Origin of the sequence: Methylobacterium sp. WL9, from assembly GCF_008040035.1 — a bacterium.
Lineage (GTDB): Bacteria > Pseudomonadota > Alphaproteobacteria > Rhizobiales > Beijerinckiaceae > Methylobacterium > Methylobacterium thuringiense.
This window is the reverse complement of the sequence record NZ_VRVE01000007.1, coordinates 1-53,758: the sequence shown is the minus strand read 5'-3', so window position 1 is coordinate 53,758 and position 53,758 is coordinate 1. Positions and strand designations below refer to the sequence as shown.

67 protein-coding genes, 1 tRNA gene and 3 pseudogenes (1 of these 71 cut by a window edge) are annotated in these 53,758 nt (G+C 66.4%); 35 read left to right on the top strand and 36 right to left on the bottom strand.

The window, feature by feature from the left end:
• From FV217_RS04745 to FV217_RS04705, 11 genes are all read left to right on the top strand, one after another.
• On the top strand, positions 1-352 hold the 3' portion of the coding sequence (locus FV217_RS04745; RefSeq protein ID WP_147814807.1) for a hypothetical protein. Its footprint begins 44 nt before the window's first position; the window shows 352 of its 396 coding nt (coding positions 45-396); the start codon falls outside the window, past its left edge; the stop codon is at positions 350-352.
• 9 nt (positions 353-361) lie between these two features.
• On the top strand, positions 362-664 hold the full coding sequence (locus FV217_RS04740) for a hypothetical protein (protein WP_147814805.1): 303 nt from the start codon (positions 362-364) through the stop codon (positions 662-664).
• A gap of 139 nt (positions 665-803) precedes the next feature.
• A complete protein-coding gene (locus tag FV217_RS04735) occupies positions 804-1,502 on the top strand; it encodes a TIGR02594 family protein (RefSeq protein ID WP_147814803.1) in 699 nt (232 codons plus the stop codon).
• A gap of 215 nt (positions 1,503-1,717) precedes the next feature.
• The gene (locus tag FV217_RS04730) at positions 1,718-2,191 is read left to right on the top strand and encodes a hypothetical protein (protein ID WP_147814801.1); all 474 of its coding nucleotides are present in this window, start codon (positions 1,718-1,720) and stop codon (positions 2,189-2,191) included.
• A 15-nt stretch (positions 2,192-2,206) separates the two neighbouring features.
• Positions 2,207-2,533: a hypothetical protein gene (locus tag FV217_RS04725; protein ID WP_147814799.1), complete on the top strand. Its 327-nt coding sequence runs from the start codon at positions 2,207-2,209 to the stop codon at positions 2,531-2,533.
• Positions 2,534-2,564: 31 nt separating this feature from the next.
• A complete protein-coding gene (locus tag FV217_RS22705) occupies positions 2,565-2,738 on the top strand; it encodes a hypothetical protein (protein WP_187272431.1) in 174 nt (57 codons plus the stop codon).
• A 10-nt stretch (positions 2,739-2,748) separates the two neighbouring features.
• Positions 2,749-3,219 (top strand): hypothetical protein, encoded by a 471-nt coding sequence (locus tag FV217_RS04720; protein ID WP_147814797.1) that lies wholly within the window; start codon positions 2,749-2,751, stop codon positions 3,217-3,219.
• Entirely contained in the window at positions 3,216-3,671 is a 456-nt protein-coding gene (locus tag FV217_RS04715; protein WP_147814795.1) for a hypothetical protein, read from the top strand. Before FV217_RS04720 ends, FV217_RS04715 begins: the two co-directional genes overlap by 4 nt.
• Positions 3,672-3,968: 297 nt before the next feature.
• A complete protein-coding gene (locus FV217_RS22700) occupies positions 3,969-4,142 on the top strand; it encodes a hypothetical protein (protein WP_187272430.1) in 174 nt (57 codons plus the stop codon).
• 36 nt (positions 4,143-4,178) lie between these two features.
• Positions 4,179-4,916: a hypothetical protein gene (locus tag FV217_RS04710; RefSeq protein ID WP_147814793.1), complete on the top strand. Its 738-nt coding sequence runs from the start codon at positions 4,179-4,181 to the stop codon at positions 4,914-4,916.
• 107 nt (positions 4,917-5,023) lie between these two features.
• Positions 5,024-5,404 carry a hypothetical protein gene (locus tag FV217_RS04705; RefSeq protein WP_147814791.1) on the top strand — a complete coding sequence of 127 codons (381 nt, stop codon included), beginning with the start codon at positions 5,024-5,026 and terminating at the stop codon, positions 5,402-5,404.
• A gap of 11 nt (positions 5,405-5,415) precedes the next feature.
• On the opposite strand, the gene FV217_RS22695 is transcribed toward FV217_RS04705, so the two are convergent.
• The 7 genes from FV217_RS22695 to FV217_RS04675 form a co-directional block, all read right to left on the bottom strand.
• Positions 5,416-5,589 (bottom strand): hypothetical protein, encoded by a 174-nt coding sequence (locus FV217_RS22695; protein WP_187272429.1) that lies wholly within the window; start codon positions 5,587-5,589, stop codon positions 5,416-5,418.
• A gap of 133 nt (positions 5,590-5,722) precedes the next feature.
• Positions 5,723-5,962, bottom strand: coding sequence for a hypothetical protein (locus FV217_RS04700; protein WP_147814789.1), 240 nt, complete (start codon positions 5,960-5,962; stop codon positions 5,723-5,725).
• Between the two features lie 231 nt (positions 5,963-6,193).
• The gene (locus FV217_RS04695; RefSeq protein WP_187272428.1) at positions 6,194-7,591 is read right to left on the bottom strand and encodes a hypothetical protein; all 1,398 of its coding nucleotides are present in this window, start codon (positions 7,589-7,591) and stop codon (positions 6,194-6,196) included.
• 332 nt (positions 7,592-7,923) lie between these two features.
• The gene (locus tag FV217_RS04690; RefSeq protein ID WP_147814785.1) at positions 7,924-8,121 is read right to left on the bottom strand and encodes a hypothetical protein; all 198 of its coding nucleotides are present in this window, start codon (positions 8,119-8,121) and stop codon (positions 7,924-7,926) included.
• Between the two features lie 236 nt (positions 8,122-8,357).
• On the bottom strand, positions 8,358-9,056 hold the full coding sequence (locus tag FV217_RS04685; RefSeq protein ID WP_147814783.1) for a hypothetical protein: 699 nt from the start codon (positions 9,054-9,056) through the stop codon (positions 8,358-8,360).
• A complete protein-coding gene (locus FV217_RS04680; protein WP_147814781.1) occupies positions 9,053-9,382 on the bottom strand; it encodes a hypothetical protein in 330 nt (109 codons plus the stop codon). Before FV217_RS04680 ends, FV217_RS04685 begins: the two co-directional genes overlap by 4 nt.
• A gap of 691 nt (positions 9,383-10,073) precedes the next feature.
• Positions 10,074-10,268 (bottom strand): MucR family transcriptional regulator, encoded by a 195-nt coding sequence (locus tag FV217_RS04675; RefSeq protein ID WP_238231574.1) that lies wholly within the window; start codon positions 10,266-10,268, stop codon positions 10,074-10,076.
• A gap of 289 nt (positions 10,269-10,557) precedes the next feature.
• Between FV217_RS04675 and FV217_RS04670 the strand changes: the two genes are divergently transcribed.
• Positions 10,558-11,405 (top strand): IS5 family transposase gene (locus FV217_RS04670; RefSeq protein ID WP_147814779.1). Its coding sequence is split into 2 segments (ribosomal slippage): positions 10,558-10,948 and positions 10,948-11,405, totalling 849 coding nucleotides; the frame shifts between segments, so codons are not numbered across the junction.
• Between the two features lie 40 nt (positions 11,406-11,445).
• Here FV217_RS04670 and FV217_RS04665 read toward each other — a convergent pair.
• The 15 genes from FV217_RS04665 to FV217_RS04595 all read right to left on the bottom strand — a co-directional run bounded on the left by FV217_RS04665 (position 11,446) and on the right by FV217_RS04595 (position 24,384).
• A complete protein-coding gene (locus FV217_RS04665; RefSeq protein ID WP_147814777.1) occupies positions 11,446-11,757 on the bottom strand; it encodes a hypothetical protein in 312 nt (103 codons plus the stop codon).
• Positions 11,758-11,828: 71 nt separating this feature from the next.
• On the bottom strand, positions 11,829-12,329 hold the full coding sequence (locus tag FV217_RS04660) for a YidB family protein (RefSeq protein ID WP_147814775.1): 501 nt from the start codon (positions 12,327-12,329) through the stop codon (positions 11,829-11,831).
• 43 nt (positions 12,330-12,372) lie between these two features.
• Entirely contained in the window at positions 12,373-12,810 is a 438-nt protein-coding gene (locus FV217_RS04655) for a BA14K family protein (protein WP_147814773.1), read from the bottom strand.
• Between the two features lie 185 nt (positions 12,811-12,995).
• Complete coding sequence (locus FV217_RS04650; protein WP_147814771.1) at positions 12,996-13,379, bottom strand: CsbD family protein; 384 nt, start codon at positions 13,377-13,379, stop codon at positions 12,996-12,998.
• 73 nt (positions 13,380-13,452) lie between these two features.
• Positions 13,453-13,656 carry a CsbD family protein gene (locus FV217_RS04645; RefSeq protein ID WP_147078889.1) on the bottom strand — a complete coding sequence of 68 codons (204 nt, stop codon included), beginning with the start codon at positions 13,654-13,656 and terminating at the stop codon, positions 13,453-13,455.
• A gap of 87 nt (positions 13,657-13,743) precedes the next feature.
• Positions 13,744-14,670 carry a PhnA-like protein gene (locus FV217_RS04640; RefSeq protein ID WP_147814769.1) on the bottom strand — a complete coding sequence of 309 codons (927 nt, stop codon included), beginning with the start codon at positions 14,668-14,670 and terminating at the stop codon, positions 13,744-13,746.
• 53 nt (positions 14,671-14,723) lie between these two features.
• The gene (locus FV217_RS04635) at positions 14,724-15,155 is read right to left on the bottom strand and encodes a CsbD family protein (protein ID WP_147814767.1); all 432 of its coding nucleotides are present in this window, start codon (positions 15,153-15,155) and stop codon (positions 14,724-14,726) included.
• A 52-nt stretch (positions 15,156-15,207) separates the two neighbouring features.
• Positions 15,208-15,369 carry a CsbD family protein gene (locus tag FV217_RS04630; RefSeq protein ID WP_147814765.1) on the bottom strand — a complete coding sequence of 54 codons (162 nt, stop codon included), beginning with the start codon at positions 15,367-15,369 and terminating at the stop codon, positions 15,208-15,210.
• Positions 15,370-15,467: 98 nt separating this feature from the next.
• A complete protein-coding gene (locus FV217_RS04625) occupies positions 15,468-16,925 on the bottom strand; it encodes a helix-turn-helix transcriptional regulator (protein WP_147814763.1) in 1,458 nt (485 codons plus the stop codon).
• Between the two features lie 256 nt (positions 16,926-17,181).
• Positions 17,182-18,798, bottom strand: coding sequence for an FAD-dependent oxidoreductase (locus tag FV217_RS04620; protein WP_147814761.1), 1,617 nt, complete (start codon positions 18,796-18,798; stop codon positions 17,182-17,184).
• A gap of 151 nt (positions 18,799-18,949) precedes the next feature.
• A complete protein-coding gene (locus tag FV217_RS04615) occupies positions 18,950-19,954 on the bottom strand; it encodes an SLAC1 anion channel family protein (RefSeq protein ID WP_147814944.1) in 1,005 nt (334 codons plus the stop codon).
• A gap of 64 nt (positions 19,955-20,018) precedes the next feature.
• Entirely contained in the window at positions 20,019-22,268 is a 2,250-nt protein-coding gene (locus FV217_RS04610; RefSeq protein ID WP_147814759.1) for a xanthine dehydrogenase family protein molybdopterin-binding subunit, read from the bottom strand.
• A gap of 14 nt (positions 22,269-22,282) precedes the next feature.
• The gene (locus FV217_RS04605; protein ID WP_147814757.1) at positions 22,283-22,729 is read right to left on the bottom strand and encodes a (2Fe-2S)-binding protein; all 447 of its coding nucleotides are present in this window, start codon (positions 22,727-22,729) and stop codon (positions 22,283-22,285) included.
• Positions 22,730-22,833: 104 nt separating this feature from the next.
• Positions 22,834-23,781, bottom strand: a complete 948-nt coding sequence (locus FV217_RS04600; RefSeq protein ID WP_348641947.1) for a helix-turn-helix domain-containing protein — start codon at positions 23,779-23,781, stop codon at positions 22,834-22,836.
• 78 nt (positions 23,782-23,859) lie between these two features.
• A complete protein-coding gene (locus FV217_RS04595) occupies positions 23,860-24,384 on the bottom strand; it encodes a cytochrome P460 family protein (RefSeq protein ID WP_147814755.1) in 525 nt (174 codons plus the stop codon).
• Positions 24,385-24,738: 354 nt separating this feature from the next.
• On the opposite strand from FV217_RS04595, the gene FV217_RS04590 reads away from it, so the two are divergent.
• Both FV217_RS04590 and FV217_RS04585 read left to right on the top strand, forming a co-directional pair.
• Positions 24,739-25,080: an SPOR domain-containing protein gene (locus FV217_RS04590; RefSeq protein ID WP_147814753.1), complete on the top strand. Its 342-nt coding sequence runs from the start codon at positions 24,739-24,741 to the stop codon at positions 25,078-25,080.
• A gap of 327 nt (positions 25,081-25,407) precedes the next feature.
• Positions 25,408-25,812, top strand: a complete 405-nt coding sequence (locus tag FV217_RS04585; protein ID WP_147814751.1) for a hypothetical protein — start codon at positions 25,408-25,410, stop codon at positions 25,810-25,812.
• A 71-nt stretch (positions 25,813-25,883) separates the two neighbouring features.
• Here FV217_RS04585 and FV217_RS04580 read toward each other — a convergent pair whose 3' ends face one another.
• Positions 25,884-26,066 carry a hypothetical protein gene (locus FV217_RS04580; RefSeq protein ID WP_147814749.1) on the bottom strand — a complete coding sequence of 61 codons (183 nt, stop codon included), beginning with the start codon at positions 26,064-26,066 and terminating at the stop codon, positions 25,884-25,886.
• Positions 26,067-26,150: 84 nt separating this feature from the next.
• On the opposite strand from FV217_RS04580, the gene FV217_RS04575 reads away from it, so the two are divergent.
• The 3 genes from FV217_RS04575 (at position 26,151) to FV217_RS04565 (ending at position 29,242) form a co-directional block, all read left to right on the top strand.
• Complete coding sequence (locus tag FV217_RS04575) at positions 26,151-28,262, top strand: M48 family metalloprotease (protein WP_147814747.1); 2,112 nt, start codon at positions 26,151-26,153, stop codon at positions 28,260-28,262.
• 6 nt (positions 28,263-28,268) lie between these two features.
• Positions 28,269-28,778: a hypothetical protein gene (locus FV217_RS04570; protein ID WP_147814745.1), complete on the top strand. Its 510-nt coding sequence runs from the start codon at positions 28,269-28,271 to the stop codon at positions 28,776-28,778.
• A 119-nt stretch (positions 28,779-28,897) separates the two neighbouring features.
• Positions 28,898-29,242, top strand: coding sequence for a hypothetical protein (locus tag FV217_RS04565; RefSeq protein WP_147814743.1), 345 nt, complete (start codon positions 28,898-28,900; stop codon positions 29,240-29,242).
• Between the two features lie 101 nt (positions 29,243-29,343).
• Here the strand turns inward: FV217_RS04565 and FV217_RS23300 are convergent, their stop codons facing one another.
• Positions 29,344-29,535 (bottom strand): hypothetical protein, encoded by a 192-nt coding sequence (locus FV217_RS23300; protein ID WP_238231566.1) that lies wholly within the window; start codon positions 29,533-29,535, stop codon positions 29,344-29,346.
• Between the two features lie 95 nt (positions 29,536-29,630).
• Here FV217_RS23300 and FV217_RS22690 point away from each other — a divergent pair, with 95 nt between their 5' ends.
• The 3 genes from FV217_RS22690 (at position 29,631) to FV217_RS23200 (ending at position 31,041) form a co-directional block, all read left to right on the top strand.
• Positions 29,631-29,831, top strand: coding sequence for a hypothetical protein (locus FV217_RS22690; RefSeq protein WP_187272439.1), 201 nt, complete (start codon positions 29,631-29,633; stop codon positions 29,829-29,831).
• Positions 29,832-29,902: 71 nt separating this feature from the next.
• Positions 29,903-30,403, top strand: coding sequence for a hypothetical protein (locus FV217_RS04555; protein ID WP_147814739.1), 501 nt, complete (start codon positions 29,903-29,905; stop codon positions 30,401-30,403).
• A complete protein-coding gene (locus FV217_RS23200; protein ID WP_210245121.1) occupies positions 30,400-31,041 on the top strand; it encodes a hypothetical protein in 642 nt (213 codons plus the stop codon). The genes FV217_RS04555 and FV217_RS23200 overlap by 4 nt, the downstream gene beginning before the upstream one ends.
• 73 nt (positions 31,042-31,114) lie before the next feature.
• Here FV217_RS23200 and FV217_RS04545 read toward each other — a convergent pair whose 3' ends face one another.
• Together FV217_RS04545 and FV217_RS04540 are read right to left on the bottom strand one after the other, a co-directional pair.
• Entirely contained in the window at positions 31,115-31,513 is a 399-nt protein-coding gene (locus FV217_RS04545) for an ABC transporter ATP-binding protein (protein ID WP_147814737.1), read from the bottom strand.
• 175 nt (positions 31,514-31,688) lie between these two features.
• Complete coding sequence (locus FV217_RS04540; RefSeq protein ID WP_147814735.1) at positions 31,689-32,042, bottom strand: hypothetical protein; 354 nt, start codon at positions 32,040-32,042, stop codon at positions 31,689-31,691.
• 31 nt (positions 32,043-32,073) lie between these two features.
• Between FV217_RS04540 and FV217_RS04535 the strand changes: the two genes are divergently transcribed.
• The 4 genes from FV217_RS04535 to FV217_RS04520 all read left to right on the top strand — a co-directional run bounded on the left by FV217_RS04535 (position 32,074) and on the right by FV217_RS04520 (position 35,785).
• Positions 32,074-32,748, top strand: a complete 675-nt coding sequence (locus FV217_RS04535; RefSeq protein ID WP_187272426.1) for a hypothetical protein — start codon at positions 32,074-32,076, stop codon at positions 32,746-32,748.
• Between the two features lie 274 nt (positions 32,749-33,022).
• Positions 33,023-33,922 (top strand): LysR family transcriptional regulator, encoded by a 900-nt coding sequence (locus tag FV217_RS04530; RefSeq protein WP_147814733.1) that lies wholly within the window; start codon positions 33,023-33,025, stop codon positions 33,920-33,922.
• 187 nt (positions 33,923-34,109) lie between these two features.
• Positions 34,110-35,018, top strand: a complete 909-nt coding sequence (locus tag FV217_RS04525; protein WP_238231626.1) for an alpha/beta hydrolase — start codon at positions 34,110-34,112, stop codon at positions 35,016-35,018.
• Between the two features lie 83 nt (positions 35,019-35,101).
• Complete coding sequence (locus tag FV217_RS04520; protein ID WP_147814729.1) at positions 35,102-35,785, top strand: pyridoxamine 5'-phosphate oxidase family protein; 684 nt, start codon at positions 35,102-35,104, stop codon at positions 35,783-35,785.
• Here the strand turns inward: FV217_RS04520 and FV217_RS04515 are convergent.
• Positions 35,730-35,858 (bottom strand): annotated as a pseudogene (locus FV217_RS04515) (IS3 family transposase); the annotation flags it as partial. The gene FV217_RS04520 and the pseudogene FV217_RS04515 overlap by 56 nt on opposite strands.
• 50 nt (positions 35,859-35,908) lie before the next feature.
• Here FV217_RS04515 and FV217_RS22685 point away from each other — a divergent pair.
• Positions 35,909-36,052: a hypothetical protein gene (locus tag FV217_RS22685; protein WP_187272438.1), complete on the top strand. Its 144-nt coding sequence runs from the start codon at positions 35,909-35,911 to the stop codon at positions 36,050-36,052.
• A gap of 129 nt (positions 36,053-36,181) precedes the next feature.
• Positions 36,182-36,715: a cytochrome b gene (locus tag FV217_RS04510; protein ID WP_238231564.1), complete on the top strand. Its 534-nt coding sequence runs from the start codon at positions 36,182-36,184 to the stop codon at positions 36,713-36,715.
• On the opposite strand, the gene FV217_RS04505 is transcribed toward FV217_RS04510, so the two are convergent.
• Entirely contained in the window at positions 36,673-36,978 is a 306-nt protein-coding gene (locus FV217_RS04505) for a hypothetical protein (protein WP_147814725.1), read from the bottom strand. The genes FV217_RS04510 and FV217_RS04505 overlap by 43 nt on opposite strands.
• A gap of 186 nt (positions 36,979-37,164) precedes the next feature.
• On the opposite strand from FV217_RS04505, the gene FV217_RS04500 reads away from it, so the two are divergent.
• The gene (locus tag FV217_RS04500) at positions 37,165-37,413 is read left to right on the top strand and encodes a hypothetical protein (RefSeq protein ID WP_147814723.1); all 249 of its coding nucleotides are present in this window, start codon (positions 37,165-37,167) and stop codon (positions 37,411-37,413) included.
• A gap of 61 nt (positions 37,414-37,474) precedes the next feature.
• On the opposite strand, the gene FV217_RS04495 is transcribed toward FV217_RS04500, so the two are convergent.
• The 3 genes from FV217_RS04495 to FV217_RS04485 form a co-directional block, all read right to left on the bottom strand.
• The gene (locus tag FV217_RS04495; protein ID WP_147814721.1) at positions 37,475-38,497 is read right to left on the bottom strand and encodes a transporter; all 1,023 of its coding nucleotides are present in this window, start codon (positions 38,495-38,497) and stop codon (positions 37,475-37,477) included.
• Between the two features lie 293 nt (positions 38,498-38,790).
• Positions 38,791-40,431, bottom strand: a complete 1,641-nt coding sequence (locus FV217_RS04490) for an arylsulfatase (RefSeq protein WP_210245120.1) — start codon at positions 40,429-40,431, stop codon at positions 38,791-38,793.
• Positions 40,432-40,496: 65 nt separating this feature from the next.
• Positions 40,497-41,414 (bottom strand): formylglycine-generating enzyme family protein, encoded by a 918-nt coding sequence (locus FV217_RS04485; protein ID WP_147814936.1) that lies wholly within the window; start codon positions 41,412-41,414, stop codon positions 40,497-40,499.
• Positions 41,415-42,060: 646 nt separating this feature from the next.
• Here FV217_RS04485 and FV217_RS04480 point away from each other — a divergent pair.
• The 4 genes from FV217_RS04480 (at position 42,061) to aqpZ (ending at position 45,251) form a co-directional block, all read left to right on the top strand.
• The gene (locus tag FV217_RS04480; RefSeq protein WP_147814719.1) at positions 42,061-42,348 is read left to right on the top strand and encodes a hypothetical protein; all 288 of its coding nucleotides are present in this window, start codon (positions 42,061-42,063) and stop codon (positions 42,346-42,348) included.
• Positions 42,349-42,881: 533 nt separating this feature from the next.
• Positions 42,882-43,961: an AraC family transcriptional regulator gene (locus FV217_RS04475; protein WP_187272425.1), complete on the top strand. Its 1,080-nt coding sequence runs from the start codon at positions 42,882-42,884 to the stop codon at positions 43,959-43,961.
• 207 nt (positions 43,962-44,168) lie between these two features.
• On the top strand, positions 44,169-44,438 hold the full coding sequence (locus FV217_RS04470; protein ID WP_187272424.1) for a hypothetical protein: 270 nt from the start codon (positions 44,169-44,171) through the stop codon (positions 44,436-44,438).
• Positions 44,439-44,501: 63 nt separating this feature from the next.
• The gene (gene aqpZ, locus FV217_RS04465) at positions 44,502-45,251 is read left to right on the top strand and encodes an aquaporin Z (protein ID WP_147814713.1); all 750 of its coding nucleotides are present in this window, start codon (positions 44,502-44,504) and stop codon (positions 45,249-45,251) included.
• Between the two features lie 254 nt (positions 45,252-45,505).
• On the opposite strand, the gene FV217_RS04460 is transcribed toward aqpZ, so the two are convergent.
• The gene (locus FV217_RS04460) at positions 45,506-46,723 is read right to left on the bottom strand and encodes a M23 family metallopeptidase (RefSeq protein ID WP_147814711.1); all 1,218 of its coding nucleotides are present in this window, start codon (positions 46,721-46,723) and stop codon (positions 45,506-45,508) included.
• Positions 46,724-46,952: 229 nt separating this feature from the next.
• Between FV217_RS04460 and FV217_RS04455 the strand changes: the two genes are divergently transcribed.
• Positions 46,953-47,849: an alpha/beta hydrolase gene (locus FV217_RS04455; protein ID WP_147814709.1), complete on the top strand. Its 897-nt coding sequence runs from the start codon at positions 46,953-46,955 to the stop codon at positions 47,847-47,849.
• A 303-nt stretch (positions 47,850-48,152) separates the two neighbouring features.
• Positions 48,153-49,306: pseudogene (locus tag FV217_RS04450) on the top strand (IS3 family transposase).
• A 12-nt stretch (positions 49,307-49,318) separates the two neighbouring features.
• Here the strand turns inward: FV217_RS04450 and FV217_RS04445 are convergent.
• The 3 genes from FV217_RS04445 to FV217_RS04440 all read right to left on the bottom strand — a co-directional run bounded on the left by FV217_RS04445 (position 49,319) and on the right by FV217_RS04440 (position 51,032).
• A protein-coding gene (locus FV217_RS04445; protein WP_147814707.1) for an IS630 family transposase occupies positions 49,319-50,262 on the bottom strand; the annotation gives its coding sequence in 2 pieces (ribosomal slippage) (positions 49,319-49,926 and positions 49,926-50,262; 945 coding nt in all).
• Between the two features lie 228 nt (positions 50,263-50,490).
• Positions 50,491-50,751, bottom strand: a complete 261-nt coding sequence (locus FV217_RS23195; protein ID WP_210245118.1) for a hypothetical protein — start codon at positions 50,749-50,751, stop codon at positions 50,491-50,493.
• Positions 50,752-50,942: 191 nt separating this feature from the next.
• Positions 50,943-51,032 (bottom strand) — tRNA-Ser (locus FV217_RS04440).
• Positions 51,033-51,222: 190 nt separating this feature from the next.
• Here FV217_RS04440 and FV217_RS04435 point away from each other — a divergent pair.
• Both FV217_RS04435 and FV217_RS04430 read left to right on the top strand, forming a co-directional pair.
• The gene (locus tag FV217_RS04435; RefSeq protein ID WP_147814705.1) at positions 51,223-51,876 is read left to right on the top strand and encodes an ABC transporter ATP-binding protein; all 654 of its coding nucleotides are present in this window, start codon (positions 51,223-51,225) and stop codon (positions 51,874-51,876) included.
• Positions 51,877-52,069: 193 nt separating this feature from the next.
• Positions 52,070-53,311, top strand: a complete 1,242-nt coding sequence (locus tag FV217_RS04430) for a capsule biosynthesis protein (protein ID WP_147814703.1) — start codon at positions 52,070-52,072, stop codon at positions 53,309-53,311.
• 98 nt (positions 53,312-53,409) lie between these two features.
• Here the strand turns inward: FV217_RS04430 and FV217_RS23295 are convergent.
• Positions 53,410-53,758 (bottom strand): annotated as a pseudogene (locus FV217_RS23295) (hypothetical protein); the annotation flags it as partial.

The following is a 53,758-nucleotide window of genomic DNA, read 5'->3' as shown; positions in this document are numbered from 1 at the left end:
CTACGATGGCCTGATCGCGGCTGGAGTGAAGCCCGAGCCGGCGCCGCCGCCGGCCCCCCTCGTCCCTGCCAGCATCTCCGATCGCCAATTCGCACAGGTGCTCGCCCTCGACGACGTCGTGACCAAGGCTGAAGCGCTGGCCTGGGCCGCTCGCGGCGAGCTTCCGCAGACACTGAAGGACGCCCTGACCGAGATCCCCGAAGCGGAGGGCCAGCGTTTCGGCGCGGAGATGATGCTGTCGGCCGCCACGCTCTATGAGCGGAGCCATCCCCTCGTCCCGATGTTGGGCGCGCTGCTCGGCTACGACGCCGCCGCCCTTGACGATCTCTGGACCCGCGGCGCGGCACTGTAGGAGGACCGTATGATCACGCTCACCGAGACCAAGACCACGGAACGCACCCTCGAAACCCGCGAGGCCATCGCCGAGCACGTCCATGCCGAGTTCGAGCGCCGGCAGGCCGCGGCCCCGTTCCAGACCGGCGACCGCGTCCGGATCACGAGCCGCGCCGGCATCCCGGCCGAGTTCATGGTCGGCGACGTCGGCACCGTGATGTTGTGCGATCCCGAGTTCTCGCCGCTCACCTATCTGCTGGGCGTGAACGCTCAGGGCATGACGATCCAGTTCCCGGTGCAGACGACGAGCCTGGAGCGCGTCGCGGACTGACGCCGGCCCGGCCGGCCTGAGGCTAGCGACCGACTTCCGACCCCCAACACATCGTTGAGACCACCACGGCCGTGCACCCGGCGAGCGCTCCCGCTCACGCCGGAAGTGCGGCGCTCTTTGACATCGCGAGGAGACGACCATGACCGTTGCGGAGATCCAGCGCGCTCTGATTGCGCGCGGCTACGACCTTGGCTCCTCGGGCGCTGATGGCGACGCCGGACCGAAGACCATCGCGGCGACGACCGCGTTCCAGAGGTCGGCCGGGCTCGTTGCCGACGGCATCGCCGGGCCGAAGACGCAGGCCGCGCTCGCCAAGGCGGACGTCGCCGAGCGTCGTGTTGAGGTCGAGAAGCCGGGCTGGCTGGTGCTGGCCGAGGGCGAACTCGGCGTGAAGGAAGGGCCCGGCGCCGCGAACAACCCGCGGGTCGTGAAGCTCTTCGCGGACGCCGGATTCCCCGGCATCAAAACCGATAGTACGGCGTGGTGCGCCGCAGCAGTGGGCGCCATGCTCGCCCGATCTGGACACAAGCCCTCCGGCAGCCTCGCGGCCCGCTCCTACGAGGCCTGGGGCGTCGGCCTGAAGGAGCCTGCGCTCGGGGCCATCGCGACCAAGCGTCGAGGCAACTCGTCCTGGCAGGGCCACGTCGGCTTGGTCGTCGGGGCGAACAAGGATCAGATCTTCCTGCTCGGCGGCAACCAGGGCGACGCCTGGTCGGTGGCCGGCTTCAAGCGGTCCGAGTTCACGTCGTTCCGCTGGCCGGCCGACGTGCCGCTGCCGACAGGGTCGAAGCTGCCGGCGACGATCGCCGGGGCGAAGTCCAACGTCTCGCAGGCCTAGCCCAGCGATGGGCGCTTTTCGCCACTGGGGCGCCGGCCGGCTGCGGCCCGCCGATCAGGACCCGCCCCGGCAGCTCGCGCCGCCTGCAATCCTCCAGCCGCCGAACCCGTCGCCTTGGGCGTGGGCCGCGCGCGTCATCCTGCGCCTGATCGTTCGGCGCTGATCCGATCCGAGCCCGGCGGAACCGCGGCACCCCTCCACCGAAAGGCACCACCATGATCCGCTCGCTTCTCGCGGCGCTGGCGCTCGCCTGCGCGCTCACCGTCTCGGCCTGCAACCCGTCCGACGTGTCGGCCCTTCAGGGCTTCGCCGCAACGACCCCGCCCACGCTGCCGCCGAGCGTGGTGTCGCCCCAGGCGCTCGCCGACGCCGGCCTCACGCCAGCGGCTCAGTCGAAGGTCACGAACGCCATCGCCGCCGTGCAGAAGCAGGCCAGCGCGCTGTGCGGGTTTCGCCCTCTAGCGTCCGGCATCCTGAACATCGGCATCGCCCTATCGCCGAAGCTCGCCAGCGCCGCCAACAGCGACATCGGCCAGAACGTTCGCGGTGTGGCGACGATCGCCTGCAACGCCCTGGCGACGGCGCCGGCCTACTCGGCACTCGGCAACCGCCGGGGCGAGTTCGTCACCGCCTACGTCGCCATCGGCTCGTACGACCGCGTGCCGGTCTACGGCATCCGTACCCGCTGAACCATGGAGAGCATCATGAACCCGCAGATCCTTCTCGTCGTTCGCGCCGTCGTGATCTTCGTCGCCGGCCTCCTGGCAAGCCGGGGGCTCATCAGCGCCGAGACGCAGAGCTACCTGGCCAGCCCGGAAGCGCTGGCTTTCCTCGGCATTCTCGGCGGCGCCGCTGCCGCCGCGTGGGGCTTCTGGCTGAACCGTCCCAAGGGCGTCATCGGCGCTGCCGGCAAGCTCCTCGAGGGCAAGGGCGCGATCATCGCTCCGTCCAGCATCGCCGACAGCAGCGCGACGCCTCCGAACGTCGTCACGACCGCTGCGGCGGCCGAGCGACTGCCCGGGGTCCACTAAACGCTCCGGCGATAGCCGCGGGGCCTGGACCGTGGACGCGATCCGTCACCCCAGCTTCGTCTGGGTTCTCACCTGGATCGGCACGGTTCTGATGGTCGTCGGCTTTGCAGCGACGGAGCCAGAGGACCGCGTGTCGTTCCGGGTTCTCGGGTCGATCACGCTCCTGACGGTGGCGGCTTTGGTTTTCCTCGCGAGGGGGCAATGACAGGTTGGACATGGCCCAAGAGCAGCGCCGGTACACGGCCGAGGAGTGGTTGCGGATCGAGGAGCAGTACCGGGAGCAGCCGAAGCGCGTCGTGCGGGCCATGTTCCCGGACCCTCAAGATGGCTGCAATCTAGGGCCCTTCGTGCCGGATACGCTCCACCAACCAAACCGCCCGGCGCCAGAAGCGCACTTTCGGCCCAAGACGCATCTCGCCGAATGGTTCGACTCGCTCAGCACGGCAGACGTCAAGAAGCTGGAGGTGCTGATCGCCCTGCGCCCCGAGACGGTCGAATGGATCGCAGAGAAGAACTCCCGTGAGCTGAAGAGCCTGGACGGTGCTGTGGAATTCATCACGTCGTCCCGCACGGCGGCGCGCGTCCTGATGTGGGTCGGCGGGGCTGCCGTGGCCTTCGTTGCCGGTGTCGTCGGGCTCACGAAAAACGGCATGGACCTGTTCGCGATCGTGCGGGGTGGCAAATGACCCTGCGCCTGTTCGGCTATGCCTGCCTGGCGGTAATCACCGGGGCGATCGTCACCACGGCCTTCGTGCTGGCGTTCTTCATCTCGGACCGGAAGCTGCCGGTCGAGGTGCAGACCGAGGTCCTGACGCCTGTGGTGCGCCCTGGCGGCCGGCTCATCCTGCGCCAGCGCATCAGCTATCTGCGGGACTGCGCCGCGCACGTCGATCGCGCCGTCTACGACGACCACACGCACCGGGCGATCCTGTCCGACATCGACTACGAGCGGCCCCTGCGGGGGCTCGGCACCTTCGTGGTGACGTTCGCCGTCGACATCCCCGCCGACTTCGATCCGGGCGAAGCGCAGTACCGGGCGAACCCGGTCTACTTCTGCAATTTCGTCCACCGGTACTACTGGCCGATCACACGGGACGACACGGTGGTGAAATTCCGGATCGAGGCGCCGACGAGATAATGCGAAAGCCCTGCGTTGTCGGGTAGAGCGGGGATTGAAACCAATACGCCCGATCTCGGTTCTCCGGGCTCGGGCACTGACGCCTCCCCAGGCTCGCCCGGCTTCAGAGCCCGCCCGGTGTCACTCCCGGCGCGGGCTTTGTTGTGCTAGGTCGGTCTCGCGGAATAAAGGGGTATCCAGTGAGGCGATCGGTTCGCCAGCGCCTAACCAAGGAAGCGGCGATTGAGATCGGTAAGGTCGTAGCCCGAGTATTGACGGTTACGGTCGGGCGCTGGCCTGGAGGCAGAAAGAGTGAGAATGCCCGAGTGGCGGGACCTTCTGACGCCCGAGAACCTGGCAGCCCTTGAGCGCTTCATAGCGGCGCAAGAGGAGCGGGAATCGGTGCCGGCGGCGGTGAACGGCATCCTGGCGGATTGGCTCTCGGGCCAAGGCTATCTGCCGGTTGAGGAGTTGCCGGAGGGCGAGGACTAGGTCACGTCGGCATATCGATCTGTGCGGGAGTTGCCAGTGGCCGGCAGGGTGAAGCTCATCAGTTTTGCCGAGGGCGTGTTCCGACCCAGAAAGGCGCAGTTCCAGGCCGAGGCCGAGGCGATCGACCTCTACGACGAAATCCAGGTGCATGAGACCGCGACCTTGCCGGCCGACTTCGTGTGCCGGCATGAAAACTTTATGGTCGACAACCCGCGCGGCTACGGCTTCTGGATCTGGAAGCCGCTGATCGTTTTGGAAGCCCTGCGGGCGTCGGGGCCGAACGACATCGTGGTCTACTCCGACGTCGGGTTCACCATCCAGACGGAGGGCCGGGCTCGGATGGCGGAGTACCTCGACATCACGCGGGCCTCGCCGTTCGGCATGCTCTCATTCGACAACACACATATCGAATACGTTTGGACCAAGCGCGACTTGGCGCTCCGCCTCAACGTCGACAGCAACCCGGTGGTGATGGCGACGTCGCAGATCGCAGCCGGGTTCTTCATCGTCCGCCCGACGGCCAGCAACATCGAGCTGATGCGCGAGTGGTGCGCGGTGGCAGTCGAGGACAACTATCGCTTCTCAGACGACTCCCCGTCGATCGCGCCGAATGACGATCGCTTCGTCGAACATCGCCACGACGCCAGCATCGGCAGCCTGCTTCGGAAGAAGCGTGGAACTACGCTCACTCACTACGACGTCCAGCCGTACGACCATGCGTTCGAATGGCGACGGCCGAGCCTTCCGATGTTGGCGACGCGGCTGCGGGAGTAGCGCGACGCGCGGGTGAGTTTGCTACCTAATTCCGCTTTTTCGTGCGCTCAGCCCCCGTGACCCGACGGCTACAGCCGAATCGACCGACCGCGTCGTAGTTCGACGCCATGCTCACCGATCTCCCGCCCGAGGTCGCCGGCTGGCGTGATGCCATCCAGCGGCTCAGCCCGTCCGTTCCGCCGTGCCGCTTCCTGTCTCCGGCGCGTTGGGGCGCCATGCGCGACAACGCCCTCGACTTCCTCGACCGGTTCGGGTCGGAGGCGCACCGCCTCGGCTGGACGGCGTCGGAGTTGTTCGGAGTGCATCTCGAGAACGGCACGTTGCGCGTCGATTGGTGCGGCGTCCTGATGGTCAGCGGGGACAAGGCGGCGTCGATTTCGGCCACCCGGATCGCCTTCACGCGTACCGCCGGCTACCGCGACACGCCGGGCATGCCGCGCGGGATGCCGATCTGGGAGTTCGCTGCCAAGCGCAAGGCTGCGGCCTGAGGGCGGCTCGCCTAGCCCCTGACCGGCATCTTCTGCAGGGCCACGCCGACGTCCCGCGCGAACACCATGGCGGCAGCCTTCGCCTTGCCCTCGCTCGGGAAGCCTTCGCCGTGCGCGAGCGTTTGATCGCGAAACACGAATGACCACCGCCACTCGCCCGGCGTCGTCTCTCTGAACTTGAACATCGCCGGCCTCCGCACGTCGAGGAACAGAACGGCTCCGGCGTGACGTTCGGGTTCACGAGAAAAGTCGCAATCCGGCGTTGTGCCCGCTATCCCCAAAGTTCACAGGGCGGTTCCCCACGCAGGCTCGCCAGCCTCAGGCCCCCGGCTCTCCCGTCCCGACCAGCCGCAACCGTTCTTTCCCTGCCGGCGTCAGGAACCAGCCCATCTGGCGCCGCTCGGCTGGATTGACCTTCGGACTCTGCTCGACGAGGCCGACAGCTATGAGGCCCGGCATGGTCTTCGGATAGGCGCTGATCCGAAGGCCGCCCGGATGCGCGCCACAGGCTCGGATGGCTGCGATCTGGCGGCTTGAGAGGTCCGGGGTCTGTTTCACTCTACGCCGGCGTCCTTCACTCGGATCTCCGCCAGCGCCGGCCCTTCGACCCCGTGCTCCCAGATGGCTATCAGCCCGACCGCAGCCAAATTCGGCATCGGCCTGGGCCGCTTGCTGCTCCCGGTCCGTCTCGTGTTTGATCCGCGCCAGTGCTTCCGGCGTGAGCCATGTCGCGCGGACCTCGAGGGGGACACGGCGAGGGCTGCGGACCCACAGCCGGTGCTCCCGCCGTCATAGGAAATCCGGTTTCGGCGGCCGCTTCGGTCTGCCGAGCCCGACCAACCGAAGAAGCCGCGTGAGCCGCCAGCTCGCCGATGCGGCCGTCGAATCGTGGAAAGCGACGCTCCAATGGAGGAGGGCATCGTATCGGCTCGCGACGAGCTGCCGCTCGCGTTCCACCTCCTCGTGCGCCGCGCGCGCCGCGTCCCGCTCGCCGGTCAGCCGATCGCGGAGTGCCGCCAGCGCGGCGAGATCCCGGCTCAGCCGGCGATGCTCATCCTCGCGCGCCGCGCGGTCCCGGATGGCCGCATCGCGCTCGCTTCGAAGCGCAGCGGCCTCGCGGCGGATGTCCTCGGCAGCGCGGAGGGCCTCGTCCTTGGTGCTCGCGAGCCGATCGCGCTCGGTCCGCAATGTCTCCGTTGCCCGATGCGCCTCTGCGACGGCCGAGTCCCTCTCGTGTGCGAAACGTTCGTGCTCGCCCTGAAGCTCGGCGATCTGCCGGCGGTCGTCCTCGGCGGCCGCGATGGCCGCGTCCCGCTCGCTTCCGCAGCGGTCGCGTTCGCGCTGCAGGTCTGCGGCCTGCCGTCGTAGGTCCTCGGCGGCGGCGACCGCCCCGTCCCTGTCGAGCCGGGTGGATATCAGAACCGAGCGCAGACGCCTGCTGTAGAATTCGTGGCGCTCGTGCTCGTCGATGAGTTCGGCAACGACTTTTGTCGCGAATGCCCGGCCATGCTCGGACGGCACCTTCCCGATGATGGCGTCGCCGATGATCTGGATTTGCTCGATCATGTCGCGTCGGCAGGGGAAGGTCACCAGCGAATAGGCCGTCGACGGACGGGCATCCGAGAAATCGACACGGATATCCTGCGCGCGGAATGTCGCCTCGATCTCCTCACGATACGACGAGTCGCCGGACAAGCGATCGACGTCGATCACGAGATCGGCCGCCGCGCTCGCATTCGCGTAGAGGTGGATGTGCAGAAAAACGAACAGATAGAAGGTGTTCACGTCGGTGGCCGATGAGCTTTCGACGGGAAACATCTTAAGCAGATCACTGATCACCGGATCGTGCCGACTGAGATCAGCGCTCATCGTCAGCGTGTTCAGAAAGAAGGGATTCCCGCAGGTCGCCTGCTCCGAATAGGAGCACCATTGCCGGAAGAGGTTGCGATAGAGCACCGCGTGAAGGCCCGGCGCGGCCGCCTTGAGACCGGCGACCCGGCCCAATGAGCGGGTTTCCGTCAGAACGGGGATTCGGCCACGCTGCTCGGCGTGGACGACGAGCGTCCGCACATACGTCGCTTCCACCTCCGAGACCGGTCCACTTGGACCGGAGGCCGGTACAAATCGCTCGTAGCTCAGCGACGCATCGAAGTCGGCGACGCCGCCCTGCTCCTGAATGAGCGGCAAGTACTCCAGAAAATAGGGCGCACCCGGCGGATGCTTGGAATCCCAGGTGCCCGGTCTTAACGAGCCGATATTTTGCTGAGAAATCGATGCGAGGATTTCATGAAAGATCTCGCAATAAGCAACGCAGTTCTGTGCTCTTCGAAATCGAGACCAGATATAAGTACTCGATGTTCTGAAACTTGAGTGTAGGAATATCATATTATTTTGCTCATAAGATCCGATGGCGGATTTTTATCGATCTCGATCGAGCTTGATACAGCCGAAAACTAAAACAAAGCGACGATTAATAACACGGATCATAATCGGCCGCTCCTGTGCGACATGCCCCAACGCTAATCGAACCGCGGAGCGCCGGTCGGGCGCATGCCCCGCGCCCAGCTTTCGGCCTGCTCCCGGCGTTCCTCCGGCGTCATGTCGTGCATCGGGACGAGTAGCATAAGCTCGTCGAGCGTCGGTCGGCGACCGAGAGCCTTGCGAAGGTTGGCGACGCGCTGCGCCCAGGTGATCGGCTCGCTCGTCTCAGCCTTCACGTCTCGCTCCCCGCTCTACAGCCGCGCGCAGCATCTTAGAATGGTCGATCATCGTCGTGATCCGGGTGTAGCGCTTCGTCCTCAAGCCGCATTCCGATGAGCCACAAGCGATTGCCGACGTGATACTTGAGCCAGCGCCACAGGCTTACGGGGCCGTCCTGCGTGGCAGGGTGATGAATCCAGGGCATGCTATCTATCCTCCGTCATCGCCGTGGCCGCGGCTTCGGGGTGAGGGGTCACAACAGCAGGGCTCCCGCGGCGCGCTGCGTCGGCTTCTGGTACAGATCGAGCCGGCCTGGCATGTCGGCCGCGGTGTAGCCGGGCAGAACGATCGGCGGATCGGACCGCCAGAACGCATCCCTGGCCCGAAGCTCACGGCAGACCTCGGCGACGATCTGGTCTCCGGTCAGGGCGCGCGCGATGGCGCCGATCAGCACCGGCCGAGCCGGTGTGCCCTTCGGCTTCCAGGCCCCGGCGCGCGCCGCGATGGCGTGAAGCTCGTTCCGCCAGAGCAGGTCGAGCATCGGCACGGTCAGCGCCCTGTTCAAGTCAGGCTTCCGCTCAAAGGCATAGTCGTGACCGGAGCCGGCCCTGAACCGGATGGTGTGATCGACCCGGCCGTCGGCCACGATCACGACGCCGGTGTGGTGTCCGGCTTCGTTAGACTCGCCCTGCCATTTCGGGGCGAGGGCGATCCACAGCTCGGGGATGCAGGCCGTGAACGCTTCTTCCTGCGCCTTCAGCCGATCCAGGGTGTCGCGGCTTGATTTGATCTCGACTCCGACGAGATGGTCCGGTGAGACGAAAGCCATGTCGATCCGGCACGCCCCGGTGACGAGTTCGTGGACCACGCGGGCATCAGGCCAGCGGGTCCGGCCCCAGGCGTCGATCGCATCGCGCATCGCCAATTCTTCGGATGAGCGGTTCGTCGTCATCGCCCCGCTCCTTCCGTATCCTCGACCCCGTCGCTGTTGGGTCGGGGAGGGGTGTCGCGCATCTCGGCAATCCTCGCCGACACGATCCGGCGCAGAGCAGCTTCAGCTTCGCGGAGGGCCGGGAAGAAGTCGCGTGTCTCGCCTTCGGCCAGGACCGCGCCCTGCTTGCCCTTGCGGATCAGCCAAAACGTGAAGTCGCCATCGCAATCACGAGCGTAGGCATGAAGGCCGCAGACCTCAAAGCGGGCTATCTCGCCATCGCGACGCTCTTCGTATCGCCACTTCAGCTTCGTCGCGTCCTCGGCAAAATCGAACGATACGCTCATCACGTCCGCCCCCCTTCGGTCTGCGTCTCTACGGATACGGGGGATGGGGCTTGGGGCGCTGACGCAGGCGGTGACGGTGAGGCCGCCAGAGCCCTTTCCCAGCAGTGGTCGCCGATATCCCACCCAAGCGTGCAAGCCCTAGCGAGCGCTGCCCGCATTGCGGTCGTCGGGACAATCGGAACGAGCTTCCATCCCGCGGGGATGCGCGAAAAATCGAAGCCCTTGTGGTCGAAACCCGAAGGGGTTTGATCCGAAGGACAAGAGCCTGGCCCGGCAGGGCGCGCCATGTGATCGGTGCTCATCGGTTCACCTCCCTCTGCTCTCGCTGCGCATCGCGGGTGTCGGTGGGGGAGGGGGAAGCCGGATCAGGGCCAACGAGGATCGACCGGCCCATGCGCCAGAGGTGCACGTCCTCGCCGAGCGAGCGACGAAACCGGCATTGAGCAAGCGCCAGGGCGTGCCCGCTTGCCGGCCCCAGGATGCGAGCGAGGCGCTCAGCCGCCTCGTCGGAGACAAACTCAAGAGTGGCAGAGCGTGGCATCACCGCGCCTCCTGCGAGGCTGCGGGGGCGTCGAGCCGGTGCGGGAGCCGCCGAAAATAGCCTTTACGGCTCAGAGGGTGCAGTTCTCCCGCACCTATGATGCAAGTGTCTGTTTCACTTGCGATATTACAGATCTGCCGGGCCCACCACCTACCCTTCGCGAACCGCCCAACCATGCTTTCCAAGGTGGCGCTTCAGCGTCTTGTGCGACTTACCATCAACAAAAGAGACCAGCGCATCCGGCGTGATCGATTTGCGCACCTGAGCGGGGGTTGGCTTATCGACCTCGGCCTCGGCCGGCAGTGCTGCTTCGCCTTTCGCCAGCCTGTCGACGGCAGCATGCACGTTGATGAGCAGCCCAGCCAGTTCCGACGCCGAGAGCGAATTTTCGAAACGAAAGCAGCACCGATGTCATTTGATAAATGGACCATTTCGAGTGTAGCAGTATAAGTGCCATCCACGTGCGCATTCTTAAACTCGAAGCGCACACACATAATTGATTTTTTCGAAGTGAAATTCTTTGAATCGCACAACAACGGTTAACTGGACTCATTGATCTGAGTGTCTGTCCGGCGTCATATTGAATGATGCGAGCGGTTTGTGATTGAAGGCAGCCGATATTGGGAGGCAGCCGATGTGGACGAACGAGAACCGGGCCCGGTACGATCGGAGCAACTTGCGCTATCCGAGCGATCTGACGGACGCGGAATGGGTGCTGATCGCCCCGCTGATCCCGCCGGCCAAGCGCGGTGGCGGCAAGCGCAGCGTCGATCTCCGCGCAGTCGTGAATGGCCTGATGTACGTGCTGAGCACAGGCTGCCAGTGGCGGGCGATCCCGAAGGACCTGCCGGCGCGCTCGACGGTGCACGATTATCTCGACCTGTGGGACTACGACGGGACGCTCGATCGGATCCACCACACACTCTACGTGGCCTGCCGGGAACAGGCCGGGCGGGACGCCAGCCCGACGGCGGGGGTCATCGATAGCCAGAGCGTCAAGGGCGCCGAAAAAAGGGGGCCTCGATCGACCCGCAGGGCTACGATGCGGGCAAGAAGATCAAGGGCAAGAAGCGGCACGTCCTCGTCGACACGCAGGGTCTCCTGATGCACGCCCTGGTACACCCGGCCGACATCCAGGACCGCGACCGCGATGGCGGTGTGCTGGTGATGGCCATGCTGTTCGGCCTCTACCCGTTCCTGCTCAAGCTCTACGCCGACGGCGGCTATCAGGGACCGGTCTTTCAAACCGGCCTGCGCCGAGTCTGCCGCCAGATCTCGGTCGAGATCGTCAAGCGTTCCGATCAGGCCAAGGGCTTTGCCGTGCTGCCCAAGCGCTGGATCGTGGAGCGCACCATCGGATGGCTCAACCGCTGCCGGCGACTGGCCAATGATTGGGAATGCAGAACCCGCAAGGCGCGCGCATTCCTCCTCTTGGCGTCAATCCGCCTCATGACGCGAAAGCTCTGCCAGAAAACGATATGATGTCGGACTGACTCGTACAGGTCGGGAGGGGTGGCGCGGGTCACAGAGTCTTGGCGGCTTCGCCCGGCGTCGGCTCGGCCGCTGCGGCACCGGGCTCCGGTCCCGGTTCCCGGGGGGCCGGCTGGGAATGCCCCGCCTCGACGAGCGTGCCGATCATCCGAAGGAGATCACGACGCTCGGGGGAGCCAAGATCGGTCGAGAGGAATTCCAAGATGCCGATCCGCGTCGGCGTACCGCCGGAGGGACCGTTCGGTTCGTGGAAGACGAAGACATCGGTCGGATCGTCGCCGTGGCAGAGGAACCAGCGGTCGCCGTTGGAACTGGCGTGGATCAGCGTCCTGACGGTCGTCATGAGTAGCTCCGCTGACGTATCGACAGGCCAGACACGGTCGACACCCGAGGCGCCGACCGTTCGTTTTTCGGTCAGGCCGGCTGGCGGCCGTCCTGGGCGTAACGTTCGATGGCCGACGGCAGGTCGCGCGAAAGACGCGAAAGGATGTCGGCGCGGCTCAGGCCGGTCTGCTTCTGGAGCCCGTCGAGGGTCTCCGAGCCGATGGCCTTCTCCAGGTCCGCCTCGGGGATGTCGCGGTTCGCACCCTGGTTGACCCAGGAGTTGGCGGTCTCGCCGTGGCCACCTTTGGTGAAGTGGTCGACGAGTTCCGTGAGACCGCTTGCGATGAGACCGCCGACGCCGGCGGTGCCGAGGCCGCCGAGAAGGCCACCGAGATTACCGAGGCCGCCCGTGGAGCCGGTGTTGGATGCGGTGTTCGAGATCGGAGGGACGGTGCCGTGGTTCGGGCTCAGGGAAGGGATCGACGGGGTGTCGTGGCCCTTCAGGAGCTCGGCGAGCTTGTCGCGGTTCTGGTAGCCGGCCACGGCCAGCAGCCCCAGCAGCGCGGTCATCGAGGGATAGCCCTTGCTCATCGTCGGTTCCTTTCCTGTGGTCGGGATCGTGGCGGGTGCCGGCCTACGGGCAAGCGTGGCGCGCGCCGTCGTTGCCGAGGTAGCTGCCGCTCGCCGCGTCGTAGGAGCGGAAGCGACGGGCGCAGTAGGCGACGGCATCCGCACCGGGGCCGGGGCCGGCATAGACGGGGGCGGCCTGCGCCTGGGAATTGGCGATGGCGCCACCGATGATCGCGCCGGCGGCGAGGCCCGCGATGCCGGCACCGACCGCAGCGCCTGCACCCGGACCGCGGCGATACCCGTAACCGCGGCCATAGCCCCGGCCGTAGCCACGACCGCCGCGGAATCCGTGCCGGTGCCCGAAACGACCGTACTGGGCGAACGTCGTCGGGAGTTCACCGGCGACGAGGGCCTGGATCGGGGCGATCGGGGCGGGGGATGCCGACACGGGCATGGCCACGACGAGGGCGGCCAGGGTGGCGGCGGTCAGGATCAGCTTCATGGGGATTCGAACTCTTTTACGCGGTGTGGGGGCGTCGATGGTCGTCAGGCGGGCGCGTCAGCGCCCGCGGCGCGGATTGGCTGCACGACCGCTGAAACGGCGGCTCACGTAGGCGATGACCTTCGGTAGCAGGAAGGCGGTGAGGAGCTTACGGAACATGGGAGGCTTTCGGTTCTGAGGGAGGATCAGCGCGAGCGGCGGACGAGCCAGCCGAGGGCGAGCGATATCGCTGCGACCGCTACCAGCGTGGTGCCGCGGTTGTCGTCGGCGTAACCGACTGCCTGGCGGCCATAGGCCTCGCCGCGGCTGCGGGCTTGCCGCGCGTAGCGCGAGCCGCCATCGACGAGACGTTCGCCGCGGCGGCGGGCCTCATGGGCAAGATGCTGACCGTCCTCGATCAGGTCCTCGGCACGATCGCGGGCGCGTCCGTAGGCATACTGGGCGCCGCCGGCGACCTGGTCGACCGCACCGCGGACCTGGCGGCGCGGATCGCCGGTCAGGCCGCCGATCGCGGTCTGGGCGCGACCCTTGAGGTGGCGCTTGGCGCCGCGGAATTCGTCGCGGTTCATGGTCCGCTCCAATCGAGAATGCAGAGAAGGGTTGAGGCGGGACGGCCGCGTGGCCGCCCCGATGTCGCGAAGGTCAGATCTTGCTCTTGACCTTGTCGGCGAGGTTGGACGCGCCGTCCTTGACGTCGCCGACGGTCTTCTGGGCTTCGCCCTTGAGTTCCTGGGCCTTGCCCTCGGCGACGAGCTTGTCGTTGCCGGTGACGTTGCCGACGCCCTGCTTGACGTTGCCGGCGGCCTCGTTGGCCAGGCCCTTGATCTTGTCGGTGGTGCTGCTCATCGAAAATGCTCCTGTCCGATAGTTCAGGGAAACCGGCCATGTCCGACCGGCGAAGATCGGCCCCGGCGAACCGGGGCCGAATGGCGATCAGGCGCGACGGGTGTCGTAGACGGTACCGGTGGTGCCCGTGGTGCCGAACGTTGCGAGCTTCGGAGCGCCGAGACGGCCACCGAGGAAGCCGGCGAGGGCGCCGAGGATCAGAGCAAGGGCACCGTAGAGAGCAGCCTGGGTGGCGGCGCTGCGGGTGGCTTCGGCAGCAGCGATGGCCTTCTTCTTGGCCTCGGTGACGGCGACCTCGTACTGCTTCTCGTAGTCCTGGATCTGGGCCTTGGCCTGATCGACCGGGATGCCCTGGGCCTTGGCGAGGGCGTCGGCGGCGCGGTTCTCGGCCTGGGCCTTCTGGGCCGGGTCACCCGAGAACACGGCGCGGATCGCGGCAACGGCTGCGTCCTTGGCGGCCTGCGGGTCCTGGCCGGCGGTCTGCTGGCGGACCGACTGCTCGATGCCGTCGAGCGGGTTCGAGATCTTGGACAGCGACGGGGCAGCGGCCTGGGCGGCGGTCTGCACGGTGCCGCCGATCAGGTTGCCGGCGCCGCCGAGCGTGCTGGTGACGCCGTTGAACGCGCCGCCGACGATGCCGCCGACCGCCGAGGTCAGCAGGTAGAGCACGACGAGCGTGGACACCGCCCACGACACGAGGCCGTGCGAGCCGGCGGTGTTGCCGGCGGCCTTGCCCGAGAGACGTCCGGCGAGGAAGCCGCCGGCCAGAGCCGCGACGATGCCGGAGATCACGAACCAGAGGCCGGCGCCGAGCGACAGGGTCGAGGCGGCGGGGTTGTCGGCAGCCGGACCGCCGACGGTCGACAGGCCGACGCCGACGCCGACCATGTTGAGGATGACCTGGGCTACCAGGGCGATCACGGCGCCGGCAAAAACGGCACCCCACGAGACCTGGTGAAGGTGGACGGTGGCGGCAGCGGAGGGTGCTGCGACGATGCTGGGAGAAGAAGACACGGTTGCACTCCGGGAAAACGCTTCGCGACGGCGAAGGGACTCAGTGAAGGGACTTAGCGACGGGAATTGATGAGGAGGCCGATGCCGAGGCCGACGGCGCCGGCGATCAGAAGGGAGGTCAGCGGGCTTTCCTCGACCTGCTGCGCGACGACGCGACGGCCCTGGCTCAGGTAGCGGCCGCTGTTGTCGTAGGCGTCCTCGGCATAGTGGTACGCCTCGTCGGCGGCGTTGCGGACGGACTCTTCGGCGCGGCCATAGTAGCTCTCGGCGCTGTCCCGAAGATCCTCGCCGACATCGGCGGCGCGGTTTGCCGTCTGGCGAACGGCATCCTTACCCTCGCCGTAGACCCGCTCAGCCGTGCCCTGCACCTGGCGCGCGCGACCCTCGACCGAGTCCCTGTCGGAGCCCACGAGGTCGCCCACCGCGCCCCGCGCCTTGCCTGCAAGCTCCTTGACGGCACCCGTCACCCTATCCGTATCGACCATGTCGTTCGTCCAATTCAATTCTGTTACGTGCGTGTGCGCCGTTCGACCCGAGCTACGACCGACGCGCGGTCCCGGGTTTCCCGTCGAACTTCGGTGATTGCTTCTGCGCCTTGCCCTCGGCCTGGACCCGGACGTCGCCGGTCAGCTTTCCGATGGCTTCCTTCACCGAGCCCCTCAGTTGCTCGGCAGACGTCTTGGCGGGGTGCTCGCTCATGGATGTCTCCGAGTTCCTGGGCGAAAAGTTCGCCGGCTCTCAGGTGGCATCCGCAACGCGTGCTTCAATGATGCAGTTTTACTGGTTTCCTAGTACAATCAACGAAACTTACTTGTAGGGAAGCCGTGCTCGCGCCCCCACACGATGGCGTCCGCCCGCTTGTGGACGTCGAGCTTGCGGTAGAGTGCGGCCGCATGATTGCGGACGGTGTTGCGACTGACACCGAGCCTCTTCGCGATGGCATCGTCGTCGAGGCCCGAACAAATCAGGTCGAGGATCTGACGTTCCCGAAGGGTAAGGCTCGGCTGAGCCGCGTCGTCGGCGTTGCCGGTGGGATGGCGCAGGTTCGCCAGCTTTTCGATCAGCCCGCGACTGAACCACGAGGTGTCGGCCATCACCGCCTCGATGGCGCCGAACAGATCCCGTTCCGACCGCTTCCGCTCGGTGATGTCCTGCAGGACCAGGAGCACGAACGTCTCCTCGCCGATCTCGACCCGCTCGGCCGAGACGAGGCAATCCAGCGCCGTTCCGTTCTCGTGCCGCAGGCAGGTCTCCAACCCGTGCACGAAGCCGATCCGGCTCACCGTTTCCTCGAATTTTTTCCGGGCCGCATCCTCGACCCAAAGGCCGAGTTCCGCGGGAGTTCGCCCTACGACCCGATCCTGGCCCCCTCCGAAAACGCGGGTGAACGCCTCGTTGATCCCGGTCACGACGAAGCCGTCGGCGCGGGCCAGGATCGTCGGCACTGGCGTGAGCCGGAACGCCGTGGCGAAGCGCTGCTCGCTCTGCCGAAGGGCCGTCTCCGCCTTCCGGCGCAGATCGAGGTCGGCGAAGGTGAACAGCATGCACGGCTCGTCACCGAGCTCCATCGGCTGGCCGGCCACGATGACGAAGCGGGTTCCGCCGTCCGGCAGGTCCAGGCACGCCTCCATCTGCGGGATGGTGCCCCCTTCGTTGAGGCGAGAGATCGCAAGCTCGCGGTTCTTGGCGCCGGCGAGGACGTCGACCTCGTAGACGCTGCGCCCGAGCACGGCGTCGCGGGTGTAGCCGGTCATCTCCAGAAAACCGATGTTCACCTTCACGTGCCGCAGGTCGGAAAGCCGGCAGATGACGGCCGGCGCCGGATTGGCATTGAAGGTTTTCTCGAAGCGCTCCTCGGCCTCGAACTGGTCGGAGACGTCCTTGAGGATCAGGGCGAGGCAACTCGGCTGACCGTCGCGGTCCGTGGCCACAAGGCTACGAAGGGAATGGACGAAGTCGACGTCCCCGCGATCCGGACGTTTCACCTCCACGATCACGTCATGAAACGTCTCGCCCGAGACGACACGCTCCATCGGATAGTGGTTGGGAGCATGGTTGTTGCGGTAGCGCAGGGCGAACCGCTCGCGGTAAGCGTCGACGGTCTCGCCGAGGTCGTCGAGCGAGGCGGCCCCGTGCATCGCGAGCGCGGCCCCGTTGGCGTAGGTGATCGACTGGTCGGGCTCGACCAGGATCACGCCCTCGCTGAGGCCGGCGATGATCTGCCGGAGTTCGTGCCTGTCGACGGTGGCCGTCACGGGTATTGCCGCTCCTCGTCCCCGATGTGGCGACGCACCATGAACGGATTGTGCGCAAACGAGTTCCGGCCAAGCTGAAAAGAATCTAGTGGCTACGTACTACGGCTGTGATCTCGATCCTTCGCCCCTTCCGCCCACAACGAGTGCGAATTGGAAGCCGACGCTGCATCGAGAGGCGCATGCCGCAGGGGGCTCAGCGTCTTCTTAGTCGGACGTTGGACGGGTCAGACGTTCGCTGACAGGTGAGCACAAACGATCACCGATTGAGGTGATCCCAGACCTTGGAGACCACGACCGATCCCTCGCCCACCGAGGATGCGACGCGCTTGACGGAATTGGCGCGCACATCGCCTACTGCGAAAATTCCGGGATGCGAAGCGGCGTAGGGCGATGTCTCTCCGATCGCGTCTCCGGTCAGTACGAATCCGTGGGCATCGAGTTTGGCGAGGCCGGAGAGCCAGCCGGTGTTGGGTGCGGCACCCACCATCACGAACAGGGCGCAAGTCGAGACCGTGCGCTGAGTGCCGTCGGCGACATTGCGGATCGTCACCGCTTCGAGATGATCCTCACCCTGTAGGGCGGTCACCTCGGCCCCGTATTCGATCGTGATCGCAGATTCCGCTGCGAGTCGGCTCGATAGGTAGCTGGACATCGAGGCGGCGAGGGATTGTCCGCGCACCAGGAGGCGCACATGGCCCGCCGAGCGGCTGAGGAACATTGCCGCCTGCCCGGCCGAGTTGCCGCCGCCGATGATGATCGTCTCGGTGTTCTTGCAGTAGCGCGCCTCGATTTCCGTCGCGGCGTAATAGACGCCCGCGCCCTCGAAGGCCTCTAGGCGATCGATCGGCAATCGTCGGTACTGCACGCCGGTCGCGGCGATGACCGCGCGTCCGCGAACACGTTGGTCGTTGTCGAATGTTGCACAGAAGGCGTCGTCTTCGAGCCGTTCCAGCTTCACCACCCGCCGCGGCATCGCGAACCGGGTCCCGAACTTCATCGCCTGAACCTCACCGCGCCAAACGAGGTCGGCGCCGGAGATGCCGGTCGGGAAACCCATGTAGTTCTCGATGCGGCTGGACGTGCCGGCCTGACCGCCGATCGCGAGATCCTCGATCACCAGGGCGCGGAGCCCCTCCGCCCCGGCATAGACGCCGGCTGCCACGCCGGCGGGGCCGCCGCCGACGATGAGCACGTCGAAAGCCTCGTCGTCGACGAGGTTGTAGTTCAGGCCGAGCAGCTGCGCGACCTTGTCGGGGGTCGGGTCCGTCACGACGATGTCCCGGCCGAAGATCACGGCCGGCCGACCGGAGGAAATCGCACAGCTTTCCGCGATGGCTCCCGCTTCCGGGGTGCCAAGCGCGTAGGATCGGTAAGGGAAGCGGTTGCGGCTCGCGAATTCCGCGATCCGCCGGACGGCCCGGTCGTCATCCTCGCCGATGAGCACCAGCGTGCCGTCGCGCGAATCGAGCTGCCGCCGCCGCCGCGCCGCCAGCACCGTGATGACGATGTCCGACATTTCGGGGATTTCGGACATCAGCCGCAGCATGTCGGCCCGCGGCACCTCGATGACGCGGGTCTCCGTGACCGCCCGCATGGGCATCGACCAGTTGCCACCGTTCAGGAACGCGATTTCACCCATGAACTGCGTCGGCCCAAGGGTCGAGGGAAGATGACGCTCGTCGGTGAAGGGGTTCACCACTTCGATCTCGCCCTCGATGACGTAGACGAAGCGGTCGGCCGGCTCGCCGGCGCGGGCAAGGAACGTCCCGGCTGGATAGAGCCGCTCGGCACCGAGGGCCCGGAGCGCGGCAACATGCGCGGCGGCCAGGGGTACGCGCTGCATCTCGCGAAGGTCGCGGCCGATGGTTTCCATGTCTTCCCCCATCGTCCGATTAGACACAGCATCGATCGCGCGTCTTCGTCCGGCAAGACGCGCGATCTTGCGACGGGTACCACACTGGTCCGCCTGCGCATCGGCCCTCGAATAGTCTCCTCCGCGTTCGCCGGCCGACGGAGTACGTGGATCAACCGGCGAGTTGACGAAGTTCGCCCCGGGCAATGCCGACGAGCGTGCGCATCGCGAGACCGACGACGATCACCGTGGCAAGGCCGAGCAACAGCAGCGCCAGCGCATCCGCAGCGATTGCCTGAGCATGCCCGGCATAACGCAACGCTGCTACCGCCATGGCGGCGATCGGGAAACTCACAGCCCACCACGAGATCCGGAACGGGCAGCACCGCGGCAGATCGCGCAGTCGGCCTACAAGCACGGCGAAGACGAACAGGGCGATGAAGAAAAGGGCCTCCGCGAAAGCGTCGACTCGGCCGAACGTCGCGACATAGCTGGAGAAACCGACCGCGAAGGGGGCCACGAGGATCATCAGAGTCGGCCGCTGGGCCGGGACCAGGGGCTCCTCGAATACGAGCCGGGCAAAAACCAGGGTGAAGAGGGGGACCGCAAAGAACAACCCGATGCTCAATGAGAACATAATCAGGGTCTGGGTGTGCGGCAGTCCGAGCGCCGGCCCCGCCAGTGGCACGTCGAGAAGGCCGACCACCGGCACGATCCAGGCCGGCGTCGCGTGGGCGAGCTGGTGCCGGCTGCCCATCCAGCGGCTGACGATCAGGAAGGCGAACAGGATCATCCCGCCGGCGCCGAGCAACCAGGCCGCCACCGCCAGCAACGGGCTGAGTGGCTGGAGCACGAAGGGTAGCAGGAGCAGGCTGATGAGCACCGTCCCGAAGAGGTTCCCCGCGATCGGGTGCCGGAACTCGCTCTGGACGCTCGTCCACGCGGTCACCGCCTTGGCGCCGTAAGCCACTGCCAGGAGGCCGAATACGGCGAGCGCGCTCCAGCCGATCCCATAGCCGATGACCCCGGGCAGACCATACCGGGCGCTTGCCAGCCGCCATCCGATGCCGAGCCCCGTCAGTCCCATCACGGAGCCGAACAAGCTCACCGGTAGGTAATCGAACAGGGGTTTGCGCGCCGCGGAGGCGAGCCGCAGGTCGTCTCCGGCAACAGGCATCGTCATCGCCGCGCTTTCACCATGGGGGCACCCGGGGGGGACATCCGAGGCGAGGCGATCGGGATCAGGCACCGGACAGCCGGGTCTTCGCGAGTGGCAGGCTGCGGATGCGCTGCCCCGTCAGCGTGGCGACGGCGTTGACCACGGCCGGGGGTACGCCCGGCAGCCCCGGTTCACCGATCCCCCCCATCGGCGCCCCGCTCTCGACGATGGCGACGTGGACGCGCGGCATGCGCTCGCGGTCGAGAATGGGATAGGCATCGAAGTTGCGCGCCTGACGCTGCCCGTCCTCGTAGACGACCTGCTCCAGGAGCGTCGAGGAGAGTCCAAGGGCGGCCGCGCCCTCCACCTGCCGCTTGACGATGGCGGGGTTGACCACGCTGCCCGGATCGATGGCGATCCAGAGGTCATGCACTCGCGCCTCGCCGTCCTTCAGCGAGACTTCGGCAATGGTTGCCGTCTCTGAACCGAAGGGCGAGGCCATGGAGACGCCGCGCGCCCGACGCGTGCCGTCCGCCGCCTGGAACGTCCCGCCTTTCCAACCACCGGCCAGATCGGCGACGGCCCGGAGCAGGGTCCGGTGGCGCGGACTGTCCTTCAGAAGCGCCATGCGGAGCGCGAACGGGTCCTTGGCTCCGGCGGCCGCGATCTCGTCGAGGAAGCTCTCGTAGAAGAAGTCGTTCATCGAATGCCCGACAGAGCGCCAGAAGGCGATCGTGACCGGGTGCGGCACCTTCACATAATCGAGGCGCCGGTTTGGGATAGCGTAGGGTTTCTTGTCGAGACCTTCAACGACAGACGAATCCACCGGCGACTTGAACAGGGCACCGAACCAGCGTCCGATAGGCCCTTCGCCCACCGCCGTCGTTTGCAGAGCGACCGGCATCCCGTCGCTCCCGAGAGCGGCGCGGAATCGGGCGAAGCTCAGGGGACGCACCGCATCCATGCCGAACTCCTCCTCGCGCGACCACAGCACCCGGACCGGGCGTCCGGTCGCCTTTGCGAGCAGGATCGCCTGTGGAAACGGATTGGCGGGTCCGTAGTAGAAGTGGCGCCCGAAGAAGCCGCCGAGCATCGGCGAGTGGATGCGCACCTGCGCCGGCTGAACTCCAGCCGTGCCGGCCGCGACCTGTTGGAACAGTTCCGGCATCTGGTTGGGCACCCAGAGATCGAGGCTGCCGTCTGCCTCGAACCGGGCGATGGCCGAGGGGGGCTCGAGCTGGGCATGCGCGAGGTAGGGCGCATCGTATTCCGCCTCGATGACTTTCGCCGCCGCGGCGAAGGCGCCCGCGACGTCGCCCTCCTGCTCGGCGGCGACGCCCGGTTCCGTCGTGGATTTCAGGGCTGCGAGCATCGCGGCCGACGAGAAGGATTTGGAAACCGTGGCGACCCCGTCCTCAGCGGGGCTCGTCCAAGTCACCTGCAGCGCCTCCGCGCCCTTGCGCGCCCGCCACCAAGAATCCGCCACGACCGCCACCGCGCCAGGCAGGCGATGCACCGAGTCGATCCCGGCCATCGCACGAATGTCCTTCTCGTTGGCGATGGTCTCGGGCTCCGTGCCGAGATGCGGAGCGTGCCGGATCGCCGCGTGGAGCATTCCGTCGAGGCGGATGTCGATCGCGTAGACCGCGCGGCCCGTGGACTTGTCCCGCATGTCGAGCCGCGCGACCGGCTTTCCGATCCACCGAAAGCTCTCGGGGTCCTTCAGCGGCACGTCGTCCCTTGGCTGGAGGGCGAGCGCAGCGGAGGCGAGTTCGCCGTAGCCGAGCGACCGGCCGGAAGCGGCGTGGATCACCCGGCCGTCATCGGTGCTGAGCTGACCCTGCGGGACGCCGAGCTTGGCCGCCGCTGAGCGCAGCATCATCTCGCGGGCCGTGGCGCCCAGGCGCCGCATGGCCGCGTAGCTGGAACGGGTGGAGAAGCTTCCCCCCGTCATGCGCAGGCCGTTGACGACGGCGTAATCGGGGCCGGGCGGCGCGCATTCGACGGCAAAGCGCGCCGGGTCGAGGTCGAACTCCTCGCCGATGGTCTGAGCCAGGCCGGTATTGATGCCTTGGCCGCCCTCCACGAAGGGGCTCAGCAGGCGCACCGTACCGTCGGACCGCATCTCCAGGAAGGCCGCGACCCGCGTGCCGGGCTTGGGCGCGATGGCGGCCGAGCCCTCGGGCCGCTCCCCGGCACCGACGGGTTCGGGACCAAGGTTGACGCCGAGCACGAGGGCGCCGGCGGTGGCACCGAGGAAGTTTCGCCGCGACAGGTTGCGGATGGGCTCGCGGCGGCCGGCGGTCGGCCGGGAAGGCGTGAGGTCGTTCATGGCGCCGTCTCCCCTCAGACCGCGGCTTGCCGCACGGCGGCAGCGATCGCGTTATAGGTGCCGCAGCGGCAGAGATTGGTCATCGCCGAGGCGATATCGTCCTCGGTCGGCTTCGGTGTTCCTTTCAGGAGGCCGGTCGCCGCCATGACCTGGCCCGACTGGCAGTAGCCGCATTGCGGCACCTCGATGCCGATCCAGGCCGCGACGACCCTGGCGCCTACCGGATCCTGCTCGATCGCCTCGATGGTGGTGACGCTCTGCGTCCCAACGCTCTCCAGCGGGATCTGACAGGAGCGCGTCGCTTGTCCGTCGAGGAGAACCGTACAGGCGCCGCACTGTCCGATGCCGCAGCCATACTTGGTGCCGCTCAGCCCAAGGGTGTCACGCAGGACGAAAAGGAGCGGCGTATCGGGTTCGGCCTCGACAGCATGTGGCCGGCCATTGACCGTCAGATTCACCATGGCCGCATTCCTCCGAGAGGTTCGCCCCGCACTGCATTATGGATAAGTCTGGCCGGCGCGGTCGCAAACGTCATAAACGCAGCGTTTTCGGACATGCGGCGGCTTCATGCGGCGTACCTGGCTCGCAGTAGTCCCTGCCGGATCCCCTGCGGGGTCTGCCCGTAGATCCGGAGGAAGGCGCGGCGCATCCGCTCCCGGTCGGCAAATCCGGATTCTGTGGCGACCACATCGAGGGAGTGCCGGCTCCGCACCAGCAGAACACGAGCAGCATCGGCTCGCAGGCGCTCGATCACCTTGGCCGGCGAAAGGCCGAACTCTGCCTGGACCGCCCGGTTGAACTGCCGGGGGGAGAGGTGGGCAGCCTCGGCGAGGCGGGCCACGCTAAGCGGTTCCCGCAGATGGCCGCGCGCGAACGCGAAGGCCCGCTGAATCCGATCGGATTTCGGCTCCAGGTCCAGGAGGCTGGAGGCCTGCGGCTGACCGCCGGAGCGGCGTCGATCGAGGAGCATCCGGCGGGCGACCTCGCGGGCCGCCCCCGACCCGAGGTCGTCTTCGACCAGCGCCAGGGCCATGTCGATGGAGGCCGTCATGCCGGCAGAGGTCCAGATCGCCCCGTCCCGAACGTAGAGCTGGTCGGTTTCCACCCGCAGGTCGGGAAAGCGCGCCGCCAGCTCCGCATTGTCGCGCCAATGGGCCGTGACCCGACGACCCGCGAGAAGGCCCGCCTCCGCCAGCACGAAGCTGCCCCGACAGAAGGATGCGACACGCCGCGCCTGCTCGGCTACCCGGCACACGAACGCGAGGAGGATCGGCGAGCCCGCCCCCGCGCCCGTGGAGGCTCCGACGATGAGGGTGTCGAACGCCGCCTCGCCAGGCGATTCGGTCATCACGGCAAAGCCCGCATTCGTCTGAACCGGACCGCCCGCTTCGGAGATGAGGTGCAGATCGTAGACGGGTTCGCCCGCAACGTTGTTCGCAACCTGAAACACCGCCATGGCCGAGAGCGACATCAGCTTCAGCTCGGGGATCGCTAGAACGCCGATGGTCAGCACGGCCTTCTCCCTGCGTCCGGTCTCGCGAGTACTCGGCGAGACTACCAGAGTTCAACGGGGCGGTCCCCGATTTAGGGTTTAAGGCGCGTAATTAGTAAATACCAAATCGCGCGGGGAGTCTAATCGATTGTGGCAGGCAAAACAGGTCTGGACAGACTGCGAATTTGGATCGGACTTGCCATTGACGAACTGCCCAAACCCCCATCCGCCAGTTGTCGGCCACTTTTTACTGTCTTTTGCATCTACCTGTATGTTGGTCGGATCGCCAGCGATAAATGATTGCTGTTGCCCAAATACTTCATTATTTTGCTCGGACGATACATATTTATAAGCTAGTCGAACGATCACGGAACCATCCGGGAACGGTCGCTTGCCGGATCTATAAGCCGACATTGCTATATCGTTACCTAATATAGCACGGATATCGTTCAGAGATCCGGCTTCATGTGCAACGCTGATGAGCTCGAAGCTCCTGTATCCTTCTGGCAGCTCGGAAATACGGCCCGGTTCGGTTTCTGCGTCGAGTCCTTGAGCAATCGCAACGGACGCCACAATGAACACGGCTGATGCGCACAGCGTGGCTTTGACATATGAAATATACATGATGCCCTCCCCCTGTCGTACGAATGTACCAAGACCCAGGATAATTTGGTAGTCACAGATTTTGCAAAGGGTTCGTGGAAGTCGAAACGTCCGCGCGCAGGCATGCGGCCAACTTTCGCTCATGGCGCACAGCAGCGATGGTGAACGGCTTGGTTGTGTGGATTTCTGCCGGTCCGCTTTCAGGCGGTGAAACGACGGAAGCGGCCGAACAGCGATTTTTGAGCTGATAGACCCACCGACGTGCTGCCGAGGCGGATCAGTTTCGTGAGGGTGCCGGTTTAGGAGGACCGCTGAGACGGCCAGTGGCCGGGATATCATTATGACTTCGACCAATCGTCACGATGGATGACGGACTTGCGCGCGTGGCCGGTCGGACTGCTCATCCCCCTCCTGATCTCTTCCGGTCAGGCAGCGTCGCCGGCGGGTCCGTACTGGATCGTCGCCGGTTCGTTCTCGAACCCGGATTACGCTCAGGTGCAGTACGAGGCGGTACGGCGCGCTTCGGAAGCCGTGAAAAGGTGCGGATTTCAGCCGTTCAACGATTTCTCTGGCAAGTTCGCAGGCTTCAACGAAGGTTTCGATGTGGTGGCGGTAGGCGGCTACGCCACGCGGGCTGCGGCAGAGACCGATCTCGCTCGCCTGCGCGTTTGCGTTCCGAACATTTATGTCCGCAGGGGCCGGTACCTCGGTGAATAAGCACCCCGCGATCGCCGGTCCGCAGCCTTTGTGGATCGACACGCTGCGCGAAAACAATCTCGAACGTGAGGGGGTGGGTATGACGACGAGAGGACCTTGGCGTGGCTGGACAACGCGCCTCGTCGCGATCGCGCTCGTCCTTGCCGCGCCAGCCGCACGCGCCGGTTGCGTCTTGTCGGACGTCGTTCGGGACGATGCCCGAGCGTCTGCCGTGAAGACGGATGCGGCACATACCTATATCCTCGAGGATGAGGTGCTCGAGACGGGCTGGCCGAGTTCGAGCATCTCCTGCCACGGACGCGCCTATCTCACATTGGGCGCGCGGTAATGACGGGCCCGACCCAGGGCAGCTTTACCTGTGCCGCCTTCACCAGCGCGAAGGGCATAACGACGATCGGCTGGTTGCCGAACGCAACGCTGGTCCCCCTGCCTGAGGAAGCGCCGGCGCCGATGGCTTTCGTCGGGCACTGGGTCGGGCCGGAACAGGACGTGACCATTGCGCCTGCCGGCGGAAAAGCCGTCGGCGTTAAAGGCGATGCGACTTGGGGAATGTCTGCCGCGCGCCTTCGCTCCGGTGCCTCAATCCACACCGGCGAGGTGGTGGGCACGGCACGTCCCGAAAAAGGCATCCTCGCCTTTACGATGGGGACCGACGACAAGACTTTGCCCTATGCGGAAGGCGGACCCGACGGCTGCCGGGTGCGGATGTGGCGGTGCGGCCCGTATCTGTAGGTGTGGGACAACAATGCCCGCGGCGGTGCGAACGTGAGCTTCACAGGCATCTACGCTTGAACGGGCTGAGCTCACGGTCTCAGAACTCGCGACTTGATCGCTCCATCGCGTCGGGTTGACGCACCCTTTGCCATCGTTAGAAGTGCAACCGCCGGACGAGACACGCCCGAGTTGCGTCCAAAAATATCTGGAATGGCGTCCGGCAGATCTTCGGTGATCCCGCCGTTCCACGCGCCGTACTGGCGCTGATCCATGCGCGCTCCTGGAGACGACCGATTTCCCAGTCCACGCGTCCGCCTTCGCGCCCGCGCGCCATCGCAGGCCTCGTCGCGGCCACCGTGCTGCTGCCGCTCGCGTTCATGCTGCTCGGCCTCTGGGAGGGGCAGCGCGGCTCCGACGACTGGGCGGCCTTCGACGCCGAGCGGTCGCGTCTGGCAGGGGTTGTCGCCGATCTGGAGGCACGGGTACCGCGCGACGGGCGCATCGACTTCCGCATGCAGTTCCGTCGCAACGGCCAGACCTATGCCGGTCCGCTCGCCCTCGATCAGGCGCGTGCGGCACGCGACGAAGCCGGGACCATGACGACGCTGATGGACTGGCGCCGTGTCCTGCCGCCGATCGCCGTGGTGGCGGGCGGTCTCGCAGCGATGCTGTCCGTTCTCGTCCTGGTCGCCGGAGCCGGCCTGGGATGGGTGGGGCAGGCCTCCCGCGAAACGCTGGTCCGGGGCTTCTCGCTCGTGCGCCGGCTGCTTCCGCCGGTGCTGGCGGCCCAAATTCTTCTAGCGACAGCGGGCTTCGTCGCCGTTGTGATCTTCGAAACCGGCATGCTGGTTCATCCCGGGCTCGGCGGCGGCGAGATCAAGCTGCTTATGCTTGCCGCCGTCGCAGCCGGGGCCGCCATCGTGGCGGCCGGCACCGCGGTACTGGGACTGCGCCGCGCGCTCGCGGCTTTCGAGCCGGATCCGCTCCCGGTCCACGGTCGGGTCGTCTCGGCCGCGGATGCACCCGGGCTGTGGCGACTGACCCAGGGGCTCGCCGCCCGGCTCGGGGCGCTCGAGCCCGAGGCCGTCGTCGTCGGCGTCACCGGCGGCTACTTCGTCAGCTCCGGGCCGGCCGTGCTGACGCCGAGCGGCGAGGCGCTGACGGGTCGCATCCTCTACCTGCCCCTGCCGTATCTTGCCCTGATGCGTGGCGACGAAACCGCAGCCATCATCGCCCACGAACTCGCTCACTATGCCGGCGGCGACACCGCCTACAGCCAGCGCTTTCTGCCGATCTATGCGGGAGTCGCGCGCTCCCTCGACGCGGTTGCCGCGGGCCATCAGGGTGCGCTCGGACTGCTCGGGCCGTCGCTGCGCCTCGGCGTGTTCGTGATGGAGCGCTTCCACCTCGCCGTGCGGCACTGGAGCCGGGCGCGCGAGTTCGCCGCCGACGCCGCGGGTGCGGTCGTCACCTCGGCAGACGCCTCGGCGCGGGCGCTCCTGCGCAGCGGATCCCTGCAGCCGTCCATCGTCGCGACGCTCGACGCCGCGGCCGCGGCGCCGGACTCTGGCCCGGCCGACCTCGTCGCGGCCGCACTCGACCGCGCGATCGCGCGCGGCCTCGACGATCCGGCGGTGCATCTGGAAACCGAGCAGGCCCACCCGACGGACACCCATCCGACGACCCGCGAGCGTGTCGCCGCGCTCGGACGGGCGATCGATCCGAGCCTTCTGGCCGCAGCCGGCGCAGTGCCGCCGCCCCATGCGCTCGGGCAGCTGGCCGCCTACTTCGCGGACCCGATCGGGTTGTGTCGGGCCGCGACGGACGACTTCCTCGGCACGGTCCGGGCGCAGGACGCGGCATTCGCCGCGCATCTCGAGACGACGGCGGCGGAGGTCGGTGTCGAAGAACAGGTGCTGCGCGAGAACAGCCGACCCGGCGCCTTCGTGTTCGTCGCGGCCGGTGGCCTTTTCGGTGTCACGGCCCTCGCGATGCTGTTGGTGGGCTTCCCGGGACTTCCGCCGAGCCAGGCCTGGATCGTGGCGACGGTCGCGCTCGTCATCGCCGCTCTGTTCGCCGGTCTCGGGACCTATCGGCTCCGTCAGGGCGAGCGCGTCACCCTGATCCTGAGACCCGGTGGGCTGGCGGTGCCCGGCCTCGACCGGGTGATCACTTGGGACGACATCGCCGATCTCGATCTGACGACGAACCAGACCGGGATCGTCACGCGGCTGCTCCTGCCGCCGGAGGCGCCGTTCCCGCAACGGGCACCCGGGGGGCGCGGCATCAAGCTCGACGCGAAGCGCCGCATCGTCACGATCGCGCTCGGCCTGCCGCGGAGGATGAAGCCGCAAGACCTGGCCGACCTTTTCGGCCGCTATCAGCAGGCCGCGCAGGCGCGGCGGATCCTGGCCGAGAGGAATGCCGGCGCATCGCCGGCACCCGTCCCTTCGAACCCCGTCGCCTGAGGCAGCATGACCGCATCTCCCGATCGCGCCGAGCTCCTGCGCCTGCCCCCTCAAGGTCAGGGCTGGATGAACACCTTCTGGGTGCTGTTCGGCGTCGTGGCGCTCGGCGCCCTCCTGGTGGCCTGCGCCGTCTACACGGCGCCTCCCCTGATGACGGACTGGCAGGTCCGCGAGGCGGCCCGTCCCGCCGCGAATGCCCGGGTGAGCGATGGCAAGTGCAGCGCCAAGATCGTGATCCATATCTGCGATGTGACGCTCAATCTGCGCACGCCGGACACAACCGTGGCTCGGCGGGTGAACTACGTGTTCTCGGGCTTGCATGTCGGCGACTACAGCATCGCGGTGATGGTCGACCCGGCGCGTCCCGAGTTGCTCACCACCGATCTCGGCCTCGACAGGCTCTGGAACCGCACGATTACCCTGCTCGTGCTCATGGCCGCGCTCGTCGCCGCCATCGTCGGAGCGCTCGCCTCCCTGATCCGGAACCGACGTCCGGCCTCCGGTGCCGTCGGGTGAGGTCTGCGGGGCCGTCCCGCCGGCGCCGTGTTCGCGCCGTCCTGCTCGCTCTCCCGGTTGTCGCGCTGCTGAGCTTCCTGCTTGCTCCCGAAAGACACCTCGCCTGCGACGAGACGTGGTTGAAGGAGCGCAGCCCCGATCACGCCTGGACGCTGACGGTGTGCCGGCGCCCGATGATGTTCGCCATGCCCGGCGGCGGCAGCGACGCGCCGGGCTGGATCGTGCTGCGCGATGCGGACGACGCGATCCGAGGCGTGGTCCACCTCGAGATGATGCAGCTCCTCGCCGAAGCCGGACCGGCCGGAGGCACGCGTTGGCAGCCGGACCGGGTCATGCTCTCCGGCCTCGCGGAGATGCCGCTCGTGCCGGCTACGAGCCCGGTCTCACGCTGGTTTGCGGATCGTCTGTGGCGGGTCCGCGCCAGTGCGGGCCTGGTCCCCTCGGACCTGATGTCGGCTCAATGATAACGGGAGCTCCGGCCGCAGCCTGCCGACCCCACGCGTCCAGCGTGCGGCGCGGGCCAGCACGATTTTCCCTCCGAGGCCGGACCGGGCCGTTGGCGCGATCAGCCGTCGGGCCTGCGGTCGAGGCTGCGCAGCGCCTCCGGATCCCGCCCGTAGCGCCGCCGCATGCGCGTCTCGTCCGCCGCGACGGCGTCGCAGCGGAGGGCCTTCACAGCGGCAGCGATGGCACGCCCGCGGTCTGCGTCGTAGGCCTCCTCGCCCGTCCAGTGATGGCAGTCCGTCCGCCGCGGCATGAACGCCGTGACCTCGACTGGGAGCCCCGCTTCGACGGCCGCGCCCGGGTCCGCCCACGCAGGCAACTGCGCGAGAACCAGCGCGCAGAGACACGTTGGCGGCACCCAACCTCCGGTCATTCCGGCCACCCTCCCATCGCGCCTGCCAGTCGGCATACCAGACCATCGATGGGGAGGCAGCCGTCCTGCCGACCCGCATCGACCGGAGCGTCGTCCGCGTCATGCGGCTCGCCTGGGTCGGCGATCCGTCGATCGAGACTCCCGGGACGGTCTATCGCCTGCAGACGTCGGGATGACGGACCGTCATCGAACGATCACCCCAGGCCTGCATTCGCAGGCCATCATTGCCCAACGAGGAATCCGTCGAATGCTCTCACGCCGACACGCTCTCGCCGCCGCGGCGACCCTTCTCTTCGTCCCGGCGGTCCAGGCCGAGCCCGCCGTCGGCCTCGCCGAGCGCCGAGCGATCGCCGCCTATCGGCAGGACCGCTACCCGGCCCTGGAGAAGGCGATCCAGGACGCGGCAGGCTTTCCGGTGCCGGTCGAGGTGGTCTGGGACCAGCTCACCGTCCCGGGCGACGCCCAGTATGTTTCGGACGATACCTATTTCGGGACGACGATCTTCGCGCCGCTCGCCGCCGGCCTGAAAGAGGTCGGCAAGGACAAGATGGGCCGCGACGCCCTGAGCAAGACCCTCAAGGCGATCCGGGTCCGCTACGACGAGAAGACCGCGGTCGCCTCGAACTTCGCCAAGGGGCTGACCTTCAAGGATGGGGTCCTCGACGTGAACTGGCGGCCGTTCGCCAACACCGCCGACGTCAAGCCGCGCGTCGAGGCGGTGGTCGAGGTGCTCGAGAAAAACCTGTGATCGGCAGGATCGGACATCGCTCGCGGATCGCCTGTGCGACCGGCCTCGCACTCGTGCTCGCCGTCTGCGGCCGGGTGGCGGCAGGCGAGCCGGTTGCCACCTCCGGCGTCTACGGCAGCCTGACCCTGGCGGTGAACGGCAAGTCCGTGGCCGGCGTCTTCTCCGAGGGCCGCGGTGAGCCAGGTCCGGGCGGGGCTGCGCCGTTCAGCTGCATCTTCCTCATGCGGGGCAGCCTCGTGGGCTCGCGTGCCGAGATCGAGACCTGGTTCCCGGGCGAACCGGAGCGCATCCCCGGCACGCTCGCCTTCACGCCGGAGGGGGCGGCCCTGACGCTCGCCGAGGATCACGGCGGCTGCATGATGGCGACGGGCACGATGGTCGGAAAGCCTTTCGATCTCGGCCGGGGTCGACTTCAGCCCACGGAGAACTGGCTTGCGGTTGGCCTCGTGACGACCAAGCGCGCCGTCCTTCGACCCGAGCCCGGCCCTGCGCCGAAACGGGGCCCCTACCTCGTCGAATACGACCCGGTGGCGCTTCTCGAGCGCAGGGACGGCTGGGTACGGGCGCGTTATCTCGGCGGCACGAAAACGGTTTCAGGCTGGCTGCCGGCGGATGATCTCGTCGTGGTCGCGCCTTGAGGTCGCAGTCCGAGGCCTCGCCGGTCGGAAGACAAGCGCTCGTACCCCATTCTGGAGCGCTCGGTCGATCACGCTATCGACGGCGGGCGGGGCGCAGCGGTCCAAGGAAGCCGCTCCATTCCATGCCCATCGCTTGTGCTCGCTCCGCGATGACGCCGATGCCGCCCATCAACCCGGCGATCGGCGAGGCCTGCATGCCCGGATCGTTCAGCGCCCGTCCAATCTGCCGGCCCTCCCACCAGAGTTCCAGAACGATCAGGGCCAGAAGCCCAATCAGTCCCCAGGTCGCGAGGCCCCAACCAAGAATGTAGATGCCGTAGGGCGGCGACAGGGCGGTGCCGAGATGCGACAAACCGATCACGGCACCAAAGCCGAGGACGAGTATTGCCAGCAGGCGAAACACCAGACGCCTGTAAAGACGCAACGCGAGATCGAGATCCTCGACGGAGGACTGGTCAAGTTTCAGGGTCATGAAGCCTCTCGCAAAGGGTTCATCCGTCATTCCGGGAACGATCCGATGATGGCAGCATCCTCAGAAAGGGGCGGCCGCAGAACGTAGGCCGGTCGGTTGCAATCTGCGTCAGCAGCCATCGTCCACGTCGCGACGAGACGGCCGCGCGTCCAGCGATCCGACGCGACGCGGTGTTCTATCGGACGGTGCCATCGGGAAACTGCTGTGCCGTCGGTCTTTGCCGCGGGGCCTCTTCCGTCGTGATCGTGCCTGTCCCGAGCAGGATCGCGAACAACGCCATCGGCAACGCCCAGAGTTGCATCGGGATGCCGAAGAACGCGTGGTCGCGGGCGGCCGGACCGAACGTCTCGCCGCGGTTCCAGCGGAGCCCGAGGCCGAGCGCCGTGATGGCGGCAAGGCCCATCGTGAGGCAGACGCCGCGATCCACCTCCGGGCCATCGACCTGCCGCAGGACGATCAGAGGCAGGAACATCGCCGCCGCAGCCAGAAAGATGACCCAATAGCCGCGACCATGCCAGAACACGTACATGCGTCGATCTTCCCCCTGCGATCCGAGTCGGATGCTCTTTCTGGGTCGGCCATCGGATCATCTATCAGAGCGAAGCGCGTCGTGCCCCGCGCACGGGACGGAAAAACAGCGAAGATCGGCACCGTCGCGATCTTATGACGTCTCTTCGGGCGTGATTGTCCTGCTGATGTCTTTGACTTTGTTTTTTGCCGCACGTGACAGTGCGATGTCGGCTCCCGCCTATCCCCTGGCTTGCCGGTTCGTCCGCACCGAACTCGACCTCCATCGCGACTGCGCCCGCCGCGACGGCGCCGTGCTGCGCATCGCCCCGGTCCACATTGCGCAGATGCGCTTTCGTCGCGGGCTCGCCGAGGTCGCGATCGACGAGATCGGCTGGCTCTGGGTGCGACGCGATGGTCTGGCGCTGCCGGTCTTCGTCTTCGACAACGGATCCGACCCTTACGTGCAGGGCCTCGTGCGGGGTTGGCACGCGGGAAAGGTGGCATTCTACGACCGCCGACTGCGCCTCGCCCTCGCGACGCCCTACGATTGGTCCTTCCCGTTCAACCGGCGGGGCGTCGCGCTCGTATGCACGGGATGCCGTTCCGACGGCCGTTCACCATCCTCGATGATCGGAGGTCGGTGGGCCCTGATCGATCGGAAGGGCGCGCTTCTCGAACCGCTCTCGGAGAGTGACACGGCATCCGACCGGTACTTCGCGCGCTGACGACGTTTGACGCCGTACGCATACAAACTCTCGGGCAATTCATGGGAAGACCACGCTGCGCGGCAGCGAAATGAAGCAATATCCGACAGAAAAGCGCTTCGCCAGCGTTAATGGAAGTCCGCTTTAGTATTTGTAGTAGGGCTTCGTAAATGACTGGCTTGGGTCGGGAGCGGGGCGTCCGGTTCCGGCGCCCAAAAGAACACATCAGGGTAAGATCTCGACCAGTTGCTGGCCTCAAGGTCGCGACAGTGGCGTTCGGTTTACGGAGGGTTTCTTGGATCGCCTTGATGCCATGTCCATCCTCCTCACCGTCATTGAGGAAGGCAGTCTCTCTGCCGGGTCACGGAAGCTGCGCCTTCCCCTCACCACGGTGAGTCGCAGGATTTCCGATCTTGAACGACATCTCGGAACGCGACTTCTAAATCGAACCAGTCGCCGGATCGATCTTACGCCGACGGGTCAGACCTACGTCGCAGCGTCCAAACGCATCCTCGAACAAGTGCTGGAGGCCGAGCGGGCGGCGGCTGGCGAATACAGCACGCCCCGCGGCGAACTATTTGTTACCGCGCCGATCGTCTTCGGCCGTCGACATATCGTGCCGCTCGCCACTGCGTTCCTGGCCGCGCATCCCGAGATCGATATCCGATTGTTTCTGATCGATCGCAGCGTGAACCTCGTCGAAGACCATGTCGATATCGCTTTGCGGATCGGCCCTCTGGCCGACAGCGCACTCTTGGCCACGCGCCTCGGCTCGGTCCGCCGTGTGGTCTGCGCAAGTCCGGACTACCTCGCGCGCCGCGGCGTGCCGACAACACCGCAGGCGTTGAGCGGCCACGAAGCCGTGACCTTCCAGGGCTTTCCCGCAACACCGGAATGGCGTTTCCAAGATGGAGCCAAGACGATCACCGTACCGGTCCGCGCCCGTCTCGCCGTCAACACCGCCGAAGCCGCCGTGGATGCCGCGTTGGCCGGGCTCGGCATCACCCGTGTGTTGTCCTACCAAGTTGCGCCGGAGATCCGATCCGGTGCGCTGACGTTGATCCTCGAGGGCTATGAGCCTGAGCCGCTCCCGGTCAGCTTCGTCCATCCGGAACAAGGACCGACGCCTATCAAGGTACGTGCCTTCCTCGATTGGAGCGTTCCGAAGCTCAGAGCCTACCTTGGAACCCTCTGAGGATCTTCGCAGGCCTTCCATTTTTCGGAATGCAGGCTCCCGAACACATAGGCTTATCCCGAAAACCGGCTGCGCCTAGGTTCCTTCTCACGAGCCGCGATGCATCACGCAGCGGCCTTGGTTCCGAGGAGAAACGTCGATGACCGATCTGTTCGTTCCGGCCGTTCTGTCAGCCTCCGCCCTCGCGATGCAGGCTGCGGCGCCGCGGAGCCCGGCGCATCCGGTGATCCCCATCGTCCACCATCGCACGGCGATCGTGGACGGTGTCGATGTCTTCTTCCGCGAGGCCGGGCCGGCCGATGCACCCGTCGTCGTGCTGCTTCACGGCTTTCCGACCTCGTCGCACATGTTCCGCAACCTGATCCCGCTTCTCGCCGACCGCTACCATGTCATTGCGCCGGATTATCCTGGCTTCGGCAAGAGCGGCGCGCCGGACCACAAGGCCTTCGACTACACTTTCGCGCATTATGCCGACCTCGTCGACGCATTGCTCGATCGGCTCGGCGCGGCGCGCTACGCCCTGTACGTTATGGATTACGGAGCACCCGTCGGCTACCGGCTCGCCCTCAAGCACCCCGAGCGCATCAGTGCTCTCGTCGTCCAGAACGGCAACGCCTACGAGGAGGGGTTGCTGGCGTTCTGGGATCCGATCAAGGCCTATTGGGCCGACGGGTCCGAGACGAACCGCGAAGCCCTGTCGGTTCTGGTCGATCCCGCCACGACGAAGTTCCAGTACGTCGATGGCGTCGCCGACATCTCGCGGATCGATCCCGACACCTGGCGGCACGACCAAGCGCTCCTCGACCGCCCTGGCAACAAGGACATCCAGCTGGACCTTTTCCACGACTACGGCACGAACGTTCCGCTGTACCCGGCTTTCCAGGCATATTTCCGCGCGCACAGACCGCCGACGCTGATCGTCTGGGGTCGGAACGACTCGATCTTCCCCGCCGAAGGCGCGCATCCCTACCTGCGGGATCTGCCGGACGCCGAGCTTCATCTGCTCGATACCGGGCATTTCGCGCTGGAGGACAAGCTCGACGTCATTGCACCGCTCATGCGCGACTTTCTCGACCGTACCCTCCTCTCCCACTGAACCGGCGATGGCCCGTGCGACCGACCGAGCCCGGACGGGACCGGCCTCGGAGCCGCTCGGGCCCGTCATGCAGGAGATCCGTCATGAGACATCGTTTCTTCGATCTCGCCTTCACTCCGGGCGTCCGGGCGGAGCAGGCCCGCATGGGCTCCCGTGAGGCCTACGCCGATGCGGCGGCCGGTGCGGCGATGCCCGCGGAAGCGCTCACCGACCGCGAGGTCAACTTCATCGCCGACCGCGACAGCGTCTATCTCGCCAGCGTCTCGGAGACCGGTTGGCCCTATGTGCAGCATCGCGGCGGACCGATCGGCTTCGTCAAGCCGATCGACGGCCGCACGATCGGCTGGGCCGAGTTTGCGGGCAACCGTCAGTATGTCTCCATCGGCAATGCGGCCGCGAACGACCGCGTGGCGATGATCTTCATGGACTATCCGAACCGCCGGCGTCTCAAGCTGCTCGGCCGCCTCCACGTCGTCGCGAGCGGCGAACGTCCGGACCTCGCGGCCACGCTCGCGACGCCAAGCTACCGAGCGCGCGTCGAGCGCTTCGTCCTGGTGACGGTTGAGGCCTTCGACTGGAATTGCCCGCAGCACATCACCCCGCGTTTCAGCGAAGCCGAGATCGCGACGGCGGTCGCGCCGCTGCATGCGAGGATCGCGGAACTCGAAGCGCAACTGACCAGCCCCAGGGGGTGGTCCGGTTCCAAAGTTGGTGCAGGGTCAGCCTTTGCTCCCCAGGTCGCTTGGCCGGCCGAGCCGGTCTGGTGAGCGCAGCCGGTCAGGCGGATGAGGCGGGCACGAACACCTCCGGGGCCGGCGGGAGATAACCCAACCGGGCATGCCGGTGTACGCCGTCGTCGGGTCGTCGCCAACTCCCGGATCGAAACCGGCATGGTCTCCATCGACACCGCCACAAGCTCGATGCCGGAGCTGCGCTCCGGCGGCATTAAGAACTCGGGCTCCGGCCGCGAACTCGGCATCGAGGATGTTCGTCAACAAGACACTGGTCGTCGTGGCGGCCTGACACGGTCATGAAGCCAACGACCGGCACGGCGGCCGGTGGCTGGCGGAACGATTTCGTGATGACGCTATGGACCAAGGGGGGCGCGTGAGCGGCGGTCTCGGTGCATTGTTCTCGCTACCTGACGGTGACGAGCGATGACGATGTCGAGCTGGACGGACACGCCACAGAGATACGGCCGGATCAGTCGCGGCTTCCACTGGTTGATGGCCGCACTCTTCGCCTGGCAGTTTGCCGGCGCGCTGCTCTACGTCAGCATCGGCGATACGGCTCTCACCAAATTTGTCGGAGGGAGCCATCTGACCATGGGATTCACGCTCCTCGTGATCGTCGTATTGCGTGGTGCCTGGGCTCTGGTGAGTCTGAAACGGCGACCGCCGCATACGGGTCGCCTGGGACGCGCTGCGGCCTCAGGGCACGCGTTGATCTACGCCGTCATGTTTGTGCAGCCAGGCATTGCTCTCCTGCGTCAATATGGATCCGGCAAGGGCTTTTCCCCCTATGGCATCCCGTTGATGCCTGAACGCGGAAGCAAGATCACGTGGATGATGGTCCCTGCCGATCTTATGCACTATTGGCTGGGTTTTGCATTTTTGGCAGTGATTATCGGCCACATTGCCATGGCAGCGATGCATCAATTCTTTTGGAAGGAAAAGGTGATCTCGCGAATGACTTGACGGCGATTTGCTTCTGCCGATGTCTCGTTAGACTGACGTTCGACGGCATCGACATGGCTCGGATGCCGCACAGAGATCTGCCCGGCCATATCGCCTACGTACCGCGGGCACGGGTCGCCTTTTTCCCATTCAGCGTTCGCGAGATCGTTTTCATGGGCCGGGCAAGCAGGCTCCGGGCAAGCAGGCTCCCGGTCTTCGCCAGACCCGGCATCGACGATCACGCCGCGGCGCATGGCGCGCATGCGAGCCGCGACGTCGAACACCTGGGAGCTCTGTCTGAGTAATGCTCTCGACGGCGGGGGAGCCCGGAGGCCGATCCTCTGGCCGTCCCGAGATGTCAACGCGGAGGCAAATCCGGTCAGGCATCGTCTGCCCGCGGCCCTAGACTGGGCGTCGGCATTCGGGTCGCGGCAAGCCCGCTCCCTCCGCGCCCTCTCGGAGAACGCATCATGAAGCACCTCTTGATTTCCCTCGGGCTGTTCGCGGGGGCGCTGGCCTTCGTCCCCATGGAAGCGAGCGCGATGGTCTGCGCCAGGGGCCTCTATCGGGCCGGGTGCGTCGGTCCCAACGGCGGAGTCGCGGTCCGCCGCGGCGGCTACGCGCCCCGGGTCGGAATGTACGGGCGCGGGGCGCGGGTGGGGATGTACGGCCGTGGCGTGCGCGGCGTCGCCTTCCGCCGCGGCGGCTTTCGTCGCTGAGATCCGACGAGCGGCGAGGCCGGCATCCGGCCTCGCTTGCCTCTCGGCAAAGATGGCTCCTTCAGAACTTGGCGACGACCGGCGCGTCAGCGACCACGGCTTTGGCGGGTGCGACCCAGAGCGGGGCCGTGATCGTGAGATAGGTCGCGGTGCCCTCGAAGCGGTTGGTGACGTCGAATTCGCGCAGGACCCGCACGTTCGTGGAGACGGGGATCTCGCCGAGTTTGAACGTGTAGCCGATCTGGCCACCCACCGCCGTCACGCGCCCCTTGAAAGGGCCGATCCGATCGCCGCGTCCGCTGTCGCCCGTGAGCTGGTCGTAGAAGTAGCCGACGGCACCGATCGAGAATTCCTTGCTCAGGAACTTCGAGGCCGACCATTCCAGGTGGAACTCGGTGCCGGTGAGGTACTGCGTCGCCGGGTTGATCCAGTTGAATGTCACGCCGGGCACCACGGAAAGCTCGTAGCCGAGGACCGGGTCGAGGTAAGTGAGCGCCGCGCTGAGGTCGAGCGCCGGCCGGTTCAGCGAGATGTTGGACAGCTGGCCGGTCTCGTAGGATCCCGACGGAACCACGCCGAGGACGGTGGTGCTCCAGTGAAGGTTGCCGGAATGCCAGCCCACGAACGAGGCGAGGTAGATGTCGCCGACGTTGAAGATCGCGTCGCGCTCGCGGCCGGAAACGATGCGGTCGATCCGGGGTGACGAAAAAATCGCGCCGGCGCTGACGTTGGGCGTGCCGAACGGGATGGTGACCGAGAACCCGAGGGTTCCGCCGAGGATCTCGACCGGGGTGACCCAGACCGGCGTCATGAAGGTCGCGCTGATATCGAGCTTCACGTTCGCGGCGACCACGCCGCCGCTCTGGAAGCTGCGGTTGCCACCGAGATTGCCCTGGTAGAAGTAGGTCTCGTTCTCGAAGTAGAACCCCGGCGGCGGCGTCACGCCGGCGAGCGGGCCGCGGTTGCCGAGCACGTAGGCCCCCTGCGCCCCCTCCGCAGCCTTCGCCCCTCCGGAGAACGACACGCCCGCGACGGCCAACACTGCGCAAGCGAACATTCGGTTCGAGCGGCGGAAATCAGACATGATGCCCTCCTATGAAAGCGGCACATGTCTCGCCTTCGAATACAATCGTCTCAGCTCTGATCGCGGGCATCAATCCAGAACAATAGAGTCTCACGTATTTCTAGTACTATGTGCTATAAATGTTAGATTTGATAGTATATTATATGATAGGTTAATAAATCTTATGAAGATTGTGCGCGAGGCAATTGCGCCGGGTGCATAGTGCCGAGATCTTGCTTCACGCTCGAGACTTGCGACGGCCTCGATCTCTCGAAGCCGTCCCTGTCGCGCGCCGCGCGGCCTGGTTCCGCGCGCTATTTGCCCATCGCCGAACGGGCCGCGATGATCTTGGCTTTGATCGCATCGAGGTTGAAGCTCGCGCCCTTCTGCATGGGCGGAAACGCAATGGCGGTCATGGCCAGCTTCTCGACCTCCTGCTGGACGAAGACGAAGCGCCAGAACTCGTAGAGGAACCAGCTCATGTAGTTCTGGGCGCCTTCCTTCGTCCCGTCCGTCGGCCAGCCCGTGCGCTCGAACGGGTCGAGGCGCAGGTTAGTGATGTAGGGGACGTCGGCCTTGGTCTTGTCGCCGAGCCAGCCGTGCGGCTGGTCGATGAAGCGGTATTTGTAGTCGCCGATCCGGACGGCGCCGAGTTCACTCTCGCCGAAGTACCAGATCTCGTTGCGGTTCGACGGACCCTTGCCGGTGATCATGTCGAGCTGGTTGTAGCCGTCGAGATGGACCTTGTAGGTCTGGTCGCCGATCGCCTTGCCGGCCTTCAACTCCTCGCCGATGGTCGCGTTGCCGGCAGCCGCCACCAGCGTCGGGAACCAGTCGAGTCCGGAGATCACGCCGTTCTCGACCTTGCCGGCAGGCACCTTGCCGGGCCAGCGGACCATGGCCGGCGCGCGGAAGCCGCCCTCCATGATAGTGCCCTTGGACTGCGAGAACGGCGTCTGGCCGCCATCGGGCCAGGTGAAGACCTCGGTGCCGTTGTCTGTGGTGAAGACGACGATGGTGTCGTCGTCGATGCCGAGGTCCTTGAGCTTCTTCATCACCGAGCCGACGTCGTCGTCGAGCTGGGCCATGCCGGCTTCCTGGATGCTCCAGCCGTTCTTCGAATTGCGCATCGCCTGATACTTCGGCGACAGGTGGGTGGTGACGTGCATCCGGGTCGGGTTGAGCCAGACGAAGAACGGCTTGCCGTCGGCCTTGGCCTTGTCGATGAAGCCCAGCGCCAGATCGCGGATCTCGTCGTCCACCGTCTCCATCCGCTTCGGATACAGCGTGCCGGCATCCTCGATCCGCTGCTTGCCGACCTTGCCCCAGCGCGGGTCGTCGGTGGGGTCGTCCGTGGTCGTCGCCCAGGAATGGACCATGTTGCGCGGGCCGACCTTGTCGAGCAGCTCCTGCGGGTAGGCAGGGTGGGCCGGATCCTCCATCGCGTCGAGGTGGTAGAGGTAGCCGAAGAACTCGTCGAAGCCGTGGACGGTGGGCAGGAACTCGTTCTTGTCGCCGAGGTGGTTCTTGCCGAACTGGCCTGTGGCGTACCCCATCCCCTTGAGCGCGGTGGCGATGGTGACCGCCTGCGCCGGGATGCCGATGGCGGCGCCGGCCTGGCCCACCGTGGTCATGCCGGTGCGGATCGGCAGCTCGCCGGTGATGAAGGCGGCGCGGCCCGCCGTACAACTCGCCTCGGCGTAGTAATCCGTGAACAGCATGCCCTCGGCGGCGACCTTGTCGAGGTTCGGCGTGCGCCCCGCCATCATGCCGCGGTGATAGGCGCCGATGTTCCAGATGCCGATGTCGTCGCCCATGATGACGACGATGTTCGGCTGCTTGCCCGATGGCGGCGGCGAGGACTGGGCCAGGGCTGGCGTGGTTTGGGCCGCAGCCACGAGCCCTGCTGTCGCGAGCAGCGAGGTGCCGCTGAGGAGCATGTTGCGGCGGCTCATCGCCGCCTGGTTCTCCTCGGGCGCCGCGCCGTCATCCGTCCGGCCGTCGCTGGTCTCGTCGCGTCTCATGTCGGGTTTCCTTCTCTTGTGATGCATCGGAAGCCGACGTGGCTCATCGACGTGTCGACGGGCTGCGCGTGACGCGCGGCCGGCCGGTAGCGGCGGCAGTAATTCGGCGCGCACAGGTGCGAGCCGCCCTTCACCACCTTGCGAGGGATCCTGATCCGGGGCTGGCCGGGATCGAAGCTGTCCTCCTCGCGGCCGCCGCGCGGATTCCGGGGGATGCAGCAGGACTTCTGAAGCGGGTTTCCGGCGCCCTGGGCGAACCAGTCCGTGGTCCACTCCCAGACGTTGCCGATCATGTCGGACAGGCCGTAGCCGTTCGGCGGAAAGGCGCCGACGGGCGAGGTCCGCGGGAATGCGGAGGTGTTCGTGTGCGGGAAGTCGCCTTCCCAGATGTTCGCCATCCGCTGTCCGCCCGGGACGAGCGTCTGGCCCCAGGCGAATTCCGTCTCGTCGAGGCCGCCGCGGGCGGCGAACTCCCATTCCGCTTCGGTCGGCAGGGCCTTGCCGGCCCAGCGCGCATAGGCCTTGGCATCGGCGAACGCGACATGCACGACGGGATGGTCGTCGAGCCCCGTCAGCGAACTGTCCGGGCCATAGGGGTGGCGCCAGTCCGCACCGGCGACGAAACTCCACCACTGACTGGGGAAGCGCAGGTTCACGGGTTCGCGCGGCTGCACGAAGACCAGCGATCCGGGGTGGAGCATGTGCGGGAGAGCCCCGGGATAGTCCCGCGGATCCGGGGAGATCTCGGCCACCGTGCGGTGGCCGGTGGCCGCGACGAATGCCGCGAACCGGGCGTTCGTCACCGGGGCCTCGTCGATCCGAAAGGCGTCGAGCGCCACGCGGCGTGTCGGGGCTTCTTCCGGATAGTGCCGGTCCGATCCCATCCGGAACGTCCCTCCGACGATGCGCTGCATTCCGCGATGGAAATCCTCGCCGTCGAAGGAAGCGGTGTCGATGGTCGATCGCGGTGACACGGCACCTGCCATTCCAGGCTCCCGTTGAGGACCGAGCGCGTTCCGGGAGGGGGGAAGGAGATCGACCCACCCCGTTGTACAAGGCTCGGCACCGACCCGGTCCCCAGCGCCGAACGCAACGTCAGGATGCGGAAACCCGTCCCGGCTGCTTGACCGCGATTGCCAAGAGATTGACCGCTCGCGACATCCGCTCGGGTCTTTGTGGGAAATCCGACATTGACCGGGCGCCTGCGCTCCCGGCAGCCCCGAAAACCGTCAGAGCCTGTCGTCTCCGGTCAAGCGAGTACGCGCGGAGCCGCCTACGATCCGGGCCGCGACGCGATCGCGCCGACATCCGGGACGAAGCCATGACACTCCCGCCGCGCTCCGTGCGGCGCCGAACCTGGTCTTCGCGCAGTGAGCCGGCTTTCGGACATCCGGTCGGAGAGCCCGGAAGGCCCAAAACGTCCAGGCCCTTGGCCCATCGGGTCAAGTCGGTGTCCGGTTCCGTCAAGCGGATCGGTCCGGACCGCTTAGGCTTACGGCTGCACGATCGCGGTTCGCTCGACAGGATCCGACCGTCCACGCCGCATCAGGAGGCTACCCAGTGCCGAGCTTCACAGGTCTCGCATTCGTCTCCCTCGTCACGCTGGCCGCCGCGGGTGGGCGGCCTCCGACCTTCGACGTCAAGGCGACCTGCCGCGCGGCTCCGAGCCTGGGAGCCGGCAACGGCAACACCGACCAGAACTGTCTGCGGGACGAAACGCAGGCGCGAACCCAGCTTGTAAAGCTCTGGTCGAGCTTCGATCCGCGCCGCCGCGCGCTGTGCGTGCAGGAGGCCGGCAACGGCGGGTCTCCGAGCTACGTGGATCTGCTGACCTGCCTGCAGATGTAAGCTGCACACCGACCGTCCGACCGTGGCCGAGCCCCTGACCGCTTGAGACGCGGCGGCCCCGGCACGCCGGGTCCTGCAACGGTCCGGCATCCGACCTTCCGAAGCACGGCGCCGCGTTGCTTCCGCGCCATCCGACGCGTCGCTCGTTCGGCCTCGGGCAGACGCCGATCCTCTCGCGCGATCTGTCAGCATCCATTGCGGACCGACGGCCCGGCAGGAACAATACTGCAGCAACATTACGATTGCGCACAATCCGATAAAGATTAGAGATTCAACAAGACTCCATGCAAATTTAATCTAAATCAATTTCAGTTTAGTTGTTACGAATATTTGACATCCCTTCCCACCCTCGATAGCGTGCTGTAAATCTACAGCTGCATTTCCCTAGGGGCTCACCGCGACTTCGTCGTCTGCTGAGCGGGTCCTGCCGTGCGTCGACGAGGGCGTGCCACATGATTGCACAGGTCCAGGCTGGAACGCTTTTATCGATCTCGGAAGGACCACGTTCCGGGATCCCACCCGTCGCCTTCGACATGTCCGGGCTCGATACGGGCGCCCAACCCGAAAACCATGGCGGCCGGGTCGGGATACTCAGGGAACTGCCAGCGGTCCTCCGATCGCTGGGGTTCGAGCCCGATCCCATCATCGGCCAGGCCGGACGGGATCCCCGCCTCCTCGACGACGGCGACAACGCATTCCCCGCCTCGTCCGTCGGCGGGCTGCTCGCGTGGTGCGCGGAGCGGACCGGTTGCCGCCATGTCGGCCTCCTGACCGGGGCTCGGGCGAGAACGTCCTGCTTCGGGATCGTGGGGTTGCTGATGCAGCACCGGCCCACCGTGTCCGATGCGCTGCTCTGCCTGATCGAGCACGGGCATCTCTATCACCCCGGTGCAGTCTCGACGCTCGACGTCAGGGACGGGACCGCCATGCTCCGCTACGGCTTCTCGCCCGCGGACGCCGAGGGTGGCCGGCAGACCGTGGACCTCGCGCTCGCCTCCGGCTTCCGCATCCTGCAGGCCCTCTGCGGTCCGGGTTGGGCGCCGCGCGAGGTGCTGCTGTCCCACCCCTCCCTTGGGGACGAAGCGGCGTATCGACGGATCTTCGGAGTGCCGGTCCGGTTCGACGAGGAGGGAACGGCGCTGGTCTTCGAGGCAAAGGGGTTGTCCCGCCCGGTCGCGGGGGCGGATCCGGGTTTCCGCCACATCCTGGAGGTCCAGGTTCGCGCCCTCGAGCACCTCCATCACGAAGCGCTGAGCAGCCAGCTGCGCCGCTCCCTGCGCATCCTGCTCCTGCGGAAGGGCTGCTCGGCGGGACGGACGGCCCAGCTCTTCGCCATGCATCGGCGAACCATGAGCCGTCGCCTCAAGGCCGAGGGCAACAGCTTCCAGCACCTCGTCGACGAGGTCCGCTACGACATCGCCCGCCACTTGCTCTCCAACCCGAGCCTGTCGCTGGCCGAGGTGGCGGTAGCGCTCGGCTACTCCGAGGCCAGCGCCTTCACACGCGCGTTCCGGCGCTGGTCGGGGATCAATCCGAAGGCCTGGCGGCTCGACATGCTGGCGAAGCATGGCCTGTCCACGCCGCGCCTCGTGCCAGCCCTCTCGGCGGCCTGATGCCGAGCCCTGGAGCATCAGCCCCGAAAAGTGGCCGCGTGCTTTCGGGACAGCCAAAGCAGCTCCACAATCCAGACGGTGTGCGGCCGGTATGGCCGGATTGGCCGACCCGTGTCCTCATCGGACAAGCACGGGGCCCTCGACGCCCTATGGTTCGAGCCGTCGGACCATCTTTCCGCCGCGTCATGCGCCACAGGGACCCGAGACATGGAACCGCGTTTGCCCGGGTCCGGCGAAAGGGCCGTGCTCGTCTGGCTGAAGGAGGGGCTCGAACCCCGCAGCGGATTGTTCGAGTCGAAACCGGAGAGGGGCGATCTCGGGCCGGTCTGCTGGCTCCGCTTCGACCTGGCTCTCCTGTTCGCGATGCACGATCCGCGGACGGACGAGCGGGTGCCATGGATCAAGACAGGGGGCCGGGTCATTCGACCCAGCGCGTTGCGCGCGATGTTCATGGCCGACGAAGGCCGCCTGGGGTGATGCGCCCAACACAGTCCAAGCCATGACCGAAGCCGCCGGCGACGGCCTACCGGGAGTATCGACATGACCGAGCACTCGACCCTGCGCCGCGCGACGGCCGAACTCTTCGGAACGTTCTGGCTCACCTTCGGGGGATGCGGGGCGGCCGTGCTGTCCGCAGCCTTCCCCGAACTCGGCATCGGCTTCCTCGGCGTCGCGTTCGCCTTCGGGCTGACCGTGCTGACCATGGCCTACGCGGTCGGGCACATCTCCGGCGGCCACTTCAATCCGGCCGTCACGCTGGGACTCTGGTCGGCGCAGCGCTGCGCCACCCGGCATGTCCTCCCCTACATCGCGGCACAGGTAGCGGGTGCGATCCTGGCCGCCGCCGCGCTCTACCTGATCGCGTCGGGCAAGCCGGGCTGGATCCCGAACGGTTTCGCCTCCAACGGCTACGGCGAGCTCAGTCCCGGCAAGTTCGACGTCGGCGCCTGCCTCATGATCGAGTTCCTGGCGACCTTCTTCTTCCTGTTCATCATCATCGGCACCACCTCGAAGGGCGCGGCCGTGGGCTTCGCCGGAATTCCCATCGGCTTCGCCCTCGTGCTGATCCACCTGATCTCGATCCCGGTGACCAACACCTCCGTCAACCCGGCACGCAGCACAGGTCCGGCCCTGTTCGCAGGCGGCGAGTATCTCGGGCAACTCTGGCTGTTCTGGCTCGCGCCCATCGCCGGGGCCATGGTCGCGGGTACCTTCGCCCGCTGGTTCTACGAGCCGGCCGACATCGTCGAGACGACGGTTGTCGAGAAGGTGGCCGTCCTGCCGGTCTGAGACCGGCCGGAGATCAGTCCTTCGGCGCTGGCACCCACTCAGGCCTTCGCGTGGGGTGAAGAGCCATCGTTGTGGGCATAGGCGTCATACGACGCAGGCGATGCCCTGCATTGCCTGCGTCGGGACAGATCACCCTTACGAGTGGTTCGTTCCGGGGATGGGATTCCTATCGGATCGGATGCCCCCTGAGCGGCGACTTCCCGTGGTGGAAAACGGCTCCTGCACCGAGAACTTCGGATCTGTCGGCACCAGCGCTACGGCGTCCCACGCTCCGAGGCCGGCGGTTCCCAATCCACGATCGAGAGGTCGAGCGGCAGGGCCTTGCGCACGGCAAGCGGGGGCGACCTGCGGGTCAGCGTCAGTGGTGACCCGGTCGCCTCCGCCCGATCGAAATCGGCAGTCCCCGCCTCGGCAGCCGCCGGAATGGCAAAGGCCTCGAAAACATACGGCAGACCGTCCGCCAGAAGGCCGTCCGAACGGTCCATGACGTGCAGGTGAAGATGCGGCGCCTGGCTGTTACCGCTGTTGCCCACCTCACCGATGACCGCGCCACGCCCGATCCGATCACCGACGCGCACCCTGACGCTTCCGGGTCGAAGATGGGCGTAGAGCACGAACGCTCCGCCACCGATGTCGAGCACGACGAAATTGCCGTCCGCCTCGCCGATCGGCAGGTTCGCCGGCAGCGCGCCTGGTGCCTGGTCGGGCAAGTCGTTACGCCCGCCGACGACCGCACCGTCGGCCACCGCCAGCACCGGCTCACCGTAGATGCGGTAGCTCTTCACGTCCTTCAGGTCGCCTCGCACGATCCGGCTCTCGCCGTCGATCTTTTCCCAGTCGATGGCGAAGCGCTGCGCCAACCGAAACGCTCCGTTGAGCGGTAGCAGCGCACGGACATGCCGGATGGAATCGCAACAGCCGTCCCCGGCGACGTAGCCGCTTCCGCGCAGCGGCGATCCCAGCACAGGCAGGGGCTTGTCGATCACCGGCGTGTCCGCGACCCGCATCGACAGGTCGGACTTCAGCGGCTCGGCAAATCCGTCGATCTCGTGAGCCAGCGTCGTGGGAACGCGTGCACCGGCGTCGAGGGCGACATGAAGGAAGACGATCCCGAACTGGGAGGCGCCGAGCGATGCCGTCTCGCTGCCGCGACGGCCGCCGAGCGACAGGCGCCGACCGATCGCGTCCCGGTCGAGCGCCAGGAGTTGCCGTCCGGTGCCGCCGTCCAGCACGATGATGCGATTGACGTCGAATCGCCCGTCCAGCACGTTCAAGAGGCGGAGTTCGTAGACGAGGTGATTGCGCCCGTCCGACATGGGAACGGCCCGGGGTGGTGCAAGCACATCGGCGACGAGCGGCGTCATGACGGGCAGCGTTGCATCGGCCTGCCGCCCGATCTCGGCCGCACGCGCTGCTCCGTAGAACAACATGCTCAGGATCGACGCAGCGCAGAGGAGAACGGTCAAGCGCATACGGAATCCTTTGAATCGAGACGGCGGGCTGCACTGACCGCTTCAGGCGAAGGGATGGCTGAACGGAACAGCCGCGTTCCTTCTCATCGGCTAAGTTTCTCTCACAAAACTCCCGCTTCGCAGTCGTCGGAATATTGAAACCAGCGGGCCTGAAGGGGTGTCGTATACGTACGATGACGAGACCGGAATCGAGACTACACGTCGCCGACCATAACGCCAGGGAGGGGTCATGAACGGGAAGGACATCGAGGAGCTCAACGCCGTTCGCGCGATGCTCGGATCCAAACCGCGGCCGGTGGGATGGAGCGAGCGGCGGGCTCGTCTCGATGAGGTCGGATCGGTCTGGCCGATCGCCGAGGATATCGTTCTGGAAGCCACAACCCTCGCCGGAGTGCCCTGCGAATGGTCGACGAGCCCCGGAGCCGATGCGGCACGGGTCCTCGTGTACTTCCACGGGGGTGGATACTGTTCCGGCTCCATCGCGAGCCACCGCCGCCTCGTGACCGAGGCCGGTCGCGCGGCGGGTGCGCGCACGTTGGCGGTCGGCTATCGCCGCGCTCCGGAGCATCCCTACCCGGCCGCACTCGACGATGCGCTCTCGGTTTGGACCGGGTTGCTCCGGCTGGGATTCGATCCGGCGCAGGTCGCGGTTGCGGGCGACAGCGCCGGGGGCGGCCTGACGCTGGCCCTCGTCCAGCATCTTCGCACTGCCTCGCAGCTAATGCCCGGCTGCCTCTGGCTCATCTCGCCCTGGACGGACCTGACGCTGTCGGGCGTCAGCCTCGCCGCGAAAAGCACCGTCGATCCCTTGATCTCGCGTCATTATCTCGCCGAGCTCGTCGATGCCTATCTCTCGGTTGGCCACGACAGGGCGGATCCGCTGGTGTCGCCGCTATTCGCAAACCTGTCCGGCTTGCCGCCGACGCTGATACAGGTTGGATCCGACGAGACGTTGCTCGACGATGCGACTCGGCTCGCTGCAGCGATGGGCGCGGCCGACATCGCCGTGACGCTCGAAATCTGGCCACACATGATCCATGCTTGGCCCTTGTGGAATGCTCGGCTGGATGCCGGCCGGCGTGCCATCGCCGCCGCCGGAGCTTTCCTGCAAGCCCGTTTGAAGTAAGGGCTTCACCCGCGCTCCGTCGAACAGTGCGCCGTAAAAATCCATGGCGCGCCATTCGAAGCTGCAATGGCAACCAGCCGACAAATCCTCGGCCTCTCTCACCGTCGATCCGAAGGACAACGGAGGAAGCGCGAGCATACGCTTGTTCTGGAGCAAGAAGACCGGCCTACTTTAACGCATTGGATCTCCCTCCGACATGCCGGCGAGGGATCTGATCCTCCCCCATTGAAATGATCCGCCCTTTGGTATGGCTTTTGAGCCTGGAGGACGGACAAGACGGCAAAACACCCGAAGCCCGAGGAGATTGTCGCCAAGCTACGGCAAGCGGATGTGCTGATTTCATAGGGCCAGAGCGCTGCAGATTTAGTCCGCGCGCTCGGCGTGAGTTCAGTGACGTACTACCGGTGGCGGCGTGAGTTTGGCGGCCTGAAGTCGGATCAGGTTCGACGGATGAAGGATTTGGAGACCGAGAATACCCGGCTCCGAAAGGCGATTGCGGATCTCACCCTCGACAAGCTCATCCTGCAGGAGGCGTCCCGGGGAAACTTCTGAGCCCTGCGCGCCGACGCGCCTGTGTCGAGCACATCATGCAGACGATGACCGTCTCCGAGCGCCGCGCCTGTCGGGCGCTCGGTCAGCATCGCTCGACACAGCGTAAGGTACCGCGGGGCCGCGACGACGAAGAGGAGCTGACGTCCGATCTCGTGGTGTTGGCCGAGAAGTATGGGCGCGACAGTTACCGCAAGATCAGCGCGTTGCTGAAGGCGGCCGGGTGGTTCGTCAACGACAAGCGCGTCGAGCGCATTTGGCGGCGTGAGGGTCTGAAGGTCCCAGCCAAGCAGCCCAAGCGAAGGCGGATCTGGGACAACGACGGCTCCTGCGTCCGTCTTCGCCCGGAACACCGTAATTACGTGTGGTCGTATGACTTTGTCGAGGCCCGCACGCAGGATGGCCGCAAGATCCGGATGCTCAACGTGGTCGATGAGTTCACGCACGAATGCCTCGCGATCCGGGTCGCCCGCAAGCTAAAGGCGATCGACGTCATCGACGTGCTCTCGGATCTGTTCATCCTGCGTGGCGTACCTGGCCATATTCGTTCGGATAACGGGCCGGAGTTCGTTGCGAAGGCCGTCCAAGCTTGGATTACCGGCGTCGGAGCAAAGACGGCCTACATTACGCCAGGCTCATTATGGGAGAATGGCTACGTCGAAAGCTTCAACGCACGACTTCTCGACGAACTCCTCAACGGCGAGATCTTTTACACACTCAGGTAAGCTCAGATCGTGATCGAAAGCTGGAGGCGTCACTACAACGGCGTGCGCCCACATGCATCGCCGGGATACCGGCCGCCGGCACCGGAAGTCTTCATGCCAGCCTTCTCCGCTTGGCCGGCTGCGCTCGCCCGATCAGCCCCGCCGGCCAAGCTACCTGTGACGGAGCAGCCAACCGTGCACTAGAGCGTTTTCGGTTTAATCCGGTTCGTATCCTGCGGCTTTGAAGAAGTTGGCGCACGCGTCTGGGGTGACGGTGTCGATGAGCCGTCCGATGGCCGACCACAGTCCGTCGACGGTGCGTTCGGCAGCTTTGCGCAGCAGCGCCTTCAGCTTTGAGAACGCCATTTCGATCGGGTTGAAGTCGGGGCTGTAGGGCGGGAGGAACAACAGCCGCGCGCCAGCCGTCTCGATGGCGGCTCGCACGGCCGGACCCTTGTGGCTGCCGAGGTTGTCCATGACGACGATGTCGCCGGGGATGAGCTCGGGCACCAGGACCCGATCGACGTAAGCCTGGAAGGCGTCGCGGTTGATCGGCCCGTCGAGGACGAACGGCGCGGCGATCCCGGACAGGCGCAGACCCGCCACCAAGGTCGTGGTCTTCCAGTGTCCATGCGGCACGGGGGAGCGTAGCCGCTCGCCACGCGGCGCACGCCCGCGGGTGCGGGCCATGTTGGTGGAGGTCCAGGTCTCGTCGAGGAACACGAGGCGGGCCGGGTCGAGGTCGGGCTGATCCGCAAACCACGCCTCGCGCGCCGCCTTCACGTCCGGGCGTTCTTGCTCGGAGGCGTGCGCTGTCTTTTTTTGTACGTGAGGTCGCGTGCATCGAGGAAGCTCCACAGGGTGCCGAGGCCGACCGTGAGAGCGTGCTCCTCCCGCAACCGGGCACGCATCTCCTCCAGGGTGATATCCTTTTGTCCGTCGATCAGGCCGCGCAGGAACGCCTCGTGCGGATCGAGCTTCGAGCGGCGCGCCCGCCCTTGTGGGCGGGCCGCCACCGTCCCGGTCGTCGTCAGCGCGGCCATCCAGCGGATCGACGTCGCGATGCCGACACCGAACCGCGCCGCCGCCTGGCGCCGCGAGGTCGCGGCCGCGGCCTGCACCACCCGCTCGCGCAGATCCTGGCTGTAGGGCCGTCCCATGCGTCGCTCCCTCTCAAGGGCGATCAATGAATCAGCACAACGACGCCGCGTGAACCCCACCCCATCGATTCAGAACAGACCAAAAACGCTCTAACTTCCCCTTGGACCACCTCGTGGGGGCCGATCAGATCACGAACCCATATTTGCGCGGGGACATAAAGCTCGCCTGCATGGCGCGGTCATGCCCTTCTTGCGGGAATGACTTTATCAGATTTGCCTCCACACGGGTCACAGAGGATCATCGGGAGTGCCGCGAATAGTGTGGCGTCGTACGACCCGTGCGTCAGCGTCCGCTGGAAGCCGCAGTCGGGATGTCATGAGCAGCAGATCGCTCTGCCGGGTTTCGCGGATGCCGTCCTGCAGGCGCTCGCCGATACGCTGCGAGACGACGGCGGTAACCGCCGACAGGATCGAAAGGGGGGATACGGCTCGGCCAGAGACGGAACGAGCCATGAAGAAACGGACGCGCCAGAGGTCGCGCGTCGCCAAGGCTGTAACGCCGATGGTGGCCGGAACCGTTCTCGAAAAGGCGTGGGACTTCGCGTGCGACGCAGACGAGGTGGCCGCAGGGCGCAGGCTCTTCCACGGGCGGCAGAGTCGCGCTATTCGGATTGCCGGGGGCATCGATGATAGGGTATCGGCGCGCGCAGGCCGAATTTCCCTTTGATTTCAATACAACGTGGCGGAGGAGGCGGGATTCGAACCCGCGATACGGTTTCCCGCATACACACTTTCCAGGCGTGCGCCTTCAACCACTCGGCCACCCCTCCAAGCCCGCCGTTCGACGGCGGGCGGGGTCCTGTAACCCGCTGCGGCCACGGCTGGCAAGGCGCTCGACGCGTCGCGGACGACGGTGGCTGGAAGCGTGGCAGGCGATCCTCAGATTCGCCGCTTTCCAGGTGGATCGAGCGGCCTGTATGGCCGGTACGTGCGGCGCGGCAGGGTAGGGGTCGGGCGACCGTGATCCGGTTCGAGAACGTCACCAAGATCTACCGCACCAACGGCCAGCGGCGGACGATCCTCGACAGGGTGTCGTTCACGCTGAAGCCCGGCACCAGCTACGGCATCATGGGCATCAACGGCGCCGGCAAGTCGACGACGATGCGCCTGATCGCCGGGACCGAGGAACCGACCCGCGGCGTCGTGCACCGGGGCCTGCGGGTGTCTTGGCCCCTGGGCTTCGCCGGCGGCTTCCACCCGCTCATGACGGGGCGGGACAACATCATCTTCGTGGCGCGCATCTATGGCGAGGACCCGCGCCGGGTGCTGGAATTCGTCGAGGAATTCTCCGAGCTCGGCAGCTATCTCGACGTACCGATCAAGACCTACTCCTCCGGCATGGGCGCGCGCCTCGCCTACGGGATGAGCATGGCGATCCCGTTCGACTGCTACCTGATCGACGAAACGCTGGCCGTCGGCGACGCGCGCTTCGCCAAGCGCTGCGCCGACGTGTTCAACCAGCGCCGCGAGACCGCCGACGTCATCCTGATCTCGCACAGCATGGAGACAATCCGCGAATACTGCTCGCAGGCGCTGATCCTCGTGGGCGGCCGGGCGATCGTGTACGAGGACGTCAACGAGGCGATCGAGGCCTACCGGCGCCTCAACAACTGACGGACGATCGAGAAGCCGCGCTATTGATCGCCGACGGCCGAGGCCAAGAAAGTCGGTGGCGTCGCTTTCGAGCGATGAGCCCGGGCAGCCACGGTTTTGCCGTTCGGGTCGGCCATGAGGCGAGCGTGAGACAGGTGGAGACGGGCCGCTTCGCGCGGACCGGGGCCTCGAACCGAACGGACCATTCAGGCGCATGACCGTCGAGATCCGCAATCCGCAGGGCCAGGCGCTCACCACCGCCGACCGCTCGAACGCCGTCGCGGAATCCCTGAAGCAGATGGCGCGGGCCTCCCGCTTCGCAGACCGCAACAAGGGCATCCGCTCCTACCAGAGCCACGTCAGGAGCGACCCGCTGCTGCTGCCGCTGTTCGTGCTGCTCTGCCTGGTCCCGACGCTGGTCGGGGCGCTGTATTTCGGCCTGATCGCCTCCGACCGCTACGTGACGGAGGCGCGCTTCGCGATCCGTCCCGCCATCGGCGGCGCGGAGAAGGCCTCCTCCGACGAGGTCGGCGCCGGCAACGGCGTCCCCAAGGCGATGATCGCCCAGGACACGATCATCACCTCGAACTACATCGAGAGCCGCCCGATGATCGAGACGATCGAGGGCATGATGCCGCTGCGCGAGATGTTCTCGCGCGACAGCATCGACTGGCTGTCCCGCTTCAAGGCCGACAAGCCGATCGAGAAGCTCGTCAAATACTGGCGCGACCGGGTCAAGACGAGCATCGAGACGTCCTCGGGCATCGTCGTCCTGACCGTCGAGGCCTTCGATCCGCACGAATCGCTCGCGCTCACCCAGGCGGTGATGAAGGAGAGCGAGCGCAAGGTGAACGAGCTCTCGCAGAAGCTGCGCAACGACGGGCTCGCCGAGAGCAAGCGCGAACTCGTCCATGCCGAGGAGCGCATGAACAAGGTCCGCTTCGCCATGCGCGACCTGCGCAACCGCGAAGGCATGCTCGACGCCTCCAAGACCAACGAGGCCAACCTCAAGATCATCGGCGAGCTGCGCAAGGCCCGGATCGAGCTCCAGGTCCAGCTCACGATGTCGCTGCGCGACCTCGCGCCGGAAACGCGCCGCATCCAGGACATGAAAGCGCAGATCGCCAATCTCGACGAGAACATCACGCGGATCGAGCGCGAGACGACGAGCCTCGACCCCGAGAAGCGCAAGGTGATCTCGGCGGCCATGTCGCAGTTCGAGGCCTACGAGAACGAGCGCATGGACGCGGAGAAGTACTTCTCCAAGGTGCTCTCGGCGAACGAGCGCGCCCGCATCGTCGCCGCGCGCCAGATCGAGTTCTTCAGCACCGTGGTCGAGCCGGTTCTCGCCGAATCGGCGACGCAGCCGCGCCGGATGCTGATGATCGCCCTGATCGCCGCCGGCTCGCTCGCCGCCTTCGCGCTCGCCGTGATCTTTCGCAAGTACACCACGTAACACCGACGGTCGCCGACTTCGGCCTTGGGCCGATCGGCCGCCGGCAAGCGCGACTGCGCGTCGCCGCGCATGCGGCGAACGGCCCTGCAGGCGTCGCCTCAGCGGATCCCGCCGGGAGGCAGCCGCGTCGGAGGGGCCGTCTCCGGATCCGTGGCGGGCCTCGGCTCGGTTCCGGGAACCAGGGGATCGCTGCTGGCGACGTCATGCACCGTCGAGGCGGCCGCGCCGACGGTGCCGCCGGTCCAGCCCTGCGCGCGCCAGCCCTGGGCGCGCTCGTCGAGGTCGATCGAGCCGCTCTTGCGCAACAGGCTCATCACGCGGTCGGCCCTGTCGTCCTCGGCCCGGACCGTGACCAGCGTGCCGCCGCGGCGCACGCCCTCGGCATAGGTCTCGGCGTCGGATTGGCTGAGGCCCGCCCCGGTGAGCGCACCGAGCAGGCCGCCGGCC

Bases quoted from the DNA above. Each gene is read 5' to 3' on its own strand.
- FV217_RS04740 (WP_147814805.1), top strand. From the start codon at position 362: ATGATCACGCTCACCGAGACCAAGACCACGGAACGCACCCTCGAAACC.
- FV217_RS04735 (WP_147814803.1), top strand. From the start codon at position 804: ATGACCGTTGCGGAGATCCAGCGCGCTCTGATTGCGCGCGGCTACGAC.
- FV217_RS04730 (WP_147814801.1), top strand. From the start codon at position 1,718: ATGATCCGCTCGCTTCTCGCGGCGCTGGCGCTCGCCTGCGCGCTCACC.
- FV217_RS04725 (WP_147814799.1), top strand. From the start codon at position 2,207: ATGAACCCGCAGATCCTTCTCGTCGTTCGCGCCGTCGTGATCTTCGTC.
- FV217_RS04720 (WP_147814797.1), top strand. From the start codon at position 2,749: ATGGCCCAAGAGCAGCGCCGGTACACGGCCGAGGAGTGGTTGCGGATC.
- FV217_RS04715 (WP_147814795.1), top strand. From the start codon at position 3,216: ATGACCCTGCGCCTGTTCGGCTATGCCTGCCTGGCGGTAATCACCGGG.
- FV217_RS22700 (WP_187272430.1), top strand. From the start codon at position 3,969: ATGCCCGAGTGGCGGGACCTTCTGACGCCCGAGAACCTGGCAGCCCTT.
- FV217_RS04705 (WP_147814791.1), top strand. From the start codon at position 5,024: ATGCTCACCGATCTCCCGCCCGAGGTCGCCGGCTGGCGTGATGCCATC.
- FV217_RS22695 (WP_187272429.1), bottom strand. From the start codon at position 5,589: ATGTTCAAGTTCAGAGAGACGACGCCGGGCGAGTGGCGGTGGTCATTC.
- FV217_RS04685 (WP_147814783.1), bottom strand. From the start codon at position 9,056: ATGACGACGAACCGCTCATCCGAAGAATTGGCGATGCGCGATGCGATC.
- FV217_RS04680 (WP_147814781.1), bottom strand. From the start codon at position 9,382: ATGAGCGTATCGTTCGATTTTGCCGAGGACGCGACGAAGCTGAAGTGG.
- FV217_RS04665 (WP_147814777.1), bottom strand. From the start codon at position 11,757: ATGACGACCGTCAGGACGCTGATCCACGCCAGTTCCAACGGCGACCGC.
- FV217_RS04660 (WP_147814775.1), bottom strand. From the start codon at position 12,329: ATGAGCAAGGGCTATCCCTCGATGACCGCGCTGCTGGGGCTGCTGGCC.
- FV217_RS04655 (WP_147814773.1), bottom strand. From the start codon at position 12,810: ATGAAGCTGATCCTGACCGCCGCCACCCTGGCCGCCCTCGTCGTGGCC.
- FV217_RS04650 (WP_147814771.1), bottom strand. From the start codon at position 13,379: ATGAACCGCGACGAATTCCGCGGCGCCAAGCGCCACCTCAAGGGTCGC.
- FV217_RS04645 (WP_147078889.1), bottom strand. From the start codon at position 13,656: ATGAGCAGCACCACCGACAAGATCAAGGGCCTGGCCAACGAGGCCGCC.
- FV217_RS04635 (WP_147814767.1), bottom strand. From the start codon at position 15,155: ATGGTCGATACGGATAGGGTGACGGGTGCCGTCAAGGAGCTTGCAGGC.
- FV217_RS04630 (WP_147814765.1), bottom strand. From the start codon at position 15,369: ATGAGCGAGCACCCCGCCAAGACGTCTGCCGAGCAACTGAGGGGCTCG.
- FV217_RS04620 (WP_147814761.1), bottom strand. From the start codon at position 18,798: ATGGAAACCATCGGCCGCGACCTTCGCGAGATGCAGCGCGTACCCCTG.
- FV217_RS04615 (WP_147814944.1), bottom strand. From the start codon at position 19,954: ATGCCTGTTGCCGGAGACGACCTGCGGCTCGCCTCCGCGGCGCGCAAA.
- FV217_RS04610 (WP_147814759.1), bottom strand. From the start codon at position 22,268: ATGAACGACCTCACGCCTTCCCGGCCGACCGCCGGCCGCCGCGAGCCC.
- FV217_RS04605 (WP_147814757.1), bottom strand. From the start codon at position 22,729: ATGGTGAATCTGACGGTCAATGGCCGGCCACATGCTGTCGAGGCCGAA.
- FV217_RS04595 (WP_147814755.1), bottom strand. From the start codon at position 24,384: ATGTATATTTCATATGTCAAAGCCACGCTGTGCGCATCAGCCGTGTTC.
- FV217_RS04585 (WP_147814751.1), top strand. From the start codon at position 25,408: ATGACGGGCCCGACCCAGGGCAGCTTTACCTGTGCCGCCTTCACCAGC.
- FV217_RS04580 (WP_147814749.1), bottom strand. From the start codon at position 26,066: ATGGATCAGCGCCAGTACGGCGCGTGGAACGGCGGGATCACCGAAGAT.
- FV217_RS04570 (WP_147814745.1), top strand. From the start codon at position 28,269: ATGACCGCATCTCCCGATCGCGCCGAGCTCCTGCGCCTGCCCCCTCAA.
- FV217_RS23300 (WP_238231566.1), bottom strand. From the start codon at position 29,535: ATGCCGCGGCGGACGGACTGCCATCACTGGACGGGCGAGGAGGCCTAC.
- FV217_RS04555 (WP_147814739.1), top strand. From the start codon at position 29,903: ATGCTCTCACGCCGACACGCTCTCGCCGCCGCGGCGACCCTTCTCTTC.
- FV217_RS04545 (WP_147814737.1), bottom strand. From the start codon at position 31,513: ATGACCCTGAAACTTGACCAGTCCTCCGTCGAGGATCTCGATCTCGCG.
- FV217_RS04540 (WP_147814735.1), bottom strand. From the start codon at position 32,042: ATGTACGTGTTCTGGCATGGTCGCGGCTATTGGGTCATCTTTCTGGCT.
- FV217_RS04535 (WP_187272426.1), top strand. From the start codon at position 32,074: ATGCTCTTTCTGGGTCGGCCATCGGATCATCTATCAGAGCGAAGCGCG.
- FV217_RS04525 (WP_238231626.1), top strand. From the start codon at position 34,110: ATGCAGGCTGCGGCGCCGCGGAGCCCGGCGCATCCGGTGATCCCCATC.
- FV217_RS04520 (WP_147814729.1), top strand. From the start codon at position 35,102: ATGAGACATCGTTTCTTCGATCTCGCCTTCACTCCGGGCGTCCGGGCG.
- FV217_RS22685 (WP_187272438.1), top strand. From the start codon at position 35,909: ATGGTCTCCATCGACACCGCCACAAGCTCGATGCCGGAGCTGCGCTCC.
- FV217_RS04510 (WP_238231564.1), top strand. From the start codon at position 36,182: ATGTCGAGCTGGACGGACACGCCACAGAGATACGGCCGGATCAGTCGC.
- FV217_RS04500 (WP_147814723.1), top strand. From the start codon at position 37,165: ATGAAGCACCTCTTGATTTCCCTCGGGCTGTTCGCGGGGGCGCTGGCC.
- FV217_RS04495 (WP_147814721.1), bottom strand. From the start codon at position 38,497: ATGTCTGATTTCCGCCGCTCGAACCGAATGTTCGCTTGCGCAGTGTTG.
- FV217_RS04490 (WP_210245120.1), bottom strand. From the start codon at position 40,431: ATGAGCCGCCGCAACATGCTCCTCAGCGGCACCTCGCTGCTCGCGACA.
- FV217_RS04485 (WP_147814936.1), bottom strand. From the start codon at position 41,414: ATGCAGCGCATCGTCGGAGGGACGTTCCGGATGGGATCGGACCGGCAC.
- FV217_RS04475 (WP_187272425.1), top strand. From the start codon at position 42,882: ATGTCCGGGCTCGATACGGGCGCCCAACCCGAAAACCATGGCGGCCGG.
- FV217_RS04470 (WP_187272424.1), top strand. From the start codon at position 44,169: ATGGAACCGCGTTTGCCCGGGTCCGGCGAAAGGGCCGTGCTCGTCTGG.
- aqpZ (WP_147814713.1), top strand. From the start codon at position 44,502: ATGACCGAGCACTCGACCCTGCGCCGCGCGACGGCCGAACTCTTCGGA.
- FV217_RS04460 (WP_147814711.1), bottom strand. From the start codon at position 46,723: ATGCGCTTGACCGTTCTCCTCTGCGCTGCGTCGATCCTGAGCATGTTG.
- FV217_RS04455 (WP_147814709.1), top strand. From the start codon at position 46,953: ATGAACGGGAAGGACATCGAGGAGCTCAACGCCGTTCGCGCGATGCTC.
- FV217_RS04430 (WP_147814703.1), top strand. From the start codon at position 52,070: ATGACCGTCGAGATCCGCAATCCGCAGGGCCAGGCGCTCACCACCGCC.